Below are 56,628 nucleotides of genomic sequence, written 5' to 3'. Positions count from 1 at the left end.
CTCGATGCGCTGTTCGTCGCGGTGGCGCAGCGCGACTATCAGGCGGCGGAGCGCAATCTCGGCCGCACCATGTCGGCGGTGACATCGAAACGAAAAGACCGGGGCTCATGAGGACAGCGCCGCTGGTCACCGTGTTCGGCAGCCTGCATTACGATATCATGGTCGACGCGCCCGACCGTCCGCGCAAGGGCGAGACGGTGACCGGCCATGCCTGGCACCCGAAATGCGGCGGCAAGGGCGGCAACCAGGCCGTGTCGGCGGCAAGGGCCGGCGTGCGCGCGGCGATGATCGGCGCGGTCGGCGACGATGATTTCGGGCGGGCGTTGCTGGCCAATCTCGATCGCGCCAGGGTCGATCGTCGTTTCGTGCGGGTGGCCGCTGGTGCCGGTTCCGGAATGAGCGTGGCGATCTTCGACCAGGGCGGCGATTATGGCGCGGTGATCGTCTCGGGCAGCAATCTCACTCTGGGCGATGCCGATATTGCCGCTGCTTCCGAAATGATGTCCCAAACGGCGGTGCTCCTGCTGCAGAACGAGGTGCCGGAAGCGGCCAACATTGCCGCCGCACGCGCGGCGAAGGCGCAAGGCGGCCGAGTCGTGCTCAACGCCGCCCCCGCGCGCAAACTCTCCGGCGAGTTGATCGCACTGGTCGACATATTGGTGGTCAATGCCATCGAGGCGGAGTTCCTGGCCGGCATGGCGGTCGTCGAGACGCTGGACGGTGCCGCGCAAGCCGCGCGGCTGCTGGCCGATCTTTGCCCTATCGCGATTGTCACGGCGGGCGGCGAAGGTGTCGCCTGCTGTGATCGGACCGGCGAGGCCTTTGCGCTGCCGGCCATCCCGGTCAAGGTCGTCAGCACGCATGGCGCCGGCGATGAATTCGTCGGTGCGCTGGCCGCGGCGCTTGCCCGTGGGGAGACCATGCGGGCGGCCGTTACCGCCGCCAATGCGGCGTCGGCCTTGCTGGTCTCGACGCCAGAGGCCGAGCGCGACGGCATCTGACCTGGTTTCCCTCTTGCCAAACCGCTGCGGCGGCCGCCGATCCTTGCGGCTTCGCGCGAATTCCGCTAAGGCGCGCCTTTGTCGCCGGGAAACACGGACTTGGACGATCAACGCGCCGACGTCGCCATCATCATGGGCAGCCAGTCCGACTGGGCGACGATGCGCCATGCGGCCGAAACCCTGGAAGCCCTGGGCATTCCACACAAGCGGCTGATCGTTTCCGCGCATCGCACTCCAGACCGGCTCTACGATTTCGCCAGGGGCGCCAAGGCAGCGGGCTACAAGGTGATCATCGCCGGCGCCGGTGGTGCCGCGCATCTGCCCGGCATGACGGCGGCGATGACGCCGCTGCCGGTGTTTGGCGTGCCGGTGGAATCGAAGGCGCTTTCCGGGCAGGATTCACTGCTGTCCATCGTCCAGATGCCGGCCGGTATTCCCGTGGGAACGCTGGCCATCGGCAAGGCCGGTGCCGCCAACGCAGCCCTTCTGGCCGCTGCCGTGCTGGCGCTGAACGATGACGAGCTTGCCGTCCGTCTGGATGCCTGGCGGGCCGCGCAAACCGCCAAGGTCGCCACCGAACCGACGGATACGCCGTGAGCCTGGCCACCGGATCGACCATCGGCATCATTGGCGGCGGCCAGCTCGGCCGCATGCTGGCAATTGCTGCCGCCCGTCTCGGCTACCGCACCGTGGTGCTGGAGCCGCAAGCGGATTGCCCGGCGGCGCAGGTCGCCAACCGGCAGATAGCGGCCCCCTATGACGACCCGGCAGCCCTTGCCGAACTGGCAGCGTCGAGTTCCGTCGTCACCTACGAGTTCGAGAATGTACCGGTTGCGGCCGCCAGCGCGCTGGCAGCCAAGGTTCCTGTCTATCCGCCGACGCGCGCGCTGGAAGTGGCGCAGGACCGGGTGAGCGAAAAAACATTCCTCAACGGCATCGGCATTGCCACCGCGAAGTTCCTCCCGGTCGACAATGATGACGAGCTGGCGGCGGCGCTGAACGCGTTCGATGGCAGCGGCATCCTGAAGACGCGCCGCATGGGGTATGACGGCAAGGGCCAGCGCGTCTTCCGCAATATGAAAGCCGGCGGCTTCGCCGGCACCTGCGAGGCGATGGGCAATGTGCCCCTGATCCTGGAAAGTTTCGTGTCGTTCGAGCGCGAGATTTCCGTGATCGCCGCGCGCGGCATCGACAGCGCTGTCGCCGCCTACGACCCGGCCGAGAACGTCCACCGCAGCGGCATTCTCCATACGTCGACCCTGCCGGCCCGCATAAGGCCCGAAACGGCGGAAGCGGCGCGAGCAGCGGCATCGAGGATCTTGTCGGCGCTGAACTATGTCGGCGTTGTCGGCGTCGAGTTCTTCGTGCTCGCCGACGGCTCGCTGCTGGCCAATGAAATCGCGCCGCGTGTGCACAATTCCGGCCACTGGACGGAAGCGGCCTGCATCGTTTCGCAGTTCGAGCAGCACATCCGCGCCGTCGCCGGCCTGCCGCTTGGAAATCCCCAGCGTCATTCCGATTGCGTGATGGAGAACCTGATCGGCGACGATGTGCTGCGTGTTCCAGCCCTGCTCGCCGAGCCGGACCTGATGCTGCATCTCTATGGCAAGGCCGAAGCACGCCCCGGCCGCAAGATGGGCCATTTCACCCGGATCAGCCGTCGCGCCTAACCCCCGAAACAGGCCTACTGCACGTCGTCGCTCTCGTCTTGGTCGGGGCTGGCGCAACTGGCATCGCCTTCCTCGCAATTGGCGGCGGCCGCGAGCTGCTCGATGCGATCATTGGTCAGCCTGGCCAGGCATTGCGAAACTTCCATCGGATGGATCGAACCGCCCGCGCTGGCTGCGGTGGAATGCGCGCACTCTGCATCGCGAAAGGCGATCCAGGCGCGTTGCGCCACCTGCAGCAGTCTCTTGCCGTCGGCGTCATCCGCGCTGATGAGATCCTGGTAGGCCTTGTTGAGCCTAGCGTCGGCCTCCTGGTAATCCTCGCCGGCGCAGATGTTCATCATCTGCTGGCTGTCGTCGCTGCGGTCGCACTCCTGCGCGCGGGCAGCCGAGGCTCCCGCCAGCACGAGAATGCAGGCGGACAGGAAAATTCGGCGCATATCCATCCCCAAATCACTTCATGGCGGGCGCATCATCCCAGCCGACTGGAGCCCGCGCAATGCCGCAAGGCAGACATGGCGGATATTTGATGATATGGAGAGACGGAGCACGCTTGCGGTTGACACGGACAAGGCTCCTCGTTTATGAGCCACCCACAGTTCAAAGGCGCGTCTTCTGGCGCGCCTTAAAATTTCGACCCGAACCGGGTCCACACCGACAGGCAAGACCATGAAGATCAAGAATTCGCTCAAGGCGCTGAAGGCGCGTCACCGCGACAACCAGCTGGTTCGCCGCAAAGGCCGTATCTACATCATCAACAAGACCGCTCCGCGCTACAAGGCACGCCAGGGCTGAGTTTTCGGGCTGGAGGCTGTTGCCTCCGCCCATTGATGCTTGTTGCCCGCCTGCCGGCCCTTTCACGCCAAATTCAGTTTGACGTTCCGCCGCCCGGGATTAGAGTCCGGCGATGCGGATTCTTTTTGCATTTTTGACGTCTCTGCTTGTTTCCAGCGCCATTTATGGCCTGGCGCGCGCGGATGACGCTGTCGTGCCGCCGGCCAGCAAGGACGTGCCGCCGGTGGCAACGACGAGGCAGGCCCGTCTCGATCAGCTGTTCAACGACCTGAAGCGCGAGCGCAACGAAAAGGCAGCCGAGCGTATTGCCGGCAACATCTGGAATGAGTGGTCTCAATCCGGCAGCGCCTCGATCGATCTGATGATGCAGTGGTCGCAGAAGGCCATCGAAAGTCAGAAGTTCGACGTCGCCCTCGATTTCCTCGACCAGGTGGTGATCTTACAGCCGACCTATGCCGAAGGCTGGAATAGGCGCGCCACCGTGCATTTCATGATGAAAAACTACGGCAAGTCGATGTCCGACATCGACCATACGCTGCAGCTCGAGCCGCGCCATTTCGGCGCGCTCTCCGGCCTGGCGCAGATCATGGCACTGACCGGCCACAAGCAATCGGCACTCGAGGCCTGGCAGAAGGTTCTGGCGATCTATCCAATGATGCGCAGCGCCCAGGACCAGGTCGGCACGCTTTCGGAAGAGCTTGCTGGAGAAGGCATTTAAGGGAATAGGCAGTAGGATTAGGCAGTAGGCGCAGATCGCGTTACGCACATTCCTACTGCCTACTGCCTACTGCCTATTCCCTATTCGCTACTGCACAACTTATCCCCCTCCATCCCCGTATCTCCCCCATGAACCTGATCTACGCCGCCCTTGCCTTCCTGATGGCGCTTGTCTTCGGCTTTGTCGGCATCACCCGCGCCGGTTCATGGCTTATCGAACGCCGCAATCCGTCGATTGGTGAATTCGCCGACATCGATGGCGCCCGCATTCACTATGTCCACATTCCGGGCCCCGCGAACGCCGAGCTGCCGCCGATCGTCTTCATCCACGGCGCCAGCGCCAATCTCAGGGATCAGATGCTGCCGCTGCGGCCATTGCTCGAAGGCCACGCCGAAATGCTGTTCTTCGACCGGCCAGGCCACGGCTGGTCGGGCCGTGGTCGCGGCAACAACGAAGACCCGGCGGCTCAGGCCAACACCATCGCTGCGTTGATGGACCGTCTGGGCATCAGGAAGGCTGTTATCGTCGGTCATTCTTTCGGTGGTGTGGTGACATCGACTTTCGGCCGCGAGCATCCCGACAAGACGCTTGGCCTGGTCTTTCTCGCGCCGGCAACTCATCCGTGGCCGGGCGGCGCAACCTCCTGGTATTACGATCTGACGACCATTCCGGTGATCGGCTGGCTGTTTTCCGAGACGCTGATCTATCCGACGGGAACGCTGCGGATGGAAGACGCCACGACCTGCGTCTTCTCGCCCAACATGGTGCCGGACAACTATCTCGCCGCGGCCTCCATCCCATTGGTCCTGCGACCATCGGCCTTTCGTGCCAACGCCACCGATGTCGCCGGGCTCTATCGCTATGCCCTTGGCGCCGCACCGCACTACAACCAGATCAAGGCCCCGACCGTGGTCATTTCGGGTGATCGCGACAAGGTCGTCTATGCGGAGATTCACTCGATCGGGCTCCAGCGCGACATACCGGGCGCCCAACTCGTCTGGGTGCATAATCTCGGCCACAAGCCGGACTGGATTGCGCCCGATCTCGTCGTTGGTGCCATCGAGAAGGTCTCCGGCAAGGATGTCGACCTGCGGATTATCGCCAAAAGCGTCGAAGCCCGGATCGCCGGCGATCTGTATGGCGTCGGGAAATGCGCCGATCTCAAGCAGCCGGAAGCAGAGCTTGCACCGACCTGACCGCCGTCCCTTCACGTGGCTGGGAAGCTCCCCTACAACACGGCCATGCCTGAACCGAACCTGGACACATTCTCACGAGCAATAATTCGTGCCTTCCCGGAATTGGAGACTTCAAGCTTCCGGCTGATGACGGCAGGTTGGCACTCGACGGCGGTCGATGTCGACGACAGGCTGGTGTTCAAGTTCCCGCGTCACAAGGTTGCTGAACGAGCGCTTCTCAGTGAAGCCGCCCTGCTGGCCCTGATCCGCCCTTGCCTGTCGATGCCGGTCCCCGCCATGAGCATCCACGAGGGGCCGCCTCTGTTCTCCAGACATGAGAAACTGAAAGGGGACCATCTGCTGGCAGCACGATATGAAGAATTGCCCGAACATGCCCGCCAACGCTTGGGCAACGATCTGGGCCGCTTTTACGCCGAGCTTCATCGGCTCGACCTGAACCAGATGGCGACCGCTGGCGCCGAGCCGGTAGGCACCTGGCAGGCACCGAGCGCAATCCGCGCGAAGGCGCTGCCCTTGCTGGCGCCTCGGCTACTCGCCCGCGCCGAGGCAACCCTGATGGAATACGAAAGTCTGCCACCGGACCCGCACGGGATTATCTATGGATTCTTCGACGGGCATGGCTGGAACATGGCGTTCGATCATGCGCGAATGAGGCTCAACGGACTCTACGACTTTGCCGATTCAGGCATAGGCGCGTTGCACCAGGAGTTCATCTACTCGAATTTTATCGCGCCGGACCTTACCGCGCGAATAGTCGCCGCGTATGAAATCGCGACCGGACGCGTGCTGGACCGCCAACGTATCTCCATCCTGACCGGCGTCCATCGTCTGTCCGAGTTGGCTGAACTCGTCGACGACCCAGACCATGTCCCGGCCATGATCCGAAGCGTTGCGGAATGGTTTGCTGCACCACTCCAACGGATGGCGATTAGCCGGGTCCGGGGCGACCGCCGTTGAAGCGGCTTACCGGCCGGCCGCTTCCGATCCCAGATAGGCGATGCGCAGCATATTGGTCGAGCCCGGCGTCCTCAACGGTACGCCAGCGGTGATGATGACGCGGTCACCGGGCTTGCCGAAGCCTTCCTCGAAGGCGATGCGGCAGGCGCGGTCGACCATGTCGTCAAGATCGATTGCGTCGGGTGAGACGACGCAATGCGTGCCCCATAGCAGCGACAGCCGGCGCGCCGTGTTGACGATCGGCGACAACGCGACGATCGGCACTTGCGGACGCTCGCGGGCGGCGCGCAGGCCGGTGGTGCCGGACGCCGTGTAGGTGATGATCGCCGAAAGTTTCAGCGTCTCGGCGATCTCGCGGGCGGCCAGCGAAATGGCGTCGGCGCCGGTCGCTTCCGGCTCGGAACGCTGTGCGTTGATGATGCCGGCATAGGTCGGATCGGTTTCGACCTTGGTGGCGATACGGTTCATCATCGCTACGGCTTCGACGGGATACGCGCCCGCCGCCGATTCCGCCGACAGCATGACGGCATCGGCGCCTTCGAAGACTGCGGTCGAAACATCCGACACCTCGGCGCGGGTAGGCACCGGTGCTGTGATCATCGATTCCAGCATCTGCGTTGCAACCACCACCGGCTTGCCGGCGCGGCGCGCGGCGCGCGTGATCTGCTTCTGGATGCCGGGTACCGCCTCGAGCGGCATCTCGACGCCGAGATCGCCACGGGCGACCATCAGCGCGTCGGACAGTTCGATGATCTCCGCCAGCCGGGCGACGGCCTGCGGCTTTTCGATCTTGGCCATGATCAGCGCCCGGCCGCGCGCGATCTTGCGCGCCTCGGCAAGATCCTCCGGCCGCTGGACGAAGGACAGCGCGACCCAATCGACGCCCGTGGCCAGCACGGCATCGAGGTCCTTGCGGTCCTTCTCGGTCAGCGCGCCGACCGGCAGGTCGGTATCGGGCAGGCTGACGCCCTTCTTGTCGGAGATCGTGGTGCCGGCGACGACGGTGCAGACGATCGACTTGCCGTCGCTTCTCACCGCCTTCAATTCGAGCTTGCCGTCATCGATCAGCAGGCGATGTCCGGCCTCGACGGAGGTCAGGATTTCGGGATGCGGCAGATAGACCCTGGTCGAGGTGCCGGGTTCGGGATTGTCGTCGAGCGTGAAGGTCTGGCCGACGGTCAGCACTTCCTTGCCATTGGCGAACTTGCCGACGCGCAGTTTTGGCCCTTGCAGATCGGCCAGGATGCCGATCGGCCGGCCGACCGCTTCCTCGACAGTGCGGATGCGTCCGACCAGCGTGCGCATCAGCTCGTGATCGGTGTGGCTCATATTGATGCGGAACACATCGGCGCCAGCTTCGAACAGTTTCTTCAGCATCTCCTCCGACGAGGAGGCCGGACCGATGGTGGCTAGGATCTTGACCTTGCGGCTACGTCTCATTGACTGTTTGTTCCCGGGGCGGCTGGAGCGCCTCCCGTTGTGGACTCATCGGTCAGCTGGACCATCCAGTTTCCCTGTTCGCCCGTGTCATATTCCTGGAATCCGGCGCGCTGAAAGCCCCGTGCGACGCAGTCGGTTACGCCGGCGATCTTGAACTCTTTCTCAGCCACGCACATGTTGATCGGGCCGTCCCAGCGTCCGCCGCGCTCGGCGTCTTCTGCATAAAGATAGTAAAACCTTGATGACAGCGGCCCTTCGATCAGCGTCTTGCAGCTCGATCCCTCGATGTGCCACCAACCTTCGGTGATCCAGCCGGCCTTGGCGCGATAGCCGATACCGACGCCGACCAGATTCTGCGTGGCGTTGCAGACGCGGAAATCGGCGCGCGCCGGCGAGGCCACGACCATCGCCGACAGGCCGACGGCAAGGATCAAGAGCGGCGTGGCAAAGGCAGAGCGCATGCGCTGCCTGCCAGCGGAACTCATCCGAAAACCCCTCAAGAACCACATCAGCATCTCTCTGCGCCCCTTTTCGGAAAAGTCCGGGCGCATGTCAACGCACCGTTTTGTCCAATTCCAATCGATTTAGAAGGCTCCGGCGCACAATTCGCCGGCCTCTGCCAGATTTCCAGGGAAACCTTGGCCAAACAACGGCATTGCGCAAGCGTCGTCTTCGTGGAATGACGATAGCACCCTCCCCGGAAGCCAGCGAACAGACCATTTCCCGACAATGACCCGATCCACAGTTTTCGCGCCTTGCGATATTGTCGAAGGCGACCGCAAGCGAGGCATCGTGCTCCTGTGCGACCATGCCCGCCGCGACCTGCCCGACGATTATGGCAGGCTCGGCCTGCCGGCGGCGGAGTTCGACCGCCACATTGCCTATGACATCGGCGTCGAAACGGTAACGCGCGAACTGGCCGCTTTGCTCGACGTGCCGGCGGTGCTCGCCAATTTTTCGCGGCTGCTGATCGATCCCAACCGCGGCGAGGACGATCCGACGCTTATTCGCCAACTCTATGACGGCACTGTGGTGCCCGGGAATTACCCCATCGCTCCCGAGGAGCGCGAAAGGCGGCTCGATGGCTTCTACCGGCCCTATCACGATGCCGTCGGCGCCGTGATTGCCTCGGTCGCGCGGGCCTCTGCGCAGGCGCCCTTCATCTTGTCGGTGCATTCCTTCACGCCGGCCATGCAAGGGGTCCAGCGTCCCTGGCATGTCGGCATCCTGTGGGACCTCGACGACCGGGTGGCACGCCCGCTGATCGATATGCTGGCCGAGGACGAGAACCTCGTCGTCGGCGACAATGAACCCTATGACGGCGCGCTGCGCGGCGACACCATGTACAAGCACGCCATCATCAACGGCTTCGCTCATGCATTGATCGAAATCCGCCAGGATCTGATAGCAGACCAGAAGGGCGCGCTCGACTGGGCCGAACGGTTGGCGCTGATCGTTGACGCGATCAATCGCCGTCCCGATATACATGTCGTGAAGATGTTCGGCTCGCGCACCGGGCCGCTATGACGGAGGTTTCGATGACCGAACTCAGCGACGAGCAGAAGCGCGACTTCGAGGCCGCCGCCTTTCGCCGGCTGGTCCAACATCTGCGCGAACGCAGCGACGTGCAGAACATCGATCTGATGAACCTCGCCGGCTTCTGCCGCAACTGCCTGTCGAACTGGTATCGAGACGCGGCCAATGCCGAGGGCGTCGACCTCAGCAAGGACCAGTCGCGCGAGATCGTCTATGGCATGCCCTATGCGCAATGGCAGGCACTCAATCAGACTGAGGCCTCCGACGCCAAGAAGGCCGAGTTCGAGGCACAGCGCCCCAAGGACCACTAAGCCCGCTTGGCCCAAACGCTTTCGAAATAGAGCGCTTGACTGGAAATTGAATCGATCTAATTTGCCGCGCGAAGCCATTTTCTGACCGGATTCGCCTTATGAACGCGTCAACAGCCATGCAGACAGCCATTCGCGGACGATGGGCCGTCGCCGCCATTTTTCTTGCCAACGGCTTCCTGACCGGCAGCTGGGCGCCTCAGATTCCGGTGTTCCTGACCCGGCTCGACATCTCGAAATTCACGCTCGGCTTGTTGATCCTGCTGTTCGGAGCCGGCGCCGTCGCCGCCATGACCTGGTGCGGCCATTTGATCTCCAGACATGGTTCGCGCAACGTGCTGCGCTGGTTCGGCCTTTGTGGCAGCCTCGGCCTGCTGGTCGTGGCGCTGGCGCCCAATGTGCCGCTTGCAGCCATCGCCATGTTCATCTTCGGTGGCTCGATCGGCGGCATGGACGTCGCCATGAACGCCAATGCCGTGGTGGTCGAACGGCGGCTCTCCCGCGCCATCATGTCGTCGTCGCATGGCTTCTGGAGCCTCGGCGGTTTCGCAGGCGGCGGCCTCGGCGGCTTCGTCATCCAGACCTACGGCCATCTCGCCCACGCGGCGGTGGTGACTGCGCTCGCCTTCGCGGTGATCGCGGTGGCGGTTGGCTATCTGATCGGCGAGAACAGGCCGCAGGCGGCCGGGCATCACAAATTCACGCTGCCGGCCAACCCGCTGGTCTACCTCGTCGGACTGATGGCGCTGCTGACGATGATCTCCGAAGGCGCGGTGCTCGACTGGGCGGCGCTGTATCTCAGGCAGGAACTCGGCGCAGACCTTGCCATCGCCGGTCTCGCCTATGCTGCCTTTTCCGGTGTCATGGCGATCATGCGGTTCTTTGGCGACGGCGTACGCAACCGCTTCGGCGCGGTCACGACGCTACGCGGCTCGGCGGTTGTCGCGGCTGCTGGCATGCTGATCGCCGGACTGTCGCCCTCGCCCTGGCTTGCAATCGCCGCCTTTGCCCTGTGCGGCTTCGGCATCGCCAACATGGTGCCGATCATCTTTTCTGCCGGCGGCAATCAGGAAGGCATGTCGTCGGGCACCGGCATGAGCGTCGTCACCACCATGGGCTATTCCGGCATATTGGTGGCGCCGTCGGCGATCGGCTTCGTTGCCGAGCATTCGAGCTTCGGCCCGATCTTCGTAGCCATGTCGGGGCTGCTGATCGTCGTGCTGTCGATGGCCGGGCTTGCTCACCGCGCCAAATTCGCTGCCGCGCCGGCCGAATAGCGTTTCAGCTCTTCGTAGAGGAAATCTGCCACGCGGCGGATACGCACGCTGGTGCGCACGTCGCGATGCATGGCCAGCCATACCGGCAGATCAGGCAGTGGCAGCCCAGGCAGCAATTTCTCCACCGATGGATCACGGTCGACCAGCGGCTGCTGGCCGAGACCGATGCCGTTTCCCGCCCGCACCGCCTCCCAAAAGACGATCTGGTTGTCGGCCCTGAAGCGGAAACTGCTCCGCGTAACAGGGATGCCATACTGGGTGAAGCCCCTGATGATCTCGTCGCTGCGGTCGAAGCCGACCAGATCGTGATCGACAAGGCCGGATGGCTCCAGCGGGCGGCCACGGCGGTCGAGATAGGATTTTGCCGCGCAGACGCAGAGCGGAATATCGCAGACCTTGCGCGCCACCAGTTCATTCTGCGCCGGCTTGACCATGCGGATAGCGATGTCGGCATCGCGGCGCAGCAGGTTCTCGACCTGATTGGAGGCGACGATCTCAACCTCGATACCCGGCTCCTCGATCCCTAGCCGCGCCGTCATCTCCGGCAGCACATAGGCGGCGACAACTTCGCTGGCGGCGATACGCACGGTGCCCTCGATTGCCTCGACCGATCCCAGCGCCAGCAGTAAAAAAGCGCTTGCCTGCTCGCTGACTGCCTTGCCGCGTTCAAACAGCGTGCTGCCGGCTTCCGTCAGTTCATAACCGCGCCGCCCGCGCCGGAACAGCGTGACACCCAGCGCCTGCTCCAGTTCGGCGACGTGGCGGCCAAGTGTCGGCTGGCTCGCCGACAGTTTTCGCGCGGCAGCCGACAAGCTGCCGGTTTCCGCCACGGTGACGAAGCTCTTGATCAGGTTCCAATCGAATTCGCCCATTCATTTATGAATATCAGAGCGCCAATCATTGTCAATTTCAATTCACTTGCGGAGCGATCATATTCAGGCTGCAAACACAAACGCGGAGACCAGAAATGACCAAGATCGCAATTCTCGGTGCCAATGGCCGGCTCGGCCGCGTGGTCGCCAAGGCCTTCATCGATGCCGGCTATGATGTCCGCGCAATCACCCGCAGCGGCAAGGTGCCGACCGAACTCAACGGCGCCACGGCGGTCGCCGGCGACGCGCTCGACCGCGAGGGCTTGATCCGCGCGACGGAAGGCGTCGACATTATCTTCAACGGCCTCAACCCGATCTACACCGATTGGGGCAAGTGCCTGCCGATGGCCGAGAACGTCATGGCCGCTTGCCATGCGAATGACACGCTGCACCTCTTCCCCGGCACCGTCTACAATTACGGCTCGCCAATGCCGGCGGTGATCACGGAAGACACGCCGTTCCACCCGACGACAGAGAAGGGCCGCATCCGCTGCGCCATGGAGGATTTGTTCCGCTGCGAGGCCGACGCCGGCCGGGTGCGTACCATTCTCTTGCGCGCCGGCGACTTCTTCGGCGGCACCGGCAGCGGTTCATGGTTCGACCTGGTCGTCGCCGCCAAGATGACCAAGGGCATCTACACCGCTCCTGGTCCAGTCGATGTCGTGCATGAATGGGCCTACCTGCCGGACTTCGCCAAGGCCTTCGTCGGCCTGGCGCAGAACCTCGACAAGCTCGGCACCTATGAAGCCCTGAACCTTCCCGGCCATGCAATCACCGACCGGCAACTCAAGGCCGCGGCAGAGAAGGCGCTCGGTCACCCGCTCAAGATGACTTCGATGCCGTGGTGGGTGCTGCGCGCCGGCAGCCCGTTCGTGGCGATGTGGCGCGAGATCGTGTCGATGTCTTATCTGCGCTTCGAGCCGCATCAACTGGTTTCGACGCGGCTGGAAGGCATCATCGGTGCGATCCCCCACACGCCGCTGGATCAGGCGGTCACTGAAGCTCTTGAGGATATCGGCATCGCCACCGTGAACGGCGCTGCGAAAGCTGCCTGACACGCCCGGCCGGCAGCCATGGCTGCCTGCCCGATCTCTTTACATCGAGAGGTCTCTCCGGGAAGGACGGACTAAACCCTTCCCATCAACACCAGCACCAGAAGCACCACCAGCACCACCCCGACAATGCCCGACGGCCCATAACCCCAGGAACGCGAATGCGGCCAGGCTGGCACGGCGCCAATGAGGACGAGAACCAGGACGATGATGATAATGGTGGTGATCGGCATGGCAAACTCCCTGCACAACATTGCTCCGGTGACAACGCTTTGCGTTGCACCCGAGACAACGCTTCACGTCGCTCCTGGAGACAACGCTTCGCATTGCTCTTGGGAGAACAATGCAAAGGCCGCCCGGTTGTTCCGGGCGGCCTTTGCGTCAGAGAAACGCAGACAGGTGGTCTATTCGGCGGCTTTTGGAAAGGCGATCTCCGGCTCCGCTCCGACATCCTGCCCCGGCGCATCGGTCGACGAGACCTCGCCCTTGCCGCGCCGGAACAGCCGGCGAAAAAACGCGTAGAAGCGACTGTTCTTGCTGCGCGTGAAGATCATCAGCATCGACGGCGTCACCACCAGCGTCAGCAAGGTGGCGAAGGAGAGGCCAAAGACGATCGCCGAGGACAGCGAAATCCACCACTGCGTCGACGGCGCGTTGATCGTCGTCTCGTGATGGAAGATTTCGAGGCCAAGGCCGAAGGCTATCGGCAGCACGCCGAGAATGGCCGACACCGCCGTGAGTACCACCGGTCGGGCGCGCTCGCGGCAGGTCTGCAGCACGGCATCCATCTTGTCCCAGCCCTCTTCCCGCAGCCGGTCATAGGTGTCGATCAGCACGATGTTGTTGTTCACCACGACACCGGCCAGCGCGATGACTCCGATGCCGGACATTACGATGCCGAAGGTCTCGCCTGTAATCAGCAGCCCAAGAAGCACACCTATGGTCGCCATAACCACGCAGGACAGCACCATCAGCACACTGGTGAACTTGTTGAACTGCATCAGCAGCACCAGGAAGATCAGGAAGATCGCAGCACCAAAAGCATTGATGAGGAAGGCGCCGGCCTCGGCGCTGTCCTCGTTGGAGCCGGCGAGCTTCCAGCGTATGCCGCTGTCGAGCTTCATGTCCGCCACCGCTTTGGTGACCTCCTGTTGGATGGCGGCGACCTGGGCGCCAGCGGCGACGTTGGCCTGCACGACCACTGTTCGAGCACCGTCGATGCGGTTGAGGATACCAACCGTCGGCTCGGGTTTGCGCACGACGAAATTCGAGATCGGCACAGAGCCTTGCGCGGTCTGCACCCGCAACTCGTCGAGCGTCGACAACGTGCGCCGGTCTTCGGGCAGGCGCAGCCTTATGTCGACGGCATCGTCTGCGCCGGCCGGACGGTATTCCGAGAGCTTCAACCCGTTGGTCACCAGCTGCACCACGGTTCCGACTGCCGTCGGGCTGATGCCGTATTGCGCAGCTTTTGCGCGGTCGACCTCGATCGCCCAGTCGACGCCGGGCGGCGGCAGACCATCGGAAATATCGATGACGCCGGGCACCTTGGCGATGCGCTCCGCGACGGCGCGCGCCTTATCGTCGAGCCCTTTCGGATCGATCGCCGAAAGCCTGATCTGGATCGGCTTGCCGGTCGGTGGTCCGGCCTCCGGCACACGCACCTCGACATCGACACCTGGAATGCCGGCCATGACGCCACGCAGATCGTTCAGGATATCGTTCGCGGATTTGCGCTCGCGCCAGTCGATGAACTCATAGTTGATAACGCCGACCACATCTTCCGGAACGTCCTGGCCGCCGCCCTGCGTCTTGCCCACGCGGGTATAGACCGATTTGATGCCGGGCCAGCCGAGCATCCTGTTTTCCGCAATCTTCGTCGCGGTGTCCATTTCGGCCAGCGAAAGGTTGCCGCGGGCATGAACGTAGAGCAGCCCGTAATCAGGCTCGACGCTGGGAAAGAATTCCACACCCGCGCCATACTTCACATAGCCAACGAACACACCGCTCAACAAGACGACAGTAAGGACCAGCACGGTGATTGGGAATCGCACTGCCTGCTTGACCACGGCCATGTACCAGCCGTCGCGGTGCTCATCCTCGTGATGCTGCGGCGCCTTGGCGAAGATCGCTCCGAGCGTCGGCGCGAACACCAGCGCGTAGAGCATCGAGGCCGACAGCGTGACAATCAGCGTGATCGGCATGTATTTCATGAAGTCGCCGATGATGCCCGGCCAGAATAGCAGCGGCGAGAAAGCGGCGATGCGCGTCATCGTCGCGGCGATGACCGGGCCGGCCATGCGCTTGGCGGCCAGCGCGAAGGCTTCCTCCTTGGGCATGCCTTCGCTCATCCGTCGCTCGGCGAACTCGGTGACGATGATGGCGTCGTCGACCAGCATGCCGACGGCCAGGATGAGGCTGAACAGCACGATCATGTTGATCGTGTAGCCCATTATCGCCAGTAGCAGGATGCCGATCAGGAAGGACGACGGAATGGCGAGACCGATCAGCAGCGAGGCTCGGCCGGACAGCGCGTAAAGGATGACGATGAACACCAGGATGACGGCGATCATCACGTGGTTCTGCAGGTCGCCGAGCAGCTGGTTGACAAAGACGGACTTGTCTTGCGTGTAGGTGACGTGCATGCCCTCGGGCATCGTTTTGACGAAGGTGTCGGAGACTTCCTTCACCTTGGTGAGCGTGTCGATCAGATTGGCGCCGATGCGCTTCTTGACTTCGATGGCGATTGCCGGCTTGCCGTTGAGGCGCGTGATAGTCGTGGCGTCGGCGAAGGTCGAACGGATCGTCGCGATGTCCTTGGCTTGCACGACGGCGTTGGCGCCGGCGACGACCGGCAGCGCAGCCACATCCTCGGGCGTCTCGATCAGCGACGGCACCTTGACGGCGTATTTGCCCTCCGCGCCCTCGATGTTGCCGGCGGCAACCAGACTGTTGGAGCTGCCAACCGCACCGATCAGCTGATCAAGCTGCAACCCATAGGACGACAGCTTCATGGGGTCGATGACGACTTCGACGAGATCGTCGCGTGAGCCCTGCAGCGAGCCTTCGAGAACGCCGGGCACCTCTTCGATGCGGTCGCGCAGTTCGCGCGCGGCGGCGGTCAGCACACGTTCGGGCAATTCGCCCGACAACGTGACGACCATCACCGGGAATTCCGAGATATTGATTTCGGTAACGACTGGCTCTTCGGCCGCCTGCGGCAGATCGGCCTTGCCGTCCTGCACCTTGCTGCGCGTGTCCTGCAACGCCGTCGCCAGATTGGTCTGCGGCTGGAATTCGACCATTACATAGCCGCCACCCTGGAAGGCGGCCGAGCGCATTTCCTTGAGGCCCTTCAGGCTCTTCAGCTTGCTTTCCATCGGCCGTAGCAGAAGCCGCTCGGAATCCTCGGGCGAAATGCCTTGGTATATCAGGCTGACATACATCATCGGAATCGGAACGTCGGGTTCCGCTTCCTTCGGCGTCGCCTGATAGGCGACCCAGCCCGCCAGCAGAAGGAAGACCAGGACCGAGATGGTCAGGCGGGCATTGTTGATTGCGAGTCTGACGATATCCATGGCTAACGCCTGTCGTTGAATTGCAGGAGCTGCGTCGCAGCCGATTGTCCCCGTCCAGGGCTAGTCCACCGCGATGCTACTGCGTGCCGGCGGTAGCTTCGCCCAGCAACTTTTTGATGGTCGCCTGGTCGGCCTCGACCGGATTGACCAGGTCGCCTTCCTTCACCAGTTCCTGGCCGGCGACGATGATGCGCGCATCGGCCGGAATGCCGCCGAGCACGAGGCCGGTCGGCGTGTCGTCGACGAGGTCGATCGGGAAGAACGCCACCTTGTTGTCCTTGCCGACGGCACGGATGCCGAGGTCGCCCTTGTCGCCGAGCGTCACCACCGAGCGGGGTAGCAGCACCGCGTCGGTCGGTTGTGCGTTGAGCGCGATTTCCGCCGTCATGCCAGCCGGCACGGAGCCGTCGCCATTGGGGATCGCCACCTCGACGCGGAAGGTCCGGGTCGCCGATGATGCGTCGCGGCTGATATAGCGCACGGTGCCTTCGACGGTCTGGCCGCTGACCAGTCGTATATTGGCCTTGTCGCCGAGCTTGAGATAGCCCAGGTCGCGCTCGCTGACTTCGCCGCGGGCAATCACCGGGTCAAGCTTGAGGATGGTTGCCACCTCGCCGCCCTGCATGATGGAACTGCCAAGCTCAACCGGCACCCTGTCGATAACGCCGTCAAACGGCGCCTTGACTTCGTTGCGGTCAAGCTCGGCCTGCGCGGTATCCAGCTGCGATTGCGCCAGGGTCAGATTGGAGCGCGCGGTGTCGAGCTGCAGCTTCGGCAAATTGCCTGACTTCATCAGTTGCAGCGACGCTTCCAACTCGGCCTGACGCTGCACAACCAATTGCCTGGCGTTGTCGACCATCGAGATCTTTTCTTCCGCCGCAAGCATCATCACCAGATCGCCGGTCTTGACGTGCTGGCCTTGCTTGACCGGCAGCTTGTCGATCACGCCGGCGACGCGCGTCGCCAGCACCGCCCGCTTGTCGGCTTCGGTCAGCCCGGAAACACGTATAGCGCGTGCATAGGTCTTGCGCGGCGGCGTCACCACCGCCACGGTGCGCAGCGGTGCCTTCGGCTCGGCTTCCGCCGCTTTGGGCTTGTTGGCGTCCGGCGCCTTGGCCTGCTCGACTCCGGCTGCCTTGGCATTGTTGGCGGCTACGCTGCCGACGGACGAAAACTCGCCTGTCGCCATCCAGGCCGCGAAACCAATGAGCACAACAATGGCTGCAAGCTTGTGAAACCTGATTCTTGGCATCGTCGTTGTTTTCCACTGCGGGTTCGGCCGGCGTCCTCATAACGCGGGCGCGTCGCCGATATGGGTGCGCGCCAAGCCGTGTTCAATTTGCCGTGATCGGCGAAGCGCGCTTCTACATCAAAGTTGTACCGCAATATAGTCCGAAAGTTGCAAGATCATTGCGCCACCGGACAAGATGCGCGCGTCGCTATCCATTTTCGATCGTCTCGTATGTGTCTTCCGCCGAGCCTGGCGCTGACTCGCGATCTCCACCGGGCCCAGCCCCAGGCAGCCAATTTGTCGTCGCGCGCATACAGCGCCACATCCTGCAGGCTATGCCCGCCATTGCTGGCGGCTGGATCCTTGATCCGGGTGCAGAATTCCGGCGAGGACCTTCCGAACCAGGCCATCTTGGTCGATGCCAGATGCCAGCCGTCGGTCCCGGGTAGCCCATGCAAAATATTGGAATAGCTGGACAAATGGCGTGTCGTGCAACACAAGCCCGGATTGCCGAAACCAGACCCATCGACACCGCTCTGGACGTTGAAGGCGTGAACGCGCGTGCCACCATAATGCGCACCGGACCAGCGCGGCCGGTCGTCCACGACACGGCGGTCGGCGCAGCGCGTACGCGAAAACACGGCGTAGATCTTGCCTCATTCGGACGGGCCTGCTGCCGCGTCGACCGGCGCGGGCGCCGGCGTCTGGCTCTCTTGCGCGATCGCGAACGGTGCTGTGAAGGCGAGCATGGCAGTAGCCGTCAGCATGATACGGAACTTTTTCATGCGAAGGCCCCGTGAAGGCGCCAGGGCAGCGCCGGGCAGCCGCCGCCCTGATCAGGACGATCGACCTGCCCTGAAACCGGGATGAAGCTGAGTTGTGTCGAGGTTGAGCTCAGGCCCGACGGCGAACCACCTCTGGGTTCTTGCGCACGGCGAGGAATTCCTTGACCCGCCAGCCTGGTGCGGGACCGCGCATCGGCTTGAAACCGTCATCGAGTTCGCCTGAGAGATCGAGCGTCGGGTGCTTGCCGACAGCGTCATAATTCTCTTCCAGCCAGTCGGTCGCGGCGGTGCGGCCGAGATCGCGCAGATAGGTCAGGAACGCCCATTCGGCATTGACCTTCGACGATGCCGACAGGTCCTTGAACGCCTCGTCGGCATCGATGCGGTGCATTCGGATGTCGCGGTATTCGCCATGCGGCAGACGGCCGGCGGCGATCAGCTCCTTGACGAAGGCGATCGAGCGGAATTCGCGCAGCAGCCCCGCATTGAAGGTGATCTCGTCGATGCGGTTCTGGATCTCATTGGCGCTCCTTGGTGTTCCCTCCCGCACCACCGGATTGATCTGCACCATCAGCACGTCCTCGGTCGCCGCCGTCTTGAAGAACGGATAAAGCGCCGGATTGCCGCCATAGCCGCCGTCCCAATAGGGGACGCCCTTGATTTCGACGGCGCGGAACAGCTGCGGCAGGCAGGCCGAAGCCATCACCGTGTCGAGGTCGATCTCGCCGTCGGAAAAGACGCGCAACTGTCCGGTTTCGACATTGGTCGCCGAAATGAACAGTTCCATCGACTTGCAGGCGCGGACATTCTTAAAATCGATCTCCTTGGCAACCACGTCACGCAGCGGATTGAGGCCCAGCGGGTTGGCGGCATAGGGCGAGAACACCCGCGACATGGTGTCGAAAAAGACATAGCCCGGCGTGTTCTCGATCGACCAATTGCCCCAGGCGACATCCCACGGCATGCGCTGCACCGGGCTGAACCGGCCTTTGGCCGCCACCGCACGCCAGAAATCGTCGAGCTTCTGTCTTGCGCCCTCAACCCCGCCGCGGACAAAACCGTCGGCCAGCGCCACCGCGTTCATGGCGCCGGCACTGGTGCCTGACACCGCTGATATCTCCAGCCTGCCGTCCTCCAGCAGCCGGTCGAGCACACCCCAGGAAAAGGCTCCGTGCGAGCCGCCGCCCTGGAGCGCTATGTTGATCTTCTTCGTCTCCTCCGCCTTGCCGTTTTTGGTCATGGCGTCGTCCTTGATCTGTCCCGCGTTGGGGGATGAGAAAATTCTGGCCTCACGCGGCGGTCCAGCCGCCGTCGACCGAGAGATGCGTGCCGTTGACCTGCGCCGCAGCGTCCGAACACAGGAACAGCGCCGCTGCCGCGATCTGCTCGACGGTGACGAATTCCTTGGTCGGCTGCTTGTCCAGCATGACCTCGCGAATGACGGTCTCGCGGTCCATGGCGTGGGCTTTCATCTGGTCGGGGATTTGCGCTTCGACCAGGGGCGTAAGCACATAGCCGGGGCAGATGGCGTTGCAGGTGACCTTGTCGCGCGCCAGCTCGAGCGCGACCGTCTTGGTCAGCCCCATGATGCCGTGCTTGGCCGCGACATAGGCCGATTTGAATGGCGATGCGACCAGGCCATGCGCCGAGGCGATGTTGACGATCCTGCCGCCGCCGGCTTTTTTCATCAGCGGAATGGCGGCGGCGACGGTGTGGAACGCCGAAGACAGGTTGATGGCGATGATGGCATCCCATTTCTCGATCGGGAATTCCTCCACCGGCGCCACATGTTGGATGCCGGCATTGTTGATCAGAATATCGACCGACCCGAATGCCTCGGCAGCTTTGGCGACAAGTGCCCTACATTCCGCCGCCTTCGACATGTCGGCCTTGACGTAGGCGCTCTTCACGCCGTGTTGTTTGGCGATGGCATCGGCGATGGCGTGGTCGGCTTCCGTGTCGGAGAAGGAATTGACGACGACATTATGGCCTTCGCCCGCCAGCGCCTGGGCTATGGCCAGGCCAATGCCGGATGTGGAGCCGGTGATGACTGCGGTTTTCCTGGTGGCCAAGGGCGGAATCCTCTGGTTGCGGCAAGAGCAGGCCTATGTTGCAGTGCAGCATATATGCCCAATGTGACGCAATAACAGCGGCCAGATTTGTCCGGCGAGATGACATTTTTGTCATGAGCCGCTGCAGCAGGACGTAAGCCAAATCGCCCCGTCCTTCCCCGCAAGCGAAACAATCTTCAGGCAACCAGGTCCGGCACCGGCCCGACATAACGCGACTGCGGGCGGATCAGCCGACCGGTTTTCTGCTGCTCGCGCGCATGCGCAATCCAGCCGGAAACACGCCCGGCAGCAAAGACATTGCTGAAGGCTTGGCTGGGAAAGCCCGCCGCTTCCAGCAGCAGCGCGGTGTAGAACTCGACATTGGTCTGCAGCGAGCGCGACGGCTTCGCAACCCGCAGCACGTCGAGCGCCGCTTGCTCCACCGTCTCCGCGAACGCCAACCGGCGGCCGGCTTCGCCCTCGCCGCCGAGTTGCCGCACCACCGCTTTCAGCACATCGGCACGCGGATCGCGCACGCGGTAGATGCGATGTCCGAAGCCCATGATGCGCTCGCCATGCGCGACCGCGTCGCGCAGCCAGCCGGCCGCATCGCCATGCGCCTGGATTGCATCCAGCATCTCGATGACAGGGCCGGGCGCGCCGCCATGCAGCGGCCCCTTGAGTGCGCCAAGCCCGGCCAGCACCGACGAAGTCAGCCCGGCCTGCGTGGACGCGACCACGCGTGTCGCAAAGGTCGATGCATTGAGACCGTGATCGCAGACCGTCACCAGATAGGTGTCGAGCGCCATCGCCAGCCCTGGCGAGGCGACGCTGCCACTCAGCATCCGCAACATGTCGGCGGCGTGATCGCCCCGGCTGTCCGGGGAGATCGCCTCCTCGCCGCGCTGCAGGCGCAGCAGGGCCGGCGTCAGCACCGCCGGCGCCGCGATCAGCAGCAAGGCGTCCGTCAGCGTGTCGTCGTCCGGCAGCAGCGCCATGCCGGCGCGCATGGCGCTGTAGACATCGAGCGATGCCAGCAAGGGCAGCGAGGGCGCAAGCCGCTCGAACACATCAGCACGCGCCTGACCCAGAGCCCGCGTCAGCTCCGCATCATCGGGAAGCTTGTCGAAAAAGCCATCCAGCAGCAGCCGAACCACCTGGGCATAGCTCCAGCGGCCGGCCAGTTCCGGCAGCGAATGACCCCGGACCGTCAGACGACCGCCAAGACCATCCACATCGGAGAGCACAGTTTCCGCCGCCACAACATCATCGAGCCCATTCGCCATAGCCTTGTCTCCTTGAAGCTTTTGGGGATCGGAGATAAGGCTGGGCAACATGGTCATCAATCTTGATCAATTGAATCAATATGAGAGTTCGATATGTCCGAGTGGCTGTCGCGAGAAGAAGCGCTTGAGCGTCTCCAGGTGCGGGCGCAGACGCTGTACGCCTATGTCAGCCGTGGGCGCATCGGCATGCGGCCCGACCGCGCCGATCCGCGCCGCAGCCAGTATCGTGCCGACGACATAGCGGCGCTGGCGACCCGGAGGGCGCGCGGAAGAAGCGCCTCGGCCATCGCCGAAAGCGCCATTGCCTGGGGCGAGCCATCGATCGTAACGGCGATCTCGACCGTCTCGCACGGTCGCCTTGTCTACCGTGGCCAGGACGCCGTTGCGCTTTCCGCGAATGCGACACTGGAAGAAGCAGCCGCAGTGCTATGGGATCTGCCTGGACCGGTGGCTTTCGAAGCGCAGTTGCCGGATGCACCCCTTGAAGACAGCCGAGCCGCGGCCTTTGCGCAACTTGCCATGCTTGCCGGCCAGGAACGCTCATCTCTCGGGCGCAATGCCGCGTCGCTGCATGCCGACGCCGTGCACGCTGTCGGCGTGTTTGGGGGGGCGGGCGGGGGCGGGCGCCCCCCCCCACGCCCCCCACAGGGAGTGATGGGGGCACTCGAGGGGGGTGGGGGGCGGCCCGCGCCAGTCCAGGTCCGGTCCATGGGCGATTGGCGCACGACTGGTCGGTGGGTGCCGGCGGCGCGGAAGCGATCCGCCGCGCGCTTGTCCTGCTTGCCGATCATGAACTGAACGCGTCGACCTTCGCCGCGCGCGTCGCGGCCTCGACCGGCGCGCCGCTGGCCGCTTGCCTGCTCGCGGGGCTCTCGACACTGTCAGGCCCTCGTCATGGCGGCGCCGGCGAGGCGGTGATGCAACTGGCCGAGGATGCGGCACGGCACGGCGCCGATGCGACGATCCGGCGCTGGCTCAGTCATGATCGACCGCTGCCGGGCTTCGGTCATCAGCTCTATCCCGATGGCGATCCGCGGGCGGAAGCGCTGCTGTCGGTAGTCGAGGTCGACGGCACATTATCGTCGCTGTGCGACGCGGCCCATGCCGCGACTGGTGCGCTTCCCAACATTGACTTTGCCCTGGTCGCGCTGACGCGCAGCCTTGGCTTGCCGCGCGATGCGCCGTTCCGCCTGTTCGCACTCGCACGCAGCGTCGGCTGGGCCGCGCATACGGTCGAACAGATAACTAGCGGAGGCCTTATCAGGCCCCGCGGCCGTTATGTGGGAGTGCTGCCATAGGGCCGAAGGGTACCGGTCTTCGGAAAAGTGGGACGGGCAGCGATCCGATGTGCCGTTGTTTCAATCCGAACGCCTCAAGACATCGTGTCGAGCTTGCGCTGCATGGCTGCGATCTGGTCCTTCAGCTCCTGCAGGTCGTCGGGCTTGTCAGGCGTTTCCTTCTTGGCCGGCTCGGACGCTGGCGTAGCGGCTGGTGCGGAGCCCGCGGGCGGAAACGGCGTGAACAGACGCATCGCATTCTGGAACATTTCCATATTGCGGCGCGTCTGCTCCTCCAGCGCCTTGATTGGCGTGGTGATTTTCATCATGTCCAGCGGCGACTTGCCGAGCGCACCCTTCATCTGCTCGCGAAAGCGCTCCTGCTCCTTGGAGAAGGCGAGCATCGACTGTTCGAGGAAGCTCGGCACGATCATCTGCATCTGGTCGCCGTAATAGGCGATCAGCTGGCGCAGGAACGGGATCGGCAGCATGTTCTGCCCATCCTTGTTCTCCAGTTCGAAGATGATCTGGGTCAGCACCGGATGCGTGATGTCGTCACCGGTCTTGGCGTCCTGGACGGTGAACTCCTCGCCCTTCTTGACCATCTCGGCGAGGTCCTCGAGCGTCACATAGGTGCTGGTGCCGGTGTTGTAGAGGCGGCGATTGGCGTATTTCTTGATGATGATCGGATCGTCTTTCGCGGCCATCTACATCCTCCCGGGGACACCGGCGGGCCTCTGAGTAAGCCGCCGATAACGATTGTGCCTTTTTTGAGGATATGCGCAAAAGCCTCACAATTCCAAGCAGTTTGTGCAGTGCGGGATCACTAAATGCTGCATAGCGGCCAAAATATGCTGCGCAGCAATGAGGGAACTGCCGCCCCGGCGAAGCACGACCCGCTTGTGACGCATGGGCGCCATGCCCATTTCCGGTTTGACTTGGATCATGGAAAGGGCAAGAAAAGTCGCCAACAACGCCCAAAAATACGACAGCTCGAAGTCCGGAGAAGAAAATGACCTCTGCCAATTCCATCGTCGTCGCCAGCGCCGCACGCACACCGGTCGGCTCCTTCAACGGCGCCTTCGCCGCCACCCCGGCACATGAGCTCGGTGCCGTCGTCATCAGGGAATTGCTGTCGCGCGCCGGTGTCGAACCAGGCGAGGTCGACGAGGTCATCCTTGGTCAGGTGCTGACCGCGGCGCAGGGTCAGAACCCGGCCCGCCAGGCATCGATCAATGCCGGCCTGCCCAAGGAAACCACGGCCTGGGGCCTCAATCAGGTTTGCGGCTCGGGGCTGCGCGCCATTGCGCTCGGCATGCAGCAGATCGCCGCCGGCGACGCCAAGGTGATCATCGCGGGCGGCCAGGAATCGATGTCGCTTTCGACACATGCCCAGCACCTGCGCGCCGGCGTCAAGATGGGCGACTTCAAGCTGATCGACACCATGATCAAGGACGGGCTGTGGGATGCCTTCAACGGCTATCACATGGGCAACACCGCCGAAAACGTCGCGCGCCAGTTCCAGATCACCCGCGACGACCAGGACCAGTTCGCACTGGCCTCGCAGAACAAGGCCGAGGCCGCGCAGAAGGCCGGCAAATTCAAGGACGAGATCGTCGCCGTCACCATCAAGGGCAAGAAGGGCGACACCATTGTCGACCAGGATGAGTACATCCGTCACGGCGCCACGATCGACGCCATGACCAAGCTGAAGCCGGCTTTCGACAAGGACGGCACGGTAACCGCCGCCAACGCCTCCGGCATCAATGACGGCGCCGCGGGTGCTGTGCTGATGAGCGAAGCGGAAGCAGTGAGGCGCGGCATCACCCCGCTGGCGCGTATCGTGTCCTGGGCAACCGCCGGCGTCGATCCGCAGATCATGGGCACCGGACCTATTCCCGCCTCGCGCAAGGCATTGGAAAAGGCCGGCTGGTCGGTCGGCGATCTGGACCTGATCGAGGCCAACGAAGCCTTTGCGGCGCAAGCCTGCGCCGTCAACAAGGATATGGGCTGGGATCCTTCGATCGTCAACGTCAACGGCGGTGCGATCGCCATCGGTCACCCGATCGGCGCCTCAGGTGCCCGCATCTTCAACACACTGGTCTTCGAGATGCGCCGGCGCGGCGCCAAGAAGGGCCTCGCTACGCTCTGCATCGGCGGCGGCATGGGCGTCGCCATGTGCGTGGAGGCAATCTGAGAAAAAGAGTGAATGGTGAGTGGCAAATGGTGAATGGCGGGTAGCCGTCCGTCTTCGACCATTCACCATTCACTATTGACCATTCACGAAAAACTCTAGGGAGGAGGAACTTCATGACCAAGGTAGCAATCGTCACGGGCGGATCGCGCGGCATCGGCGCGGCGATCTCGATCACATTGAAGAACGCCGGCTATTCGGTTGCCGCCAACTATGCCGGCAATGACGAAGCGGCGGCGAAATTCAAGGCCGAGACCGGCATTCCGGTCTACAAATGGTCGGTCGCCGACTATGACGCCTGCGCCGCCGGCATCAGCCAAGTCGAGGCCGATCTCGGCCCCGTCTCGGTGCTGGTCAACAATGCCGGCATCACCCGTGACGCCATGTTCCACAAGATCACGCGCGAGCAGTGGAAAGAGGTCATCGACACCAATTTGTCGGGCGTCTTCAACATGACGCATCCGCTGTGGAGCGGCATGCGCGACCGTAAGTTCGGCCGTGTCATCACCATCTCCTCGATCAACGGCCAGAAGGGCCAGGCCGGCCAGGTCAACTATTCCGCCGCCAAGGCCGGCGACATCGGTTTCAGCAAAGCTCTGGCTCAAGAGGGGGCGCGCGCGGGCATCACCGTCAATGTCATCTGCCCCGGCTACATCGCCACCGAGATGGTCAAGGCGATCGACGAGAAGGTGCTCAACGAGCGCATCATCCCGCAAATCCCCGTCGGCCGCCTCGGCGAGCCCGAGGAGATCGCGCGCTGCGTCGTTTTCCTGGCTTCCGAAGATGCCGGCTTCATCACCGGCTCGACTATCACAGCCAATGGCGGCCAGTATTTCGCCTGACGACGCGGCGATGCAGGCGGACAGCTCCACGGGCCGGTACGCCGGCCCGTTTTTCGTTGCCGGCCTGATCTTTTCGAGATATCCTCGTCGGTCGCTGACCCAATCCGGCACGCAGAGGTTAACGGCCGGCCGCTGCCCTGTGCGAAACCTGTTCCCAAGCCTGTGGATAATTGGTGGAAAACCTGTCTACAACACTAGGTATTGGGGTGAACAAACCAAGAAAATCATGCCATCGCCGATTCGTCTCCGATTCGTTCTGGCTTTGACCGGAAAGTTAACGATGGCGACCTGAATCGCCAGCCCAATCCTTAACGTTGGTTAGGAAAGATCAACAATTTCATGCCGTTGGGCGAGGGACGCCAAGCCTTCATGATCGCTCATGGGCAAAGGTTAACGTCATAGCCCTCCTAGCATGAAACGGGCCAGTTCGGGGATTCAGCATGTGGTGCGTTCGGTGGTCGCGAAACCCACATGTAGCCGTGAACAAAAGCTGAATCTGCAGGAGTCACTGATTCGTCGCCGATTCGTTCCAGACTCGTTCTATCCGTTAATCCGCAGCCGATTGAGAGCTTGACAAAGACCCCTTCTAGCCGCCGGCGGAACATTCCGCTTTCGCTTCTCGCCCGAAATCCCTATGTGTCCCCTGTCATACGCGCCAGTTGAGGCACGCTCCCGACAACCAGAGGCCAGAAGCCTTATTTCCGGATCAATGAACATCCAGCCGAAACACACTGAGCCACTGATCCTTTCGGGTCGCGACGTGACTGCCGTACTTGGGCCCACCAACACCGGCAAGACCCATCTCGCCATCGAGCGCATGGTGGCACACGAGAGTGGTATCATCGGCCTCCCGCTCAGGCTGCTGGCGCGCGAGGTCTATGCCCGCGTCTGCGAAAAGGTTGGCGCCCACAAGGTCGCGCTGATCACCGGCGAGGAAAAGATCCAGCCGGCGGGCGCGAAATATTCGGTCTGCACCGTTGAGGCCATGCCGCGCGAGACCGATGCCGCCTTTGTCGCCATCGACGAGGTGCAGCTTGCCGGCGACCTCGAACGCGGCCACATCTTCACCGACCGCATCCTGCATCTGCGCGGCCGTCAGGAAACGTTGCTGCTCGGTGCCGCCACCATGCACGGCATTTTGCAGCGCCTGCTGAGAGGCGTCTCTGTGGTGACGCGGCCGAGGCTGTCGCATCTTGCCTATGCCGGCTCCAAGAAACTGACCCGTCTGCCGCGGCGCACGGCGATCGTCGCCTTCTCCGCCGACGAGGTCTACGCCATCGCCGAACTGATCCGCCGGCAGCAAGGCGGTGCCGCAGTTGTGCTCGGCGCGCTCAGCCCACGCACCCGCAACGCCCAGGTGGCGCTGTTCCAGTCGGGCGATGTCGACTATCTCATTGCCACCGACGCCATCGGCATGGGCCTCAACCTCGATCTCGATCACGTCGCTTTCGCCCAGAACCGAAAGTTCGATGGTTATCAGTATCGCAACCTGGCGGCGGCCGAGCTTGGCCAGATCGCCGGCCGCGCCGGTCGGCATCTGCGCGACGGCACCTTTGGCGTAACCGGCCAGGTCGACCCGCTGGACGAGGAACTGATCAAGAAGATCGAAGGCCATGATTTCGATCCGGTGAAGGTGCTGCAATGGCGAACCGCGCGTTTCGACTTCGCCAGCCTCGATGCGCTGAAGCGCTCGATCGAAACCAATGCCCCGGTCGAAGGGCTGACGCGTGCGCTGCCTGCGGTCGACGCGCAGGCGCTTGAATATCTGTCGCGCGACGAAGACATCCGCGCTCTTGCCAGCAATGCCAAACGCGTGGCGCTGCTGTGGGAGGCCTGCGCGCTGCCCGATTACCGCAGGATCGCGCCGGCCCAGCATGCAGACCTCGTTGCTTCGATCTACACGGACCTTGCGCGGCATGGCCATGTCGACGAGAATTACATGGCCGAGCAGGTGCGCCGCGCCGACACCACCGAGGGTGACATCGACACGCTGTCGCATCGCATTGCCCAGATCCGCACCTGGACATTCGTGTCGAACCGGCCCGGTTGGCTGGCCGATCAGGCACACTGGCAGGAAAAGACGCGCGAAATCGAAGACAGATTGTCGGATGCGCTGCATGAGCGGTTGACGAAACGCTTCGTAGACCGCAGGACTTCCGTCCTCATGCGGCGCCTTAGAGAAAATACCATGCCTGAAGCCGAAATTAGTCCTACCGGAACCGTCCTTGTCGAAGGCCACCATGTCGGCGAGTTGCAAGGGTTCCGCTTCACCGCCGACCAGACCGTCGGCGGCGAAGACGCCAAGGCCGTGCGCACCGCCGCCCAAAAGGCGCTGGCCGCCGAGTTCGAGGCGCGCGCCGAGCGCTTCGGCGCTTCAGCCAATGGCGACATCGCGCTTGGCTCGGACGGCACGCTGCGCTGGATCGGCGCGCCGATCGGCACGCTGGTTTCCGGCGAAGACGCGCTGAAGCCGCGGCTGGTGTTGCTGGCCGACGAACAACTGACTGGCCCGGCACGCGACAAGGTCGCCGCGCGTGCCGAGCGGTTCGTCAATTTCCAGATCGAATCGCTGCTGAAGCCGCTGGTCGACCTTAAGAATGCCGACCAGATTTCCGGCATCGGCCGCGGCATCGCCTTCCAGCTGGTCGAGAATTTCGGTCTCATCAACCGCCGCGACATCGCCGAGGAGATGAAGTCGCTCGACCAGGAAGGTCGCGCCGCCCTTCGCCGGCTTGGCGTGCGCTTCGGCGCCTACCATGTCTTCGTGCCGGCGCTGATCAAGCCGGCGCCCGCCGGACTGGTGACGCTTCTCTGGGCGTTGAAAAACGACGGCAAGGACAAGCCCGGATTTGGCGACGTGGTTCACGCGCTCGCTTCCGGCCGCACATCGGTGGTCATCGATCCTGCCTTCGACAAGACCTTCTACAAGTTGGCCGGCTACCGCAATCTCGGCCGCCGCGCTGTGCGCATCGACATCCTGGAACGGCTGGCCGACCTGATCCGCCCCGCGACCAACTGGAAGCCAGGTCTCGGGCAACGCCCGGATGGCGCCTATGACGGACAGTCCTTCATGGTGACGCCGCCCATGATGTCGATCCTCGGCGCCACCGCCGACGACATGGAAGAAATCCTGAAAGGCTTGGGCTACCGCGCCGAGCCGAAGCCGCCGGCCGAGGTGAAGGCGCGGCTCGAAGCACAGGACAATGCCGCGCGCGAAGCTGCCGCTGCCAAGCTGGCGGCGGAAGAGGCGGCACGTGCCGAACAGGCCAAGGCGGCAGAAGCCGCGGCAACTGACGCGGCCGCGGAGGCAGCGATCGAAGGTTCGGAGCCGGCATCGGACGCAGTGGCCGTTTCGGACAAGCCGGCCGAAAGTCCTGCCGAAATCATCGCGGACGCCGCCGCAGAACCTACTGTGCCCGATGTGGCAGAACAGGCGGACACTCCAGTCGAAACCGCGCAGGACGAAGCCGAGATTGTTGCAGAGGCCGCCGAACCTGCGCCGGTTGAACCACAGGCAGCGGTTGAAGCTGCCGAGATTGAAGCCGCACCGGCCGAGCTGACGCCAGATGCCGCGCCCGCAACGGACGCCGCGCCAAACGAACCTGCAGCGGCGGCTGAAGCGGCCGCCAGCAGCGAACCCGCCCCGGAAGCCGAAGCGCCAAAGCCCATACTGTTGTGGCGTCAGGGTCGCTTCGAACAGCGCCCGCGCAACCGCGACGACAGCCGCAGGAACAATCGCCCGCGCAACGGGCAAGGGCGCGGCCGTAGCGATGCGCCTGTGGATGCTGTCGGCGCCCCAGCCGCAGTTCCACCTGGCGATCGTCCGGCCCATGAAGGACGGCGCGAAGGCGCCGGCAAGCCGCGCTTCGACCGTTCGAAGTTCAAGCCCAAGCCACAGGCCGAAGGAGAACAGCGGCGTGACGGCCGCCCCCAAGGCGATCGGTCGGACCGCCGCGAAGGCCGGTCCGACTGGAAGGGCGGCAGGCCGGACGGCAAGGGTGCGCAAGGCAGCAAGCCGGCTTTCCAGCCGAAGCCGCGCGAGGAACGCCCGGTGCGCTTCGATCCTGACTCGCCTTTTGCCAAGCTCGCCGCTCTGCGCGACCAGCTGAAGAAGTAGACCTGGCTCGCCTCGATGGTCGTCGAAGGCCGCCAGCGCATCGACAAATGGCTATTCTTCTCGCGCGCCGTGAAATCACGCTCGCTGGCAGCGAAACTGGTGGTCGCCGGCCGCGTGCGCATCAATCGCGACAAAGCAGCGCAGGCCTCCGATCTGGTCAAGCCCGGCGACGTGCTGACCATCACCCTCGAGCGGCGCATCTTCGTCTGGAAGGTACTTGGCGCCGGTGCTCGACGCGGCCCGGCCGAAGAGGCCCGTACGCTGTACGAAGATATCTCGCCACCGCCCGCGCCGAAGGGCGACGCCCCTCCTGATGCAATTCCGGGGCTGCGCGAGGCCGGTAGCGGCCGCCCGACCAAGAAGGAACGCCGCCAGACCGACCGCTTGCTCGGCGAAGACTGAACTGACATCCAGGAACACGCAGCGGGAATGGGCCGACGACACGCCTGAGGCAGAACTGAACCCGGCAATCAAGACGTTTCGCGGGATGGCTGACTTCCGCCGGGCCTGCCGTCTGGTATTCCATTCCCGAAACACCGGCACCACCCGCAATCGCTACCCTTGCAAGTGGCCGATAAAGGCGTTACCTGACGGAAAAAGCCCAACAAAAATGGGACGTACCGGAGCCGACCGATGACCTATGTCGTGACCGACAATTGCATCAAATGCAAATATATGGACTGCATCGAGGTCTGTCCGGTCGACTGTTTCTACGAAGGCGAGAACATGCTCGTCATCCATCCCGACGAGTGCATCGACTGCGGCGTCTGCGAGCCGGAATGTCCGGCCGACGCGATCAAGCCCGACACCGAGCCGGGGCTCGACAAGTGGCTGCAGATCAACACCGAATATGCCGATAAATGGCCCAACATCACCGCCAAGAAGGAGCCACCGGCCGACGCCAAATCCTTCGACGGCGAGGCCGGCAAGTTCGAGAAATACTTCTCGCCCGAGCCCGGCGAAGGCGATTGACAACACGGCCGCAAAGGCCTGAATTACGCGGGGTAAGGGGCACGTCACATTAACCGCCTTGACAGGCGGCGTTGACCTGTGGCGTTCGCTTATGCAGCAAAACCTTGATTCTTCCGACTTTTTGTGTTACATGAGCCAAATATGCCGGTGACACACGTCGATTTATGGCGCAGACGCCCCAAATCACTGAAAGGTGAAAATCCCATTCCGGACCAGAGCGATCTGGGCCAGGCGGTCGCAATATTGCGTTTGCCGGTCCGGCTTTTCCGGTGGGTCATCTGTTGTGCGGCAAACGATCGGCTCCCCCGATCGCGCGAGTTCGGGCCGGCAGGACGCCGGTACCACAACAAGGAGTTCAGGGCGTAATGGCTACGATCACCCCGCAGAAAAAGTCCACCGCTGCGCGTCACGGTTTTAAGACCGGCGAGTACATCGTCTACCCGGCGCACGGCGTCGGCCAGATCGTGTCGATCGACGAGCAGGAAGTTGCTGGACATAAGCTGGAACTATTCGTCATCGACTTCTCGAAGGACAAGATGCGCCTGAAGGTGCCGGTCGCCAAGGCGACCTCCATCGGCATGCGCAAGCTGTCGGAAGAGGACTATGTCGAGCGCGCGCTGAAGGTCGTGCAGGGTCGCGCCCGGGTCAAGCGCACCATGTGGTCGCGCCGCGCCCAGGAATATGATGCGAAGATCAATTCCGGCGACCTGATCTCGATCTCGGAAGTTGTGCGCGACCTCTACCGCGCCGACAACCAGCCGGAGCAGTCCTATTCCGAACGCCAGCTCTATGAGGCAGCGCTCGACCGCATGGCCCGCGAGATCGCGGCCGTCAATCGCATGTCGGAAACCGAAGCCGTGCGCCTGATCGAGGTCAACCTCAACAAGGGTCCTAAGCGTAGCGCCAAGGCTGACAATGAGGAAGCCGAGCAAGAAGAAGCTGCCTGAGCTTTTCGCCTTTGAATTTCATGAAAACCCGGCCTCGCGCCGGGTTTTCATTGGGACGATGAAGCTACAGCGATCCATCGCCGCCACTTTCCTTCTCCGCCTCCTGCTTCAGCGTCGCAATAAACCGCTTCGTCCGTTGCTTCTCAGGATTGCCGAACAGCAGCGCGGCCGGCCCTTTCTCGACGATGACGCCGGCATCGAGAAACACCACTTCCTGGGCGATCTTGGAGGCGAGGCGCAGATCATGCGTCGCCATCACCATGGTCGTGCCTTCGCTGGCGAGCTTGCCGAGCACGTCGACCACCTCTTGCGCCAGTTCCGGGTCAAGCGCCGAGGTCGGCTCGTCGCAGAGCAGAACCTTCGGCGACGGCGCCAAGGCACGCGCGATCGCCACGCGCTGCTGCTGGCCGCCCGACAGCGTCGCCGGCCAAGCGTCCGCCTTGTGCACCATCCCAACTTTTTCCAGCAGGGCGAGCGCCCGCTCGCGTGCCCTCTCCGGCGGCCATTTCAGCACCGTCACCAGCCCTTCCATGACGTTTTCGATCGCGGTGCGATGCGGAAACAGCTGGAAGTTCTGGAACACCATGCCGGTCTGCAGCCGCAGGCGCTGGATATCCCTGGCCGGAACCCTGACGCCGGGTTGGAATTCCAGCGCCTCGTCGCCGATGCGCACCGTGCCCGAAGTCGGGATCTCCAGAAGGTTGACGCAGCGCAGCAAGGTGCTTTTGCCGCCGCCTGAAGGCCCGACCAGCGCTGTAACGCTGCCTTCGGCAATGGTGACCGTCACGCCCTTCAGCACAAGGTTGTCGCCGAAGCGTTTCTCGATGTTGGTGAGGCCGATCATGAGCGCGCCTCCAGGAAGCCGCCATAGCGGTTGAGCCGGGTTTCCAGTCGCGTCTGCAAGGCCGACAGCACCGAACTCATCGCCAGATAGAGCATCGCCGCCTCGACATAGAGGATAAGCGGCTCATAGGTGGTGGCGACGATGCGCTGCGCCGCCTGGAACATTTCCGGCACGGTGATCGCGGCCGCCAGCGACGTGTCCTTGACCAGCGAGATGAAAGTGTTGGAGAGCGGCGGCACCGCGACCCGGCCGGCCTGCGGCAGGATGGTGCGCCGCATCGCCTGGCTCCAGGTCATGCCGATCGAATAGCCAGCCTCCCACTGGCCCTTCGGCACCGAGCCTATCGCAGCGCGGATGATCTCCGACGTGTAGGCGCCTATGTTGAGCGTGAAGCCGATCAACGCCGCGGTGAAGGCATCGAGCAGAATGCCGACCGACGGCAGGCCGTAGAAGATCAGGAACAGCTGAACCAGGAGCGGCGTGCCGCGAAAAATCCAGACGTAGAAGCGCACCAGCGCGACCAGGGGCTTCGGTCCGAACAGCCGGGCGAGCGCAGCACCCAGGCCGACCGTCAAGCCGAGAGCGAAGGACAACAGCGTCAGCGGAACGGTGAAGATCAGCGCCGCCCACAACAGCGAAGGCAGTGACTCCAGCATCAGTTGCAGCCAGTGCGGCACGTAAGATTCTCCAATGGTCGAGGCGGTTCATCAAGGCGTGAATGCGTCAGACATATCACGACAAAAGCGGCGGCCGGTCAAAGACGGCTCGCCGCTTCATATGTCTCGTGGGCCAGAGACCGGCCCCACCTCACAAGCTTACTTCGAAACGTCCTGGCCGAAATAGGTATCGGCGATCTTCTGGTAGGTGCCATCGGCCTTGATGTCAGCCAGCGCCTTGTTGATCGCCGCTACAAGTTCCGGATCGCCCTTGCGCACGATGACGCCGGAATAGTCAGCGTTTTCTTCTTGCGCGGCAATCTTCACATTGGCGTCGGGCTTGTGCTTCTTGAAGTCGAGGAACGACAGGCTGTCATTGATGGTGGCGTCGGCACGGCCGGTCAAAAGCAGCTGGATAGACTGGTCGAAGCCATCGGTGCCGACCAATTCGGCGCCATTCGCTTCGGCCAGCTTGCCGAAATTCGAGGTCAGCGACTGCGCCGACTTCTTGCCCTTGAGATCGGCGAACGTCTTGATGTCGGTGTTGTCGCCGCGCACGATCAGCACTGCTTTGGAGGCGATGTAAGGATCGGAGAAGGCGTACTTGGCCTTGCGGGCGTCGGTAATGCCGACTTCATTGATGACGGCGTCATAGCGATTGGCGTCGAGGCCGGCGATCAGCCCGTCCCACTTGCCTTCGAGGAACTCGGCCTTGACGCCGAGCTTGTCGGCGATCGCCTTGGCGATTTCGACATCGAAGCCGACCAGGGCGCCGGAAGTGTCATGATAGGTGAATGGCGCATAGGTGCCTTCCGTGCCGACCTTGATGACCCCGGCCTGCTTGATCTGGTCGAGATTGGCGCCGGCATTGCCTGCGGTGACAGCCAGAGCCTGCAGCGTTCCGGCGATAATGAGCGACTTCAGCCATTTCATTTTTCTGTGATCCCGTCCTTGGCCGGATATCCGGCATTGCGTGAGCGCTGGAAACTGCCAGATGCGAGGTGAGAAAATAAGGAACCGGATTTCGAAAATTACACGTTTCTGAAATTGGATTCTCCAAATGGCGTTTCTTGGCGGCGATCGAGGCTGTCACCGGTCCTGCAGACATCGTTCAAGCAACCTGATCCGCCCGGCAACAACCAGGGAACCTTTCCGGCGTACCGCACGTTCTGGCAGTTCTAGGGCACGACGCCGCCATTTCAACCGGGCGCCAGCCAAGTTTGCAAAGTCATCCGCATCGCCTGAGCCAGGGAGCGCCTCATGATGGAAGACACGGCAGGACGGATCATGGTTCGCGCGGCAATGAAGGCTCCCTACCTCGAACGTGACGAAGAGCATCGCCTGGCATTGCTCTGGAAAGAGGACAACGACCAGAACGCATTGCACAGCATCACCGTCGCCCACATGCGGCTGGTCATTTCCATGGCCTCGAAATTCCGCCACTACGGCCTGCCGCTCGGCGATCTGATCCAGGAGGGCCACGTCGGCCTGCTTGAAGCCGCAGCCCGCTTCGAGCCGGAGCGCGAGGTGCGGTTTTCGACCTACGCGACGTGGTGGATCCGCGCCTCGATGCAGGACTACATCCTGCGCAACTGGTCGATTGTGCGCGGCGGCACCAGTTCGGCCCAAAAGGCGCTGTTCTTCAACTTGCGCCGCCTGCGCGCACGGCTGGCGAATGGCGCCGAGCCGCTGTCGAACGCGACCCTATACCGCGAAGTGTCGGAGACACTCGGCGTCTCCGAAGCCGATGTGGCGATGATGGATTCGCGCCTGTCGGCACCCGATTCCTCGCTAAACATGCCGGTTGCCGATGATGCGGGTTCGACCGAGCGCATGGACTTCCTGGTCTCCGACGATCCGCTACCCGACGAGATCGTCGGAGACAAGATCGATGTCGCGCGCCGCTCGCTATGGCTGAGGGAGGCGCTGCGCGCGCTCAACGCACGGGAGTTGAGGATCATCGAGGAGCGCCGGCTGAATGACGAGGGCGCGACACTCGAAGCGCTCGGCGAGACGCTCGGCATTTCCAAGGAACGTGTCCGCCAGATCGAGGCCCGCGCCATGGAAAAGCTCAAGGTGGCGTTGGTGAAGCAGAACCCGGAGTTCATGGCGACTGCCGCCTGATCCGTAACAGACGTTCAGCAAATGAATTTGCAGCGAGCGCTTATTTGTCGGTGACGATCTTGACCTTGTCGCCGGCGGAAACCGCGGCGCCCGGCGACAGAGCATTGAGCACGCGGAACAGGTCGAGCTTGCGATCGACGCCAACCATCTGAGCCGAAAGCGAACCCATCGTCTGCCCCGGCTGGACGGTGACGACGCGGATATGCAGTGGCTTCAACGCGGCCTTTTCGGCAGCACTCAGGATACGGAACGATCCACTGACCGAACGCGCGACCGCATCCAGCGAGGTGCTGGCCGAAGGTGCCGCAGTCAACAGCCGATAGACCTGGCCGCCGGCACGGATCACGGCAATGTCGAACTGCCAGCCTTCAGCGCCGGCATGCGCCGTCGCCGCCTCGTTGCCGTTGATCGTCTCCTGCCTAACGCTGCTGTCGTCGAGACCGGCCACCCAGCCGCTGCGGATATAATCGGTCAGCGCGCGGTTCTTGTCGATCGAGACGCCATCGAAGCGGATCGCCATATCGCCGGGACCGGTTGCCGTCACCGCGGCCGCCGAATTGTCGATGATGAAACCCTGCGGCACCGAGAAGGACACGCCGAGGCCCGGATGCAGGAAGGTTTCGCCGCGCACATAGCCTTCTTCAGGCGTGTCGCCATACAGCAGGCCGTCTATGCCGGCGAGGAAGGAATCGCGGTCGCGCGAGCCGACGCCCGGCGCGCCGAACTGGCGGGCATGGCGCTGCGCCAGATCGATGCGCTGCGGCGTGTTGGGGTGCGTGGCCAGGAAGTCGAGGCTGGCATCGGTGGCGCCGCTGATCGAACGGAAGTCCGTATAGGCCGACATCGACTGCAGGAAGCGGCCGGCGGCGAAAGGATCATAGCCGGCTTCGCCGATCGATTTGATGCCGATGGCGTCGGCTTCCAGTTCTTGGTTGCGCGAGAATTGCGCCAGCCGCAGCTTGCCGCGGATCAGCGCCGCCTTGGCGGTCGGGCTGTCGCCCAGCACATCGGAAACCACTTTCGTCGCCAGGCCCTCCTCGGCCTCCAGCTGCTGGCGCTGCAGGCCGTGATTGGCGGTGACGTGGCCCATTTCATGGGCGATGACAGCGGCAAGCTCAGCCGAATCATTGGCCAGCGCCAGCAGGCCCCGGGTGATGTAGAGATAGCCGCCCGGCAGCGCGAACGCGTTGACGTTGGGCGAATTCAGGATGGTGATGCGATAGGTCTGCGTCGGGTTGGCAGACACCACCGTCAGATTGCCGACCACCTTGGCGACCATGCGCTCGAGCTTGGGGTCGGAATATTCGCCGCCATAAGTCGCCAGGATGCGCGGGTGCTGCGCCTTGGCCAGTTCGGCGAGCTTGTTGTTGGCGCCAACGTTGTCGACCGTGATCGGCTTGTCGGAAGGCTGGAAGCCGGACTCCTGTACTTCCGGCGGCATGAACATCTGGCAGCTCGCCAGCGCCACGGCAAAACCGGCCAGCGCAAGAAAACGCGCCAGCGGATTCATTCGTAGTCTATCAACGCCGATCGCCAGAACGGTTTCCTTTCGGGTCCCGGCGCATAACCACGAAAACCGGGGGCGATCTTCGGAACACGTCATGCGCTATCTTAAACTGCTGCAGCATCCGTTGCACGTCCCTCGGGCGGGCGGCGGATGCTGCAGGCAAATCACGTCCTGTGCCGGACCAGTAGGGCGGACCTAGCCACACTCCTCCAGTCATGGCAAGCAAGCGCCACATCACCTGGAGCCGGTTTGACCGTAAATTATGTCCGCTTCCGGGCAATATCTCGTGATACACCGCCACTCCCGCCGATATAGCGCCGGAACACTTCGGGACCAGCCCCGATGAAGAAATCATCTGCCTTGCCGATTGCCGCGACCATCCCATTGTCGAGAAACACCACGTGCTCGCCGATACGGCGAGCGTCTTCAGGCTGGTGGGTGACAAACAGCACCGTCATGCCACGCTCGGCATGAACGGCGGCGACCAGATCCAGCATATCGTCGCGCAAAGCGGGCCCGAGCGACGCGAAGGGTTCATCGAGCAGCAGCACGGGCCGGTCGCGCACCAGAACGCGGGCCAATGCGACGCGCTGGCGTTCCCCACCCGAAAGTTCGCGTGGCAGGCGTTTTTCCTTGCCCCCGAGACCGGTGCGTACAAGTGCCTCGGCGATCGCGGCGCGGTCCGCCTCGGTCAGCCGCAAGGCTGGCGAGCGGCCGAGCCCGACATTCTGCTCGACGGAAAGATGGGCGAAGAGATTGTTCTCCTGGAACACCATCGATACCGGCCGCGCAGAGGCCGGGTCGGCGCTGACGTCGGCGCCGCCGATCAGCACGCGGCCCGACTGTGGGGCCTCGAAGCCGGCGACCAGATTGAGCAGGGTCGACTTGCCCGACCCGCTCGGCCCCATGATGGCGGTGATCTTCGACTTGGCGAACTCGACGTCGAAGACGAGCGGCATCTCGCCGTAGCTGAACGACACCCTGTCCAGCCGCACAGGCGCGCCTTTTTTAAGCCCGCTGGCCTCTCCATCAAGCATCCCGGACCCTCTCCCTTCCCAGCCAGTGCGCCGCCACGATCAGCGCGAGGCAGACGAGGCCGAGCAGCAGTGCCAGGCCGGCGGCATCCGCGGTGCGGTAGCTGCCCATGCGCGCCAGGAGAAGGTAGGGCAATGTCTGCACGGAATCACTGCCGAACAAGGCAATGACGCCGAGGTCGCCGAGCGAAAGGGCCATGGCGAAAGCGAAGGCGGTGGCGAGCGGCCGCCGAAGCGACGGCCAGTCGACCAGCACCAACCGGTTCCAGCCCGCAATGCCGAGCTGTGCGCAGAGCCGTTCGTGACGCTCGCTGGCCGCATCGTAGGCGGGACGGACGGCGCGCAGGGCGAACGGCATCGCCATCACCGCGTTGACGGTGACGACCATGACCGGGGCGATGGCGAAGACGTCGCCGACATGGCGCAGCAAAAGGAACCAGCCGGCGCCGATGACGATCGGCGGCACGACCAGGACAAAGCCGGCGCCTGTATCCGTGACATGCTCAAGCATTGTCCGGGGGCCAGCCCGGCGTTTCAACGCCAGTGCCCGCCGTGCCATGGTCAGCGCCAGCGACAGCATCACCGAGAGCAGTGCAGACAGCAAGGCCAGCACCGCACTGGTCAGAGCAGCCTGTCGGACAGTGGCCTCACCGGCCAGCCGGCCGAGGTCGGCACTCAACCCGGCCGTCACCGTCGCTGCCATCGGCCCGACGACGAACAGCAGCGCCAAGGCAATGAGCATGGCGTTCAGCCAGCTCTCGCTCCTATTGACGGAGAGATAGCGGCGTTGGGCAACTGGCAGGTTGGTGTCGCCGACCACATTGGCGCCAAGCCGCGTCAGGGCCAGCACCATGATAAAGGTCAAGGCGATCTGCAGCAGCGTCAGCGTCACCGCCCGCGCGGGATCGAAATCGAAGCGCAGCGCCTGGTAGATGCCGACCTCCAGTGTCGTCGCGGCCGGCCCGCCGCCGAGCGTCAGCACGATCGTGAAGGATGTGATGCAGAGCATGAAGACAAGCCCGGCGACACCCGGCAATGCCGCACGCAGCGTTGGCCATTCGATCAGCCGGAACGCCGGCCGTGCTGCCATGCCGAGTTGGCTCGCCAGCCGCCAGTGGTCGGATGGAATGGTCTGCAGCGCCTCGAGGAACAGCCTCGTCGCCAGCGGCAGGTTGAAGAACACATGGGCGACGAGAATGCCGGACAGGCCATAGATGCCCGGCCAGCTTCCGCCGCCGATCACCGTGAGAACGCCGGCGAAATAGCCGGCGCGGCCATAAAGCGCCAGCACGCCGAGTGCCGCGACGATGGCCGGCAGCGCCAACGGTACGGCGAACAGTTGCAGGATGAAGGCGCGGCCGAAGAAGCGTGGGTGCCGCGACATAGCGCGTGCGACGAACAGTGCAGGCACGACGGAGAGCAGCGTCGACAATACCGCTTGCCAGAGCGTGAAGCGCACGACGCGCAGGAGATAGGGATCGAAGGCTGCCCAGGCGCCAGAGAGGTCGTGGCCGCCTTCGAAAAACAGGCCGGCAAATGCGCCGCCGATGAGCAGCGCGATGGCGGCGAGCGCCAGGATGCCAGCTGTGATGCGGGGGTCAGACGCGCGTTGCACGCTGGGCCACCTGACTTGAGGTTCTTAGCGAGGATTGCGCTCCGTCGCGCCCCCCTCTGTCCTGCCGGACATCTCCCCCTCTAGGGGGGAGATTAGCCGTTACCCATGCCTTCGCCAACCTCCGACGTTGCCGGGGACGAGCCGCCAGCAAAGCAGCTGATCTCCCCCCTTGAGGGGGAGATGGCCGGTAGGCCAGAGGGGGGTGGCTTGGCGCAAACATCCGATGTGGCTGAGCCCTACTTGCTCATCGCCGTCAGCCACTCATCCACCCAGGCCTTGCGGTTGGCGGCGACCTGCTCGGGGCTGAACAACCATGTCTTGGTCGGCTTGACCAGTTTGTCGAAGGCCGGGTTGAGCGGCTTGTCGGTCTTCCCGGCCGGGAACATCCAGTTGGTTTCGGGGATGGCATCCTGGAATTTCGGCCCTGTCATGAAGGCCATGAACTTTGCCGCCAGCGGGTTCTTGGCCCCTGTCGTGGTGATGCCCGCGACCTCGATCTGCAGATATTCACCCTCCTCGAAAGAGGCAGCCTGGTAGCGCTCTGTCTTCTCGGCGACCATGTGGTAGGCCGGCGAGGTCGTGTAGGACAGCACCATCGGCGCTTCGCCCTTGGTGAACAGTCCGTAGGCCTCGCTCCAGCCCGGCGTCACGGTCAGCACTTTCGCCTTCAGCTTGGCCCAGGCCTCCGGCGCCTTGTCGCCATAGACAGACTTGACCCACAACAGCAGGCCAAGGCCCGGTGTCGAGGTGCGCGGATCCTGGATGACGATCTTGTCGTCGGCGCTGCCGTCGACCAGTTCCTTCAGGCTTTTCGGCGGGCTCTTCAGCTTCTCGGTGTCGTAGACGACAGCGAAATAGCCGTAATCGAAGGGGACAAAAGTGTCGTCGCTCCAGCCGCCTGGCACAGAGACGTCCGCCACCGCGCCATGCGGTGCGAACAGGCCGGTGGCCTTGGCATCGGCGGTCAGATTGGTGTCGAGGCCGAGCACGATATCAGCCTTGGTCGATGCGCCTTCCAGCCTGACGCGGTTGAGCAGCGCGACGCCGTCGGCGACCGAGACGAACTCGACATCGCAACCGCATTCGGCCTCGAATTCCTTCTTCACCACGGGACCCGGACCCCAGTCGGCGGTGAAGCTTTCATAGGTGTAGATGGTGAGTTTGTCCTTGGCCAAGGCCGGTCCGGACAAGACCAAGGTCATGGCTGAGACAAGAGCGTATAAGAGCGTGCGCATCGGCGCCTCCTTCGTTCGAATTGAAAGGAATTGAGGCGTCGGACTGTCCGAAACGTCTAATCCCTCCGCCGGTACAAACCGGATCAGGTTCAGCGGGTTGGCGAGACTGCCTCTCAGCCGGTCCGCGAAGATCGCGTCCGGCACCCCGTTAGAGCGTTTCGACACATAGGCCGGGCCGATCCTCCACGCAAGTGCGAGTTTGCCGCCTTCCGTTTCCGGCGCCTGGCTGGTAAGGGCCACACGATATGAGCACATTCACCATCCTGCTTGGCGGCGACCTCATCCGCACGCCACGGCTCGACCGCCAGGTCGAAGGCTCCCGGGTGATTGCCGCCGACGCCGGCATCGGCCATGCGCGGCTGCTCAGCCTTGTCCCGGAACTGTGGGTGGGGGATTTCGATTCCGTGCCGGCCAATCTGCCGGACGATCTCGCGACTGTCCCCCGCCGGACTTTCCCGGCCGAAAAGGACAAGACCGATGGCGAACTGGCCATCGCCGCCGCACTGGAGCTCGGTGCGACCAGCCTGGTGCTCGCCGGCGCCTTCGGCGGCAAGCGCGCCGACCACGCCTTCCTGCATCTGGCGCTGGCCCTGCGGCTGGCCGAGGCCGGGACGGATGTGCTTTTAACCAGCGGCGCGCAGGAGGGCGTCCCCCTGCTCCACGGCAAGGCTGGCTTCGACTATGCCGACGGCACGTTGTTTTCGGTGCTCGGCTTTTCCCAACTCGCCGGCCTGACCGTCACCGGCGCCAAATGGCCGCTGAACCACGTCGAGGTGGCGTTTGGCTCGTCGCTGACCATTTCCAATGAGGTCAGGGGCCGCCTCGAAATCGCGCTGGGCCACGGCCGCGCGATACTGCTCGCCCATCCCTATCCCTTGCCTGAAAGCTGATATGGCCCCGCCCCTTCTCAATCTCGACGGTATAAAACTGACCTTCGGCGGCACGCCGCTGCTCGATGGTGCCGCCTTGACGGCGTCGGCAGGCGACAAGATCGCGCTGGTCGGCCGCAACGGGTCGGGCAAGTCGACGCTGCTGAAGATAGCCGCCGGCCTGATCGAGCCGCAGGACGGCGAGGTGTTCCGCCAGCCTTCGGCGACCATACGCTATTTGCCGCAGATTCCCGACATGGAGGGTTTTGCCAGTGTCCGGGCGTATGTGGAGGCCGGACTTGGCCCCGCCGACGACCCGTACCGCGCCAGCTATCTGATGGAGCATCTCGGCTTGTCCGGCGAGGAGCGGCCGAACGACCTGTCCGGCGGCGAGGCGAGGCGCGCCGCCCTGGCCCGCGTCATGGCGCCCGAACCCGACATCCTGCTGCTCGATGAGCCGACCAACCATCTCGATCTATCCGTGATCGAATGGCTGGAGGAGGAGCTCGTCCGCACCTCGTCTGCACTGATCGTCATCTCGCACGACCGCCGCTTCCTCGAGCGTGTATCACGCGCCACGGTCTGGCTCGATCGCGGCCAGACCCGCAGGTTGGACAAGGGCTTTGGTCATTTCGAGGAATGGCGCGACCTGGTGCTGGAGGAAGAAGAGCGCGAGCAGCACAAGCTTGGCCGCCAGATCGTGCGTGAGGAGCACTGGCTGCGCTATGGCGTGACGGCGCGGCGCAAACGCAACATGCGCCGGTTGGGCGAATTGCAGACCATGCGCCAGCGTTTTCGCGGCCATCGCGGGGCCGAAGGATCGGCCACTATGGTGGCCAGCGATGCCGCAGAATCCGGCAAGCTGGTGATCGAGGCCAAGAATATCGAGAAGAGCTTTGGCGATCTCACCGTGGTCAAGGGGTTTTCGACTCGCATCCAGCGCGGCGATCGGGTCGGCCTAGTCGGGCCGAACGGTGCCGGCAAGACGACGCTGCTGAAGATGCTGACCGGCGAGATGAAGCCCGATGTCGGTTCGGTGCGGCTCGGCACCAATCTGGAAATCGCCACGCTCGACCAGAAGCGCGAGGCGGTCGACCCGCAGGAGACCTTGGCGCAGTATCTCACCGACGGACGCGGCGAAAACCTCGTCATCAATGGCGAGCAGCGCCATGTCGTCTCGTACATGAAGGATTTCCTGTTCAAGCCGGAGCAGGCGCGCACGCCGGTGCGAGAACTGTCCGGCGGCGAGCGAGCGCGGCTCTTGCTGGCCCGCGTGCTGGCCCGGCCGGCAAACCTTCTGGTTCTCGATGAGCCGACCAACGATCTCGACATGGAGACGCTGGAGCTTCTGCAGGAACTGGTCGCCGGGTTTGCCGGAACGGTCATCCTGGTCAGCCACGACCGTGATTTCCTCGACCGCACCGTGACCAGCCTGATCGCGCCGGATGGCGACGGCCGCTGGATCGAATATGCCGGCGGTTATTCCGACATGCTGGCGCAGCGCGGCGGCACCAGGCTGGACGACCGCAAGGCACGGGCGAAGGCCGAAAACGGTGAAGCGCCCGCACCAGGCAAGAGCGAGTCCACAACGCCAAAGGGGCCGGCGAAGAAACTGTCGTTCAAGCAGAAATTCGCGCTGGAATCGCTGCCCAAGAAAATCGAAGCTGTGATGGCGTCGATCTCTAGGCTCGAGAACAACATCGCCGATCCGGCCTATTACGAGCGTGATCCAGCCTCGTTCCAGAAAACCATCGCCGCCCTCGACAAGGAGCGCGCGACGCTGGCAGCACTGGAGGAGGAATGGCTGGAACTGGAGATGCTGCGCGAAGAGATGGAAGGGTAGTCTCACCGCATCAGCACCTTCTGATTATTGCAGCGACGCGAAAATGCGCATATATTATGCGCATGTTGCGGAGGCTACTATGCGTAAGATTGCCGTGAATGCGACCCGTCAGCCAGCAAATCTATCGATCGATTCGAATCTCATGCGGGAAGCCAAGGGCCTTGACGTGAATGTCTCTCGCGCTGCAGAGGCTGGCATCGCGGAAGCGGTGGCGGCCGAAAAAGCGCGCCTATGGAAACTTGAGAACCGCGCCACCATGGACGCGTGGAATGACTATGTCGAAAAACAGGGCATTCCGCTGGAAGAGTACCGGCAATTCTGATGCCCCGCTATGATGTCTTCGGCGATCAAATCGAGGGCCGCTATTTGCTCGACGGTCAGTCCGAGCTCCTCGACTACTTCAAAACGCGGGCGGTCGTCCCGCTTCTGCCGATCGCGACTGTTCCACCGCCGATGCGAAAGCTTCATCCGATCTTTGAGATCAACGGTCGAAAGCTGGTTATGGCAACACATCTGATTGCCACCGTTCCTGCCAGTGAATTAGGCGAAAGTCGACTGAACCTTATGAAGCACCACGACGACATCGTCGCCGCACTCGACATGCTGTTCCAAGGCTTCTGAGCGCACCACAGCCGGCGCCCTTCTCAGCCCGCCGTCTTCGCCTGCCAGGCCTTGATCGCCTCGTCGAACACCTTCTCGCCGGGAATGCCTTTTTCCATGGTCAGCAATGCCCGCCGGCCGGTCTTGTAGACGACCGGCACGTCGATCCAGTCCTGGCCACGCAGCAAGGTCATGTTGGCGTCTTCGTCGGCCTTTGTGTCGTTCAGCGCGACGAGGAAGAAGCCGTCGGCGATCTTGGCCGGAATGCCGATCAGCGGACTGCCGGCATCCTGTTCCGAACCCTTCATGGCGACGCGCAGAATGTTGTCGACGCCTCCGCCTTCAAAGCCGTCCGGCGTCAGGAAGATCATCTCGATGATATGGCTGGCCGGCAGTGTCTGGTCGGTGTTGCGGCGGATCGTCATGCGCAACTGGATGTCCTTGCCGGGAATGGTCGCCTCGGCGCGGATCGCCGGCTCTGGCGGCAGGTCGCCACCGGGCGATTCCTGTACCAGCGACCAGACGATGTTGCCCGGCTCCGCCGAGCCCTGGGCGGTGCTGGTGCGCTCCTCGTAGAAGATCGCCTTCTGGCCGACCGGCAGCGCGGTTTCCGCCGGCGCGGTGGCCGGTGCCGCCGGCGCAGCACCCGCCGGTGCTGGCGGAGTGGCGGCGGCGTTGGCCGGCGCCGCCGGGGCAGCTCCGTTGGCAGGCGGTGTTGCGGGGGCGGCACCTGCCGCCGGAGGCGTAGCCGCGGGAGGAGTGCCGGCGGCCGGTGCGGAAATCGGCGGCGCGTTGGTCGCCGAGGGCGGCGTGGTCAGCGCAGCGACCGATTCGCCTTCGCCGATGCCGCTTTGTCCGCCGGCCGGGCCCGGGTCGACTTCACTGCCTTGCGGCGTCAGCCGTTGGGTGAATTTCGTGCTTTCAGCTTCCGTGCCGCCAACTGCGGGCGCTGGTGCTGGCGCCGGCGCCGCGGCGGTGGTTGCCGGCTTGGCAGGTGCCGGCTTCACGGGTTCGGTCTTTGTCGCGACCTTCGTGCCGTCGAGCCCGAGCATCTTGCCGAAGGCGTCCTTGTTCAGCCAGATGCCGTAGCCGCCACCGGCGATGACCAGAAGCGCGACGGCGACGGCGATCAGCCCGCCGTAGCTGCGCTTACGCTCCGCCGGGCGCAGGCGCTGGAAAGTGTCCGACGCCGGCTCTTCGTTGCTGGAAAACACATCGACACCGTCGTCGGCCTCCTCAGCGTCCATAGCTGGAAGGGGCGTATCGGCGCGAGCCGGCTGGGCAGGCGCCGGCGTTGGCCTTTGCCAGCTTGGCTCGACCTTGGCGGCAGGTGGCGGCGCGGGTTGATAAGGTTCAGGCTTGGCCGCAGGCGGTGCCGGCCAGGCCGGCTCCGCCTTGGCCGGTTGCCGCGTGTGGCTTGGCTGGTTCTTGTTGCGATCGATCGAGGAAAAGATGTGTTCCAGTTCCGCGAGCGGGTCGGTCTCCGGCACGCTCTTGGCATAGTCCCGCTCGACGTTCGCTATGGCATCTTCCAGACCGCGTTTCTGCTTTGCGACATCCTCCGGCGAAAGCGGCGGATCGCGCTGGGCAATCTTCGCTGCGATCGTAGAGCGGGCCTTTTCGTAGACCTTCGCCCGCATCTCTGGCGACGGATCGCCGAGACCGTCTATCGCTTTCTTCAGAACAAAAACGAAATCTGCCATGCTTCAGTCGACCTGTATTTTGTTTCCGCGCCGGCCCCCGCAAATCAGCCGCTATGCCCGGAAAGGCTGAGAAACTAGTCTTGAAACGGATCGGTCACAAGTATCGTGTCGTCCCGTTCCGGGCTGGTGGAAAGGAGCGCGACCGGGGCACCGATCAGCTCCTCGATGTAGCGAACATATTTGACCGCCTGGGCCGGCAGGTCGTTCCAGCTGCGCGCGCCGGCGGTGGTGCCTTTCCAGCCCTCCAGCGTCTCATAGACCGGTTCGACACGCGCCTGCGCGCCCTGGCTGGCCGGCAGATAGTCGATCATCTCGCCATCGAGCCGGTAGCCGGTGCAGACCTTGATCTCGTCTAACCCGTCGAGCACGTCGAGCTTGGTCAGCGCGATGCCCTTGATGCCGTTGACGGCGACGGCCTGGCGCACCAGCACGGCGTCGAACCAGCCGCAGCGTCGCTTGCGGCCGGTGACGACGCCGAATTCGTGGCCGCGCGTGCCGAGGAATTCGCCGACCTCGTTCCTCTGCTCGGTCGGGAACGGACCTTCGCCGACGCGCGTCGTGTAAGCCTTGGTGATGCCGAGCACATAGCCGATGGCGCCCGGGCCGACGCCGGAGCCGGCGGCAGCCTGTCCTGCGACCGTGTTCGACGAGGTGACGAACGGATAGGTGCCATGGTCGATATCGAGCAGCGTGCCTTGCGCGCCCTCGAACAGGATGCGCTCCCCAGCCCGGCGCTTGTCGTCGAGGATTTTCCAGACCCGGTCCATATAGGGCAGGATCTCGTGCCCAACCGAGGTTAATTCCTGCATGATGGCGTCATGCGTGACTTCTGCATGGCCAAGCCCGCGACGCAGCGCATTGTGGTGCGTCAGCAGCCTGTCGACCTTCAAGGGCAGCGTTTCCAAATCCGCCAAATCCATCACCCTGACCGCGCGCCGGCCCACCTTGTCCTCATAGGCGGGGCCGATGCCACGACGGGTCGTGCCAATCTTCGTTCCGGAATTGGAAGCTGCGTCCTCGCGGAATCCGTCCAGTTCTCGGTGCAGCGACAGGATAAGCGCTGTGTTTTCGGCTATTTTCAGGCGGTCCGGCGTCACCTCGACACCTTGCGCCTTGAGCTTGGCCACTTCGGCGACGAAGGCGTGTGGGTCGAAAACGACGCCATTGCCGATGATGGACAGCTTGCCCTGGCGCACGACGCCCGACGGAAGCAACGACAGTTTGTAGACCTTGCCGTCGACGACCAGCGTGTGGCCGGCATTGTGGCCGCCCTGAAAACGCACGACGACATCGGCGCGCTCCGACAGCCAGTCGACGATCTTGCCCTTGCCTTCATCGCCCCATTGCGAGCCGACGACCACCACATTGGCCATGTTTCTTTTCCCTTGAGACGCCGCCAAGCGGCTTGAATATGGTTCGAAACGACAGGCCTCTATAACGTCAAGACCTCGCGAGCGCGACCTTTCTTTGCCGCCGAAAATGCCCTGAGGCATAACAATTTTCGGGCTTAACATCATTTACTTGGACGCACGGGGGCAATAGGCCGACAACCACCGCGGCCCCGCGGCCGGAATCCCACGATGCATCGAAGCGCCTACATAGTCCTGCTGCTCACCACCTTGCTGTGGGGTGGCAACTCGGTGGCCGGCAAGCTGGCAGTCGATCACGTCTCGCCGATGACGCTGGTCTTCCTGCGCTGGGTGCTGGCCGCGGCGATCATGCTGCCGATCGGCTGGAAGACGATACGCAAGGACTGGCCGCTGGTGCGCAAGCACTGGGTCATCCTCGCGGGCCTCGGTGCCAGCGGTTTCACTCTGTTCAACACCATCTTCTACACGGCGCTCAACTATACGACGGCGATCAACGTCTCGATCGAACAGGCGGCTATGCCGATCCTGATCATGACAGCCAATTTCATCTTCTTCCGCCTGCGCGTGAACTGGGCGCAGATTGTCGGCGTCGTTCTGACCATCGTCGGCGTGATCCTGACCGCCTGTCACGGCGACCCGCGCCGGCTGTTGACGCTGGAGCTCAATTTCGGCGACGCCATCATGCTGGTCGCCGTGTTTCTCTACAGCGGCTATTCGGTCGGGCTGCGGTTGAAACCGGTGATGCATTGGCAGAGCCTGATGCTCGCCCTGTCGGTTGCGGCTCTCGTTACCTCAGTGCCCTTCTTCCTGTGGGAGATCGCTGCCGGCAAGGTTATCGTGCCCGACGCGCGCGGCTGGGCGGTCATCGTCTATACCGCGATCGGCGCCTCGGTGATCTCGCAGATCTTCTACATCAGGGGCAACGAACTGATCGGCGCCAACCGCGCCGGCCTGTTCATCAATCTGGTGCCGATCTTCGGCACGCTGCTGTCGGTGCTGATCGTCGGCGAGACGTTCCAGTTCTATCAGGCATTGGCGCTGGCGCTCGTGCTGGGCGGCATCGGGCTTGCCGAATACAGCGGGCGCAAAGCGGCAAACCTGCCAACAGCCAGGACACGCTGAACAAAAAGGCGCGGAACAGGCCGCGCCTTTCGATCCTTCACGGCAAGTCCGGGATCACACGGCGTTGATGTCGAACTGCAGCCGTTTGGCCGAGTCGATCGACTTGTGCTTCCTGACCTTTTCCAGGACGGCCTCCGGGAACGGCGCGTCGAGATAGAGCAGCGCGATGGCATCGCCTCCCGGCCGGTTGCGGCCAAGCTGGAAGTTGGCGATGTTGACGCCGTTCTCGCCGCAGACGGTGCCTAGCAGGCCGACGATGCCCGGCGCGTCGGCATTGGTCGTGTAGAGCATATGCTGGCCGACCTCAGCGTCGAGATTGATGCCCTTGATCTGGATGAAACGCGGCTTGCCGTCGGAGAAGCAGGTGCCGGCGATCGAGCGCGTCTTGTGCTCGGTCGTTACCGTCAGCTTGATGTAGCCGTCGAACACGCCCGACTTGTCGCGCTTGACCTCGGCAACGATGATACCGCGCTCCTTCACCATGATCGGCGCCGACACCATGTTGACGTCGGAGACCTGCGGCCGGATCAGCCCGGCAAGCGCGGCACTGATCAGCGCGCGGGTGTTCATTGTCGCCGTCGAGCCGTCGAACAGGATCTCGACCTCCGTGATCGGGTCTTCGGTGACCTGGCCGACAAAGGCGCCGAGCACTTCGGCAAGCTTGACGAAGGGCTTCAGTCGCGGGGCTTCCTCGGCGGTGATCGACGGCATGTTGATGGCATTGGAGACGGCACCCTTGATCAGATAATCGGCCATCTGCTCGGCGACCTGCAGCGCGACATTCTCTTGCGCTTCCGCCGTCGAGGCGCCGAGATGCGGCGTCGCCACGACATTCTCCATGCCGAACAACGCATTCTGCTCGGCCGGCTCGACCTCGAACACGTCGACGCCTGCACCTGCCACCTTGCCGCTCTTCAACGCCGCCACAAGGTCGGCCTCGACGATCAGCCCGCCGCGGGCGCAGTTGATGATGCGTACGCCGTTCTTCATCTTGGCGATTGCCGCGGCGTCGATGATGTTGCGCGTCTTGTCGGTCAGCGGCGTGTGCAGCGTGATGAAGTCGGCGCGGGCGAAAAGCTCGTCCAGTTCGACCTTCTCGACGCCGAGTTCCTCGGCGCGTTTGTCCGACAGGAACGGGTCGAAGGCGACGACATGCATCTTCAGGCCGACGCCGCGCGTCGCGACGATCGAGCCGATGTTGCCGCAGCCGATGACGCCCAGCGTCTTGCCGGTGATCTCAACGCCCATGAAGCGGTTCTTCTCCCATTTGCCGGCATGGGTCGAAGCGTTGGCCTCCGGGATCTGGCGGGCAAGCGCGAAGATCATCGCCACCGCATGTTCGGCTGTCGTGATCGAATTGCCGAAGGGCGTATTCATCACGATGATGCCCTTGCGGCTCGCCGCCGGGATATCGACATTGTCGACGCCGATGCCGGCGCGGCCGACGACTTTGAGCTTTGTGGCGGCGTTGATCAATTTTTCGGTGACCTTGGTCGCTGACCGGATGGCGAGGCCGTCATACTGGCCGATCACTTCGAGCAGCTTTTCCTTGTCCTTGCCGAGATCGGGCAGATAGTCGACCTCGACGCCGCGATCCTTGAAGATCTGCACGGCTGTGGGAGAGAGTTTGTCTGAGACGAGAACGCGGGGCGCCATAGCGGCCTCCTTGAAATGGATTGTTGGGGATGGGCGGCCGAGGGCCGCCACTGAAAATCTCAGGCCGCCGCTTTCAGCGACGCCTTCTGCGTAGCGAAGGCCCAGTCGAGCCAGGGCAGCAATGCTTCGAGATCCGACGTCTCGACGGTCGCGCCGCACCAGATGCGCAGGCCGGGCGGTGCGTCGCGATAGGCGCCGATGTCGTAGGCGACACCTTCCTTGTCGAGCACCGACACCAGTCCCTTGGCGAAAGCCGCTTGCCCATCGGCATCGAGCGCGGACACATCCGGATCGGTGAAGGACAGACACACGGACGTGTTCGACCGCGTCGCCGGCTGGACGGCGAGATGACCGAGCCACGCGGACTTGGCGACAAAGCGATCGAGGACAGCCGCATTGGCGTCCGCTCTGGCGATCAGCGCGTCGAGGCCCCCAATCGACTTCGCCCAGTTGAGCGCATCGAGATAATCCTCGACGCACAGCATTGAGGGGGTGTTGATGGTCTCGCCCTTGAAAATGCCTTCGATCAGCTTGCCGCCCGAGGTCAGGCGGAAGATTTTCGGCAGCGGCCATGAAGGCTTGTACGTTTCCAGCCGCTCGACGGCGCGGGGCGACAGGATGAGCATGCCGTGCGCGCCCTCGCCGCCCAGCACCTTCTGCCAGGAGAAGGTGACGACATCGAGTTTTTCAAAGTCGAGCCTCTGTGCGAAGGCAGCCGAAGTCGCGTCGCAGATGGTCAGGCCCTGGCGATCCGCAGGGATGAAATCGCCGTTCGGCACGCGCACGCCGGACGTGGTGCCGTTCCAGGTGAAGACCACATCGCGGTCGAAATCGATCTTCGTGAGGTCGGGCAGTTCGCCGTAGCCGGCTTCGATCTTGCGCACGTCGGCGAGCTTCAATTGCTTGACCACGTCGGTGACCCAGCCGGAGCCAAAGCTCTCCCAAGCGACCATGTCGACGCCGCGCTCGCCGAGCAGCGACCACAGCGCCATCTCGACCGCGCCGGTGTCCGATGCCGGCACGATGCCGATGCGGTAGTCCGCCGGGACCTGGAGAATTTCCCGCGTCAGCGAAATCGACTGTTCGAGCTTGGCCTTGCCGATTTTGGCGCGATGGGAACGACCGAGCGCTGCAGTTTTCAGGGCCTCGACTGACCAGCCGGGGCGCTTCGCGCAGGGACCTGAGGAAAAATTAGGGTTTGCCGGACGCAGTCCGGGCTTCGCATGCGTCGTCATCGTGGTCTATCCTTCCAGATAGTGGCCCCTCGTTGGGGAGGGGTGGCCCACGGACGGCGATATGCGTTCAGGCCTCGGGCGTCAAGAGGAAAGTTTTTGTCGCGGGCAGGATACCGGCGATCTGTACGAAAATGTCATGGCGCAAAACCGGGAGCGGCGGACCCGAGGATCCGCCCGTCCTGTTCTTCTTATGCGTAGCACTTACCAGAGGTCGTAACGCAGCCCGAGCTTGACCGTCTGGTAGTCGATACCCTTGCGGATATTGAAGGCACCGCCATCAAAGGCGACGTATTTTGCGCTCGGCACCGAGAAATATTCGTAGCCGAGATCTACAGAAACGTTTTTGGTGACCTGATAGGAAAGTCCTGCACCGATCGAGTAGGCTAGGTTGAACTTGCCCTCGCTGTCGGTCTGACCTTCATAGCCGGCGGGATCGTCGCAGAAAAACCCGCCGGTGCCGCCGGAATTGGTCGGTGTTTCCACGCAGTCGCGTGCGCCTATGCTTCTGAAATATTTGTTGTAAGCAAGACCAATGCCACCGCCGATATAGGGAGTGAGCCCAACGTAAGTGCCCAGATCCACATAGCCGTTGGCCATGATGCTGTAGCCTTTGTTGGAGGCGTTGTCGGAGAGATCGCATGCCTGTGAGACCGGAACGGAATTGATATTTCCAAATCCGTCGGCCTGGAGCGTATGACCGTCGCAGGTGGCGGCGAGCTTCGCGTGCTCGCCGAATTTGTCGGTTGGTAGAATCCCGCCGTTCAGCTCGACCCTGAGATAGTCGTTAACATGATAGCCCATACCGATGCTGCCTGTGAAAAGGCTGCTCTCATCAGTAAAACTGTCGAGCGGACCGCTCGATGTTTCCTCATGTTTGAACGGATGACTGAAGGCGTAACCGATATCGCCGCGCAAATACCAGCCGGAGCCGACCTCGACCGGCACATAGTCGGGCGCCTGGTCGACATAGATCGGCGGATTGTAGTCGGCAGCATGCAAGGGCGCCAGCGGCAAGAGGGCTAAGGCGCCAAGCGCCAGCGCCGCACGCGAAATGATTCTCATGGTCCCCGACTCCCGAATTTGGCCCGCTGGCAATAGCAACGGCAGCCATCGTTTCAGGGAGCATTGTTAACCATAGTGGTTAAGTGCCGGTTAAGGCTAACAGAGCGTTAGCGAATTCATTTCGGGCGAGCTTTCATTACATGGGGCCCAAACGAAAGCCGCCCGGCTGGTGCCGGGCGGCTCACGAGAATTTCAGCTAATGCCGGGTGTTACTTGGTGTAGATCGGCTCGGGTTCGGGCTGGTAGGCCACGACCGGCGCTGCGCAACCGTTGCTGCCGCCGAACTGGTAGCGCAGGCCACCGCGAACCTCGTGTGTGTTGATGCCGCGATCGAAGCCGGGGCCAGAGCTGCTGACATCCCATTCGAACATTCGGCCGCCCTGGATGTGGCTGAAGCGATAGCCCGCGTCGAGGATGATCTTGTCGGTCAGGCAGTAGGAAGCGCCGGCCATCAGAGCGTAGGCGAAGCGCCAGTTGGACGCTCCCGGGTTAGTCTCGGTGGTGTTCGGGTCATAGACAGTATCCCACTTGACGCGCGCACCGCCGATGCCGGCGCCTACGTAAGGCGTGATGCCACTATAGGTGCCGAGATCGACATAGGCGTTGGCAAGCAGCAGCAGGGCGCTCATTTTCGACACTTCGGTCGATGTTCCGTTGATATCCGATGTGCCGCCGTTGAAGTTCGACTTGAACCAGTAGTCGGCTGTCAGATCGGTACGGAAATGGTCGTTGATCTTGTAGCCGACGCCGGCACCGAGCGAGAAACCGCCCTTGAGCTTGCCGAAGTCGAAACTCTTGCTGCCGGGAATGACCGTACAGTTACAGGGATCGACGGTGTAGGTCATATAGTCGATGCCGCGCAGGGTCGACTTGTGATAGTCGATGTCGCCGCGGATGTACCAGCCGCCGACTTCGACCGGCTGCTCGTAGACGGCCGGAGGCGGAGCCTCCTCGACTACCGGTTCCGGCAGGTCGGCCGCGAACAGTGGTCCTGCCAGACCTGCGAACAGTAAGGCGAGCAGGACCTTTCTGGCTGTATTGAACATGCTTGTCACCCCTGAGAAGTTCGGAACGGCCATCGGTCCGAATGCAATTGCTTTTCAGTCGTGGATAATGAAGTGCAAAGGTTAAAAGGCGTTTAACCCTGTTGCTTAACCACGAATCCCGACACTTCGAGGGATCGTTGAGCGGTTTTCAAGATGTCGGAATCGACCGCCGGACCGACCAAAAAAGCCCGCCGGAAGGGCGGGCTTGAGTTGGCGAAGATATGAGTGCGGCACCCTCGGGGGCGGGCTTGTGACTAAGCTGCGCTGCGCGTTTCGGAGATAACCTCAACGATGCCATTGACGACGGACTCGACCAATTGCGGGTCGTCGCCCTCGGCCATGACGCGGATCAGCGGCTCGGTGCCGGAGGGTCGGATAACCAGCCGCCCAGCCTTGCCGAGGCGGTTACGGGCATCCTCGATGGCTGCCTTGACCGGCGCTTGCTCGAGCGGCTTGCCGCCGGAAATATGGACGTTCTTCAGAAGCTGCGGCACCGGTTCGAACTTCTTCGACAGTTCGCTGACCGGCCGCCCCTGCCGCTTGATGCAGGCCAGTACCTGCAGTGCCGAAACCAGGCCATCGCCGGTGGTCGAGAAGTCAGACAGCACGATATGGCCGGATTGTTCGCCGCCGACATTCAGCCCGTGCGCGCGCATATGCTCGACGACATAACGGTCGCCGACCTTGGTGCGGTGCAATTGCAGCTTCATGTCGCCGAGGAAGCGCTCGAGCCCGAGATTGGACATGACCGTCGAAACGACGCCGCCGCCGGCAAGCCGCCCGCTCTGATGCCAGGATTCGGCGATCAGTGCCATGATCTGGTCACCGTCGACGATCGCCCCGTTCTCATCGACGATGACAACCCGGTCGGCATCGCCGTCGAGCGCGATGCCGATGTCGGCACGCACTTCGTGCACCTTCTTCTGCAGGCCGGCGGGATGGGTCGAGCCGCATTCCTTGTTGATGTTGAAGCCGTTGGGCTCGACATTGATGGCGACGACTTCGGCGCCCAGTTCCCACAGCGCCTCGGGCGCCACCTTGTAGGCCGCGCCATTGGCGCAATCGACGACGATCCTGAGTCCGGAGAGTGACATCGAGCGCGGCAAGGTGCGCTTGGCGAATTCGATGTAGCGGTCATGCACGCCGTCGACGCGCTTGGCGCGGCCAAGCCCGTCGGAATCGGCGAGCGCCAGCTCGATGTCCTTGTCGAGCATGCTCTCGATGCGCTCCTCGATCTCGTCGGAGAGCTTGTAGCCGTCGGGTCCGAACAGCTTGATGCCGTTGTCATAGTAGGGATTGTGCGAAGCCGAGATCATGACGCCGATATCGGCACGCAGCGAACGCACCAGCATGGCGACCGCCGGAGTCGGGATTGGGCCGAGCAGGAACACGTCCATGCCGGCGGCACAAAGACCGGCGACCATGGCATTCTCGATCATATAGCCAGAAAGCCTGGTGTCCTTGCCGAGCACGACGCGATGACGGTGGCTGCCGCGCTGGAAGGAGAGACCGGCGGCCATGCCGACCCGCATCGCGATTTCCGCGGTCATCGGAAACTTGTTGGCGCGCCCGCGAATGCCGTCCGTGCCGAAATAATTCCCTGCCATGCTAGCCCGATTCCTCAACGTTTCTTCCCCGGCACGTCATGCCACAATTGGCCAGGGCGCCATGATCACATTGTGTGATTATATGTTACCAATCCTTAGAAAATCATTGTTGTGCACTGCACACAACATGGCTGCAACCTAACATGCTGAAACTGCCATGCTGCAAAATACCAGTCATGCGAACCTTTCAGCGCAGATGCACCTGGAAACTCTTGCTCTGAAGCCGGCAACGGGCAACGATTTCATCACCTTATCGGCAAAGCCCAGCTTTCGGCGATATATACGCTACTTAGTATCTGGCGCAACCGACCGTTGAGCGTTATTGATTCGCCGGGACGTAACATGGGCTGCTGCAACGGAGAAACGCTATGCTCATCCACCGACTTGCCACTTTGACCGGCCTCGCCGTCGCGACCTTGTTTCTGGCCGCGCCCGCCAACGCACTGACGATGGCCGAGTGCAGCACGAAATACAACGCCGCCAAGGATGCCGGGACACTCGCCGGGGCGACCTGGAACCAGTTCCGCAAGGCCCAGTGCGGCACCGACGCCGCAGCCAAGACCGACACCAAGGCAACCGAAACCAAAGCAACCGACACGAAGGCAGCCGACACCAAGAAAGCTGCCGACACCAAGAAGGCTGCCGAGACGAAGCCGGCCAAGGCGGCCGCTGCGGCCGAGGACAGCACGGCCAAGGGTCTGACGGCGAAGGAATGCAGCGCCAAGTACCAGGCGGCGAAGGCTGCCGGCACGCTGAACGGCATGAAGTGGAACGATTTCCGCAAGTCCGAATGCGCCGCCGGTGCATCGGCCGCCGCCAAGCCGGCAACCACCAAGGCTGCCGCGGCTCCCGCCGATACTAGCGGCAAAGGTCTGAGCATGGCCGAATGCAGCACGAAGTATCAGGCTGCCAAGACGGCCAACACGCTGAAAGGCATGAAGTGGAACGACTTCCGCAAGACCGAATGCGGGGCCAGCGCGTCGGATGACGACACCGTGCCGGCCGCCGACGAGGCGAGCTACACCAAAGAGCCGGCGAAGCCGACCACGGTTGCGCCCAAGGGCGTCACTTTCCCCTCCGCGATCTCGCCGAAATATGCCAGCGAGACCCCCGGCAAGGGCCGTATGCATACTTGCCTCGACCAGTACTATGCCCTCAAGGACGCCAACGCGCTTGGCGGCCTCAAGTGGATCCAGAAGGGCGGCGGCTTCTACAGCCTGTGCAACGCAAAGCTGAAGGGCTGAACGACAAAAATACCTGAAAGACAGGCCCGCGCCCCGGGAGGTTTGCGGGGCGGTGGTTGTAAAATGCCGGGGCCGCCAGTAGCGCGCGTTCGGTGCCGCCCCGCCTTGCCCTGCCCGGGACATGTACCCGGGACGAGCCGTGTCGGTGCGGAAGTAT

Annotated in this window: 53 protein-coding genes and 1 riboswitch (1 of these 54 only partly in view); of the genes, 27 read left to right on the top strand and 26 right to left on the bottom strand. The window is 63.2% G+C overall.

The genetic code is table 11. The features are described 5' to 3' along the window. From NKJ89_RS22800 to NKJ89_RS22785, 4 genes are all read left to right on the top strand, one after another. On the top strand, positions 1–111 hold the 3' portion of the coding sequence (locus NKJ89_RS22800) for a MurR/RpiR family transcriptional regulator (RefSeq protein WP_352605796.1). Its footprint begins 765 nt before the window's first position; the window shows 111 of its 876 coding nt (coding positions 766–876); the start codon falls outside the window, past its left edge; the stop codon is at positions 109–111. After that, on the top strand, positions 108–1,001 hold the full coding sequence (locus NKJ89_RS22795; RefSeq protein ID WP_352605794.1) for a ribokinase: 894 nt from the start codon (positions 108–110) through the stop codon (positions 999–1,001). Before NKJ89_RS22800 ends, NKJ89_RS22795 begins: the two co-directional genes overlap by 4 nt. A 99-nt stretch (positions 1,002–1,100) precedes the next feature. After that, complete coding sequence (gene purE / locus NKJ89_RS22790) at positions 1,101–1,598, top strand: 5-(carboxyamino)imidazole ribonucleotide mutase (RefSeq protein ID WP_352605792.1); 498 nt, start codon at positions 1,101–1,103, stop codon at positions 1,596–1,598. After that, a complete protein-coding gene (locus tag NKJ89_RS22785; protein ID WP_352605790.1) occupies positions 1,595–2,671 on the top strand; it encodes a 5-(carboxyamino)imidazole ribonucleotide synthase in 1,077 nt (358 codons plus the stop codon). Before purE ends, NKJ89_RS22785 begins: the two co-directional genes overlap by 4 nt. Before the next feature lie 14 nt (positions 2,672–2,685). Here the strand turns inward: NKJ89_RS22785 and NKJ89_RS22780 are convergent, their stop codons facing one another. Further along, the gene (locus NKJ89_RS22780; RefSeq protein ID WP_023757466.1) at positions 2,686–3,108 is read right to left on the bottom strand and encodes a lysozyme inhibitor LprI family protein; all 423 of its coding nucleotides are present in this window, start codon (positions 3,106–3,108) and stop codon (positions 2,686–2,688) included. 229 nt (positions 3,109–3,337) lie between these two features. Here NKJ89_RS22780 and ykgO point away from each other — a divergent pair, with 229 nt between their 5' ends. From ykgO to NKJ89_RS22760, 4 genes are all read left to right on the top strand, one after another. Then, the gene (gene ykgO / locus NKJ89_RS22775; RefSeq protein ID WP_006203764.1) at positions 3,338–3,463 is read left to right on the top strand and encodes a type B 50S ribosomal protein L36; all 126 of its coding nucleotides are present in this window, start codon (positions 3,338–3,340) and stop codon (positions 3,461–3,463) included. A 112-nt stretch (positions 3,464–3,575) separates the two neighbouring features. Further along, the gene (locus NKJ89_RS22770; protein WP_352605789.1) at positions 3,576–4,181 is read left to right on the top strand and encodes a tetratricopeptide repeat protein; all 606 of its coding nucleotides are present in this window, start codon (positions 3,576–3,578) and stop codon (positions 4,179–4,181) included. Positions 4,182–4,309: 128 nt separating this feature from the next. Continuing rightward, a complete protein-coding gene (locus NKJ89_RS22765; RefSeq protein ID WP_352605787.1) occupies positions 4,310–5,377 on the top strand; it encodes an alpha/beta fold hydrolase in 1,068 nt (355 codons plus the stop codon). 45 nt (positions 5,378–5,422) lie between these two features. Beyond that, entirely contained in the window at positions 5,423–6,334 is a 912-nt protein-coding gene (locus tag NKJ89_RS22760) for a phosphotransferase family protein (protein WP_352605785.1), read from the top strand. Positions 6,335–6,340: 6 nt separating this feature from the next. On the opposite strand, the gene pyk is transcribed toward NKJ89_RS22760, so the two are convergent. Both pyk and NKJ89_RS22750 read right to left on the bottom strand, forming a co-directional pair. Further along, the gene (gene pyk, locus NKJ89_RS22755) at positions 6,341–7,774 is read right to left on the bottom strand and encodes a pyruvate kinase (protein WP_023762901.1); all 1,434 of its coding nucleotides are present in this window, start codon (positions 7,772–7,774) and stop codon (positions 6,341–6,343) included. Beyond that, positions 7,771–8,181: a DUF1036 domain-containing protein gene (locus NKJ89_RS22750; RefSeq protein ID WP_352605849.1), complete on the bottom strand. Its 411-nt coding sequence runs from the start codon at positions 8,179–8,181 to the stop codon at positions 7,771–7,773. The genes pyk and NKJ89_RS22750 overlap by 4 nt, the downstream gene beginning before the upstream one ends. 322 nt (positions 8,182–8,503) lie before the next feature. Between NKJ89_RS22750 and NKJ89_RS22745 the strand changes: the two genes are divergently transcribed. The 3 genes from NKJ89_RS22745 (at position 8,504) to NKJ89_RS22735 (ending at position 10,895) form a co-directional block, all read left to right on the top strand. After that, positions 8,504–9,301 (top strand): N-formylglutamate amidohydrolase, encoded by a 798-nt coding sequence (locus NKJ89_RS22745; protein WP_352605783.1) that lies wholly within the window; start codon positions 8,504–8,506, stop codon positions 9,299–9,301. 11 nt (positions 9,302–9,312) lie between these two features. Then, entirely contained in the window at positions 9,313–9,621 is a 309-nt protein-coding gene (locus tag NKJ89_RS22740) for a DUF1244 domain-containing protein (protein WP_352605781.1), read from the top strand. Between the two features lie 98 nt (positions 9,622–9,719). Continuing rightward, a complete protein-coding gene (locus tag NKJ89_RS22735) occupies positions 9,720–10,895 on the top strand; it encodes an MFS transporter (RefSeq protein WP_352605779.1) in 1,176 nt (391 codons plus the stop codon). On the opposite strand, the gene NKJ89_RS22730 is transcribed toward NKJ89_RS22735, so the two are convergent. Next, on the bottom strand, positions 10,859–11,767 hold the full coding sequence (locus tag NKJ89_RS22730) for a LysR family transcriptional regulator (protein WP_352605777.1): 909 nt from the start codon (positions 11,765–11,767) through the stop codon (positions 10,859–10,861). The two genes, NKJ89_RS22735 and NKJ89_RS22730, sit on opposite strands and share 37 nt — an antisense overlap. Positions 11,768–11,862: 95 nt before the next feature. Here NKJ89_RS22730 and NKJ89_RS22725 point away from each other — a divergent pair, with 95 nt between their 5' ends. Continuing rightward, on the top strand, positions 11,863–12,822 hold the full coding sequence (locus tag NKJ89_RS22725; RefSeq protein ID WP_352605775.1) for an SDR family oxidoreductase: 960 nt from the start codon (positions 11,863–11,865) through the stop codon (positions 12,820–12,822). A gap of 71 nt (positions 12,823–12,893) precedes the next feature. Here the strand turns inward: NKJ89_RS22725 and NKJ89_RS22720 are convergent, their stop codons facing one another. From NKJ89_RS22720 to NKJ89_RS22690, 7 genes are all read right to left on the bottom strand, one after another. Beyond that, complete coding sequence (locus NKJ89_RS22720) at positions 12,894–13,052, bottom strand: DUF3309 family protein (RefSeq protein WP_032908138.1); 159 nt, start codon at positions 13,050–13,052, stop codon at positions 12,894–12,896. 171 nt (positions 13,053–13,223) lie between these two features. Continuing rightward, the gene (locus NKJ89_RS22715) at positions 13,224–16,397 is read right to left on the bottom strand and encodes an efflux RND transporter permease subunit (protein WP_352605773.1); all 3,174 of its coding nucleotides are present in this window, start codon (positions 16,395–16,397) and stop codon (positions 13,224–13,226) included. A 76-nt stretch (positions 16,398–16,473) separates the two neighbouring features. Beyond that, entirely contained in the window at positions 16,474–17,649 is a 1,176-nt protein-coding gene (locus NKJ89_RS22710; RefSeq protein WP_352605771.1) for an efflux RND transporter periplasmic adaptor subunit, read from the bottom strand. Between the two features lie 635 nt (positions 17,650–18,284). Beyond that, positions 18,285–18,413 (bottom strand): hypothetical protein, encoded by a 129-nt coding sequence (locus NKJ89_RS22705; RefSeq protein WP_352605769.1) that lies wholly within the window; start codon positions 18,411–18,413, stop codon positions 18,285–18,287. A gap of 109 nt (positions 18,414–18,522) precedes the next feature. Then, positions 18,523–19,653, bottom strand: a complete 1,131-nt coding sequence (locus tag NKJ89_RS22700; protein ID WP_352605767.1) for a patatin-like phospholipase family protein — start codon at positions 19,651–19,653, stop codon at positions 18,523–18,525. 49 nt (positions 19,654–19,702) lie between these two features. Continuing rightward, positions 19,703–20,485 (bottom strand): 3-hydroxybutyrate dehydrogenase, encoded by a 783-nt coding sequence (locus NKJ89_RS22695; RefSeq protein WP_023762889.1) that lies wholly within the window; start codon positions 20,483–20,485, stop codon positions 19,703–19,705. A 176-nt stretch (positions 20,486–20,661) separates the two neighbouring features. Next, a complete protein-coding gene (locus tag NKJ89_RS22690; protein ID WP_352605765.1) occupies positions 20,662–21,750 on the bottom strand; it encodes a citrate synthase/methylcitrate synthase in 1,089 nt (362 codons plus the stop codon). A 93-nt stretch (positions 21,751–21,843) separates the two neighbouring features. On the opposite strand from NKJ89_RS22690, the gene NKJ89_RS35780 reads away from it, so the two are divergent. Both NKJ89_RS35780 and NKJ89_RS35775 read left to right on the top strand, forming a co-directional pair. Further along, a complete protein-coding gene (locus NKJ89_RS35780) occupies positions 21,844–22,548 on the top strand; it encodes a hypothetical protein (protein WP_502904148.1) in 705 nt (234 codons plus the stop codon). Continuing rightward, complete coding sequence (locus tag NKJ89_RS35775; RefSeq protein WP_502904147.1) at positions 22,485–23,048, top strand: citrate synthase; 564 nt, start codon at positions 22,485–22,487, stop codon at positions 23,046–23,048. Before NKJ89_RS35780 ends, NKJ89_RS35775 begins: the two co-directional genes overlap by 64 nt. A 74-nt stretch (positions 23,049–23,122) precedes the next feature. Here the strand turns inward: NKJ89_RS35775 and phaR are convergent, their stop codons facing one another. After that, positions 23,123–23,734, bottom strand: coding sequence for a polyhydroxyalkanoate synthesis repressor PhaR (gene phaR / locus NKJ89_RS22680; protein WP_023762886.1), 612 nt, complete (start codon positions 23,732–23,734; stop codon positions 23,123–23,125). Positions 23,735–24,039: 305 nt separating this feature from the next. On the opposite strand from phaR, the gene NKJ89_RS22675 reads away from it, so the two are divergent. The 6 genes from NKJ89_RS22675 to NKJ89_RS22650 all read left to right on the top strand — a co-directional run bounded on the left by NKJ89_RS22675 (position 24,040) and on the right by NKJ89_RS22650 (position 32,099). Next, positions 24,040–25,224, top strand: coding sequence for an acetyl-CoA C-acetyltransferase (locus tag NKJ89_RS22675; RefSeq protein WP_352605763.1), 1,185 nt, complete (start codon positions 24,040–24,042; stop codon positions 25,222–25,224). Between the two features lie 113 nt (positions 25,225–25,337). Next, positions 25,338–26,063: an acetoacetyl-CoA reductase gene (phbB, locus tag NKJ89_RS22670; protein ID WP_352605761.1), complete on the top strand. Its 726-nt coding sequence runs from the start codon at positions 25,338–25,340 to the stop codon at positions 26,061–26,063. Between the two features lie 709 nt (positions 26,064–26,772). Continuing rightward, positions 26,773–30,180, top strand: coding sequence for a helicase-related protein (locus NKJ89_RS22665; RefSeq protein WP_352605759.1), 3,408 nt, complete (start codon positions 26,773–26,775; stop codon positions 30,178–30,180). 15 nt (positions 30,181–30,195) lie between these two features. Further along, the gene (locus tag NKJ89_RS22660) at positions 30,196–30,582 is read left to right on the top strand and encodes an RNA-binding S4 domain-containing protein (RefSeq protein WP_352605757.1); all 387 of its coding nucleotides are present in this window, start codon (positions 30,196–30,198) and stop codon (positions 30,580–30,582) included. 231 nt (positions 30,583–30,813) lie between these two features. After that, the gene (gene fdxA, locus NKJ89_RS22655) at positions 30,814–31,152 is read left to right on the top strand and encodes a ferredoxin FdxA (RefSeq protein WP_023762879.1); all 339 of its coding nucleotides are present in this window, start codon (positions 30,814–30,816) and stop codon (positions 31,150–31,152) included. Between the two features lie 365 nt (positions 31,153–31,517). Beyond that, positions 31,518–32,099, top strand: coding sequence for a CarD family transcriptional regulator (locus tag NKJ89_RS22650; RefSeq protein WP_352605755.1), 582 nt, complete (start codon positions 31,518–31,520; stop codon positions 32,097–32,099). Positions 32,100–32,163: 64 nt separating this feature from the next. Here NKJ89_RS22650 and NKJ89_RS22645 read toward each other — a convergent pair whose 3' ends face one another. The 3 genes from NKJ89_RS22645 to NKJ89_RS22635 all read right to left on the bottom strand — a co-directional run bounded on the left by NKJ89_RS22645 (position 32,164) and on the right by NKJ89_RS22635 (position 34,532). Next, positions 32,164–32,943, bottom strand: a complete 780-nt coding sequence (locus NKJ89_RS22645) for an amino acid ABC transporter ATP-binding protein (protein WP_352605753.1) — start codon at positions 32,941–32,943, stop codon at positions 32,164–32,166. Beyond that, on the bottom strand, positions 32,940–33,620 hold the full coding sequence (locus tag NKJ89_RS22640; protein WP_031261363.1) for an amino acid ABC transporter permease: 681 nt from the start codon (positions 33,618–33,620) through the stop codon (positions 32,940–32,942). Before NKJ89_RS22640 ends, NKJ89_RS22645 begins: the two co-directional genes overlap by 4 nt. Before the next feature lie 138 nt (positions 33,621–33,758). Continuing rightward, a complete protein-coding gene (locus tag NKJ89_RS22635; protein ID WP_023762876.1) occupies positions 33,759–34,532 on the bottom strand; it encodes an amino acid ABC transporter substrate-binding protein in 774 nt (257 codons plus the stop codon). Positions 34,533–34,859: 327 nt separating this feature from the next. On the opposite strand from NKJ89_RS22635, the gene NKJ89_RS22630 reads away from it, so the two are divergent. Continuing rightward, the gene (locus tag NKJ89_RS22630) at positions 34,860–35,723 is read left to right on the top strand and encodes an RNA polymerase factor sigma-32 (RefSeq protein WP_023762875.1); all 864 of its coding nucleotides are present in this window, start codon (positions 34,860–34,862) and stop codon (positions 35,721–35,723) included. 40 nt (positions 35,724–35,763) lie between these two features. Here NKJ89_RS22630 and NKJ89_RS22625 read toward each other — a convergent pair whose 3' ends face one another. The 4 genes from NKJ89_RS22625 to thiB form a co-directional block, all read right to left on the bottom strand. Then, positions 35,764–37,233 carry a M48 family metalloprotease gene (locus NKJ89_RS22625; protein WP_352605751.1) on the bottom strand — a complete coding sequence of 490 codons (1,470 nt, stop codon included), beginning with the start codon at positions 37,231–37,233 and terminating at the stop codon, positions 35,764–35,766. 257 nt (positions 37,234–37,490) lie between these two features. Next, positions 37,491–38,267 carry a thiamine ABC transporter ATP-binding protein gene (gene thiQ / locus NKJ89_RS22620; RefSeq protein ID WP_352605749.1) on the bottom strand — a complete coding sequence of 259 codons (777 nt, stop codon included), beginning with the start codon at positions 38,265–38,267 and terminating at the stop codon, positions 37,491–37,493. Continuing rightward, the gene (gene thiP, locus NKJ89_RS22615; protein WP_352605747.1) at positions 38,260–39,879 is read right to left on the bottom strand and encodes a thiamine/thiamine pyrophosphate ABC transporter permease; all 1,620 of its coding nucleotides are present in this window, start codon (positions 39,877–39,879) and stop codon (positions 38,260–38,262) included. Before thiP ends, thiQ begins: the two co-directional genes overlap by 8 nt. 236 nt (positions 39,880–40,115) lie before the next feature. Then, positions 40,116–41,114 carry a thiamine ABC transporter substrate binding subunit gene (thiB, locus tag NKJ89_RS22610; RefSeq protein ID WP_352605745.1) on the bottom strand — a complete coding sequence of 333 codons (999 nt, stop codon included), beginning with the start codon at positions 41,112–41,114 and terminating at the stop codon, positions 40,116–40,118. Between the two features lie 43 nt (positions 41,115–41,157). Then, positions 41,158–41,272, bottom strand: a riboswitch (TPP riboswitch). An 87-nt stretch (positions 41,273–41,359) separates the two neighbouring features. Between thiB and NKJ89_RS22605 the strand changes: the two genes are divergently transcribed. The 4 genes from NKJ89_RS22605 to NKJ89_RS22590 all read left to right on the top strand — a co-directional run bounded on the left by NKJ89_RS22605 (position 41,360) and on the right by NKJ89_RS22590 (position 44,447). Then, positions 41,360–42,004: a thiamine diphosphokinase gene (locus tag NKJ89_RS22605; protein ID WP_352605743.1), complete on the top strand. Its 645-nt coding sequence runs from the start codon at positions 41,360–41,362 to the stop codon at positions 42,002–42,004. A gap of 1 nt (position 42,005) precedes the next feature. After that, positions 42,006–43,826, top strand: coding sequence for an ABC-F family ATP-binding cassette domain-containing protein (locus tag NKJ89_RS22600; protein WP_352605741.1), 1,821 nt, complete (start codon positions 42,006–42,008; stop codon positions 43,824–43,826). Between the two features lie 79 nt (positions 43,827–43,905). Then, positions 43,906–44,148, top strand: coding sequence for a type II toxin-antitoxin system CcdA family antitoxin (locus NKJ89_RS22595; RefSeq protein ID WP_031261359.1), 243 nt, complete (start codon positions 43,906–43,908; stop codon positions 44,146–44,148). Beyond that, entirely contained in the window at positions 44,148–44,447 is a 300-nt protein-coding gene (locus NKJ89_RS22590; RefSeq protein ID WP_352605739.1) for a CcdB family protein, read from the top strand. The genes NKJ89_RS22595 and NKJ89_RS22590 overlap by 1 nt, the downstream gene beginning before the upstream one ends. 23 nt (positions 44,448–44,470) lie before the next feature. Here NKJ89_RS22590 and NKJ89_RS22585 read toward each other — a convergent pair whose 3' ends face one another. Together NKJ89_RS22585 and NKJ89_RS22580 are read right to left on the bottom strand one after the other, a co-directional pair. Continuing rightward, on the bottom strand, positions 44,471–46,129 hold the full coding sequence (locus NKJ89_RS22585) for a hypothetical protein (RefSeq protein WP_352605737.1): 1,659 nt from the start codon (positions 46,127–46,129) through the stop codon (positions 44,471–44,473). A 74-nt stretch (positions 46,130–46,203) separates the two neighbouring features. After that, complete coding sequence (locus NKJ89_RS22580; protein WP_023758667.1) at positions 46,204–47,502, bottom strand: adenylosuccinate synthase; 1,299 nt, start codon at positions 47,500–47,502, stop codon at positions 46,204–46,206. A 207-nt stretch (positions 47,503–47,709) separates the two neighbouring features. Here NKJ89_RS22580 and NKJ89_RS22575 point away from each other — a divergent pair, with 207 nt between their 5' ends. Further along, a complete protein-coding gene (locus tag NKJ89_RS22575; protein WP_352605735.1) occupies positions 47,710–48,621 on the top strand; it encodes a DMT family transporter in 912 nt (303 codons plus the stop codon). A 54-nt stretch (positions 48,622–48,675) separates the two neighbouring features. On the opposite strand, the gene serA is transcribed toward NKJ89_RS22575, so the two are convergent. The 5 genes from serA to glmM all read right to left on the bottom strand — a co-directional run bounded on the left by serA (position 48,676) and on the right by glmM (position 55,227). After that, positions 48,676–50,277, bottom strand: coding sequence for a phosphoglycerate dehydrogenase (serA, locus tag NKJ89_RS22570; RefSeq protein ID WP_023758665.1), 1,602 nt, complete (start codon positions 50,275–50,277; stop codon positions 48,676–48,678). 59 nt (positions 50,278–50,336) lie between these two features. Then, positions 50,337–51,512: a phosphoserine transaminase gene (locus NKJ89_RS22565; protein WP_352605733.1), complete on the bottom strand. Its 1,176-nt coding sequence runs from the start codon at positions 51,510–51,512 to the stop codon at positions 50,337–50,339. A 201-nt stretch (positions 51,513–51,713) separates the two neighbouring features. Continuing rightward, complete coding sequence (locus NKJ89_RS22560; RefSeq protein ID WP_352605731.1) at positions 51,714–52,613, bottom strand: outer membrane protein; 900 nt, start codon at positions 52,611–52,613, stop codon at positions 51,714–51,716. Between the two features lie 170 nt (positions 52,614–52,783). Beyond that, positions 52,784–53,620, bottom strand: a complete 837-nt coding sequence (locus NKJ89_RS22555; RefSeq protein ID WP_352605729.1) for an outer membrane protein — start codon at positions 53,618–53,620, stop codon at positions 52,784–52,786. A gap of 254 nt (positions 53,621–53,874) precedes the next feature. Continuing rightward, entirely contained in the window at positions 53,875–55,227 is a 1,353-nt protein-coding gene (gene glmM, locus NKJ89_RS22550; protein WP_352605727.1) for a phosphoglucosamine mutase, read from the bottom strand. A gap of 368 nt (positions 55,228–55,595) precedes the next feature. Here glmM and NKJ89_RS22545 point away from each other — a divergent pair, with 368 nt between their 5' ends. Continuing rightward, positions 55,596–56,471: a hypothetical protein gene (locus NKJ89_RS22545; RefSeq protein ID WP_352605725.1), complete on the top strand. Its 876-nt coding sequence runs from the start codon at positions 55,596–55,598 to the stop codon at positions 56,469–56,471. Positions 56,472–56,628 lie beyond the last annotated feature (157 nt).

It is taken from the genome of Mesorhizobium sp. M0047 (genome assembly GCF_040323315.1).
GTDB lineage: Bacteria > Pseudomonadota > Alphaproteobacteria > Rhizobiales > Rhizobiaceae > Mesorhizobium.
The sequence above is the reverse complement of the archived record's forward strand: the minus strand, read 5'-3'. Positions and strand labels throughout refer to the sequence as shown.

Bases quoted from the DNA above. Each gene is read 5' to 3' on its own strand.
- thiQ (WP_352605749.1), bottom strand. From the start codon at position 38,267: ATGCTTGATGGAGAGGCCAGCGGGCTTAAAAAAGGCGCGCCTGTGCGG.
- serA (WP_023758665.1), bottom strand. From the start codon at position 50,277: ATGGCGCCCCGCGTTCTCGTCTCAGACAAACTCTCTCCCACAGCCGTG.
- NKJ89_RS22585 (WP_352605737.1), bottom strand. From the start codon at position 46,129: ATGGCAGATTTCGTTTTTGTTCTGAAGAAAGCGATAGACGGTCTCGGC.
- NKJ89_RS22625 (WP_352605751.1), bottom strand. From the start codon at position 37,233: ATGAATCCGCTGGCGCGTTTTCTTGCGCTGGCCGGTTTTGCCGTGGCG.
- NKJ89_RS22725 (WP_352605775.1), top strand. From the start codon at position 11,863: ATGACCAAGATCGCAATTCTCGGTGCCAATGGCCGGCTCGGCCGCGTG.
- pyk (WP_023762901.1), bottom strand. From the start codon at position 7,774: ATGAGACGTAGCCGCAAGGTCAAGATCCTAGCCACCATCGGTCCGGCC.
- NKJ89_RS22705 (WP_352605769.1), bottom strand. From the start codon at position 18,413: ATGAAAAAGTTCCGTATCATGCTGACGGCTACTGCCATGCTCGCCTTC.
- NKJ89_RS22750 (WP_352605849.1), bottom strand. From the start codon at position 8,181: ATGGTCGTGGCCTCGCCGGCGCGCGCCGATTTCCGCGTCTGCAACGCC.
- NKJ89_RS22545 (WP_352605725.1), top strand. From the start codon at position 55,596: ATGCTCATCCACCGACTTGCCACTTTGACCGGCCTCGCCGTCGCGACC.
- NKJ89_RS22765 (WP_352605787.1), top strand. From the start codon at position 4,310: ATGAACCTGATCTACGCCGCCCTTGCCTTCCTGATGGCGCTTGTCTTC.
- phbB (WP_352605761.1), top strand. From the start codon at position 25,338: ATGACCAAGGTAGCAATCGTCACGGGCGGATCGCGCGGCATCGGCGCG.
- NKJ89_RS22590 (WP_352605739.1), top strand. From the start codon at position 44,148: ATGCCCCGCTATGATGTCTTCGGCGATCAAATCGAGGGCCGCTATTTG.
- NKJ89_RS22565 (WP_352605733.1), bottom strand. From the start codon at position 51,512: ATGACGACGCATGCGAAGCCCGGACTGCGTCCGGCAAACCCTAATTTT.
- NKJ89_RS22580 (WP_023758667.1), bottom strand. From the start codon at position 47,502: ATGGCCAATGTGGTGGTCGTCGGCTCGCAATGGGGCGATGAAGGCAAG.
- NKJ89_RS22760 (WP_352605785.1), top strand. From the start codon at position 5,423: ATGCCTGAACCGAACCTGGACACATTCTCACGAGCAATAATTCGTGCC.
- thiB (WP_352605745.1), bottom strand. From the start codon at position 41,114: ATGCGCACGCTCTTATACGCTCTTGTCTCAGCCATGACCTTGGTCTTG.
- NKJ89_RS22630 (WP_023762875.1), top strand. From the start codon at position 34,860: ATGATGGAAGACACGGCAGGACGGATCATGGTTCGCGCGGCAATGAAG.
- NKJ89_RS22740 (WP_352605781.1), top strand. From the start codon at position 9,313: ATGACCGAACTCAGCGACGAGCAGAAGCGCGACTTCGAGGCCGCCGCC.
- NKJ89_RS22710 (WP_352605771.1), bottom strand. From the start codon at position 17,649: ATGCCAAGAATCAGGTTTCACAAGCTTGCAGCCATTGTTGTGCTCATT.
- NKJ89_RS22635 (WP_023762876.1), bottom strand. From the start codon at position 34,532: ATGAAATGGCTGAAGTCGCTCATTATCGCCGGAACGCTGCAGGCTCTG.
- phaR (WP_023762886.1), bottom strand. From the start codon at position 23,734: ATGGCCGCGAAAGACGATCCGATCATCATCAAGAAATACGCCAATCGC.
- NKJ89_RS22770 (WP_352605789.1), top strand. From the start codon at position 3,576: ATGCGGATTCTTTTTGCATTTTTGACGTCTCTGCTTGTTTCCAGCGCC.
- NKJ89_RS22605 (WP_352605743.1), top strand. From the start codon at position 41,360: ATGAGCACATTCACCATCCTGCTTGGCGGCGACCTCATCCGCACGCCA.
- NKJ89_RS22795 (WP_352605794.1), top strand. From the start codon at position 108: ATGAGGACAGCGCCGCTGGTCACCGTGTTCGGCAGCCTGCATTACGAT.
- glmM (WP_352605727.1), bottom strand. From the start codon at position 55,227: ATGGCAGGGAATTATTTCGGCACGGACGGCATTCGCGGGCGCGCCAAC.
- NKJ89_RS22735 (WP_352605779.1), top strand. From the start codon at position 9,720: ATGAACGCGTCAACAGCCATGCAGACAGCCATTCGCGGACGATGGGCC.
- NKJ89_RS22595 (WP_031261359.1), top strand. From the start codon at position 43,906: ATGCGTAAGATTGCCGTGAATGCGACCCGTCAGCCAGCAAATCTATCG.
- NKJ89_RS22555 (WP_352605729.1), bottom strand. From the start codon at position 53,620: ATGTTCAATACAGCCAGAAAGGTCCTGCTCGCCTTACTGTTCGCAGGT.
- ykgO (WP_006203764.1), top strand. From the start codon at position 3,338: ATGAAGATCAAGAATTCGCTCAAGGCGCTGAAGGCGCGTCACCGCGAC.
- NKJ89_RS22715 (WP_352605773.1), bottom strand. From the start codon at position 16,397: ATGGATATCGTCAGACTCGCAATCAACAATGCCCGCCTGACCATCTCG.
- NKJ89_RS22645 (WP_352605753.1), bottom strand. From the start codon at position 32,943: ATGATCGGCCTCACCAACATCGAGAAACGCTTCGGCGACAACCTTGTG.
- NKJ89_RS22690 (WP_352605765.1), bottom strand. From the start codon at position 21,750: ATGGCGAATGGGCTCGATGATGTTGTGGCGGCGGAAACTGTGCTCTCC.
- fdxA (WP_023762879.1), top strand. From the start codon at position 30,814: ATGACCTATGTCGTGACCGACAATTGCATCAAATGCAAATATATGGAC.
- NKJ89_RS22575 (WP_352605735.1), top strand. From the start codon at position 47,710: ATGCATCGAAGCGCCTACATAGTCCTGCTGCTCACCACCTTGCTGTGG.
- NKJ89_RS22665 (WP_352605759.1), top strand. From the start codon at position 26,773: ATGAACATCCAGCCGAAACACACTGAGCCACTGATCCTTTCGGGTCGC.
- NKJ89_RS22650 (WP_352605755.1), top strand. From the start codon at position 31,518: ATGGCTACGATCACCCCGCAGAAAAAGTCCACCGCTGCGCGTCACGGT.
- NKJ89_RS22700 (WP_352605767.1), bottom strand. From the start codon at position 19,653: ATGACCAAAAACGGCAAGGCGGAGGAGACGAAGAAGATCAACATAGCG.
- NKJ89_RS22745 (WP_352605783.1), top strand. From the start codon at position 8,504: ATGACCCGATCCACAGTTTTCGCGCCTTGCGATATTGTCGAAGGCGAC.
- NKJ89_RS22660 (WP_352605757.1), top strand. From the start codon at position 30,196: ATGGTCGTCGAAGGCCGCCAGCGCATCGACAAATGGCTATTCTTCTCG.
- NKJ89_RS22780 (WP_023757466.1), bottom strand. From the start codon at position 3,108: ATGCGCCGAATTTTCCTGTCCGCCTGCATTCTCGTGCTGGCGGGAGCC.
- NKJ89_RS22730 (WP_352605777.1), bottom strand. From the start codon at position 11,767: ATGGGCGAATTCGATTGGAACCTGATCAAGAGCTTCGTCACCGTGGCG.
- NKJ89_RS22720 (WP_032908138.1), bottom strand. From the start codon at position 13,052: ATGCCGATCACCACCATTATCATCATCGTCCTGGTTCTCGTCCTCATT.
- NKJ89_RS35780 (WP_502904148.1), top strand. From the start codon at position 21,844: ATGTCCGAGTGGCTGTCGCGAGAAGAAGCGCTTGAGCGTCTCCAGGTG.
- NKJ89_RS22675 (WP_352605763.1), top strand. From the start codon at position 24,040: ATGACCTCTGCCAATTCCATCGTCGTCGCCAGCGCCGCACGCACACCG.
- NKJ89_RS22600 (WP_352605741.1), top strand. From the start codon at position 42,006: ATGGCCCCGCCCCTTCTCAATCTCGACGGTATAAAACTGACCTTCGGC.